Annotated in this window: 65 protein-coding genes, 1 tRNA gene and 1 pseudogene (2 of these 67 running past the window's edge); 20 read left to right on the top strand and 47 right to left on the bottom strand. The window is 42.3% G+C overall.

Going from position 1 to position 57,671, the window contains the following annotated elements; genetic code table 11:
- On the bottom strand, positions 1–339 hold the beginning of the coding sequence (gene aroA, locus NYE25_RS01880; protein ID WP_042187311.1) for a 3-phosphoshikimate 1-carboxyvinyltransferase. Its footprint begins 954 nt before the window's first position; only the first 339 of its 1,293 coding nucleotides appear in the window; the start codon lies at positions 337–339; its stop codon lies beyond the left edge, outside the window.
- A gap of 109 nt (positions 340–448) precedes the next feature.
- On the opposite strand from aroA, the gene NYE25_RS01875 reads away from it, so the two are divergent.
- Positions 449–754 (top strand): rhodanese-like domain-containing protein, encoded by a 306-nt coding sequence (locus tag NYE25_RS01875; RefSeq protein WP_042187309.1) that lies wholly within the window; start codon positions 449–451, stop codon positions 752–754.
- A gap of 4 nt (positions 755–758) precedes the next feature.
- Here NYE25_RS01875 and NYE25_RS01870 read toward each other — a convergent pair whose 3' ends face one another.
- From NYE25_RS01870 to NYE25_RS01855, 4 genes are all read right to left on the bottom strand, one after another.
- The gene (locus NYE25_RS01870; protein ID WP_076282947.1) at positions 759–1,307 is read right to left on the bottom strand and encodes a shikimate kinase; all 549 of its coding nucleotides are present in this window, start codon (positions 1,305–1,307) and stop codon (positions 759–761) included.
- A 271-nt stretch (positions 1,308–1,578) separates the two neighbouring features.
- A complete protein-coding gene (gndA, locus tag NYE25_RS01865; protein ID WP_042187305.1) occupies positions 1,579–2,994 on the bottom strand; it encodes an NADP-dependent phosphogluconate dehydrogenase in 1,416 nt (471 codons plus the stop codon).
- Between the two features lie 266 nt (positions 2,995–3,260).
- The gene (locus NYE25_RS01860) at positions 3,261–3,857 is read right to left on the bottom strand and encodes a hypothetical protein (RefSeq protein WP_042187304.1); all 597 of its coding nucleotides are present in this window, start codon (positions 3,855–3,857) and stop codon (positions 3,261–3,263) included.
- A gap of 288 nt (positions 3,858–4,145) precedes the next feature.
- The gene (locus NYE25_RS01855) at positions 4,146–5,435 is read right to left on the bottom strand and encodes an MFS transporter (RefSeq protein ID WP_076282948.1); all 1,290 of its coding nucleotides are present in this window, start codon (positions 5,433–5,435) and stop codon (positions 4,146–4,148) included.
- 96 nt (positions 5,436–5,531) lie between these two features.
- Between NYE25_RS01855 and NYE25_RS01850 the strand changes: the two genes are divergently transcribed.
- Positions 5,532–7,007, top strand: coding sequence for an aminotransferase class I/II-fold pyridoxal phosphate-dependent enzyme (locus NYE25_RS01850; RefSeq protein ID WP_042126789.1), 1,476 nt, complete (start codon positions 5,532–5,534; stop codon positions 7,005–7,007).
- 130 nt (positions 7,008–7,137) lie between these two features.
- Here the strand turns inward: NYE25_RS01850 and NYE25_RS01845 are convergent, their stop codons facing one another.
- Together NYE25_RS01845 and NYE25_RS01840 are read right to left on the bottom strand one after the other, a co-directional pair.
- Entirely contained in the window at positions 7,138–7,449 is a 312-nt protein-coding gene (locus NYE25_RS01845) for a DUF1292 domain-containing protein (RefSeq protein ID WP_042187300.1), read from the bottom strand.
- A gap of 80 nt (positions 7,450–7,529) precedes the next feature.
- Positions 7,530–8,084 carry a copper amine oxidase gene (locus NYE25_RS01840; RefSeq protein ID WP_042187298.1) on the bottom strand — a complete coding sequence of 185 codons (555 nt, stop codon included), beginning with the start codon at positions 8,082–8,084 and terminating at the stop codon, positions 7,530–7,532.
- A 164-nt stretch (positions 8,085–8,248) separates the two neighbouring features.
- On the opposite strand from NYE25_RS01840, the gene NYE25_RS01835 reads away from it, so the two are divergent.
- On the top strand, positions 8,249–8,986 hold the full coding sequence (locus tag NYE25_RS01835) for an MBL fold metallo-hydrolase (RefSeq protein WP_076282949.1): 738 nt from the start codon (positions 8,249–8,251) through the stop codon (positions 8,984–8,986).
- A gap of 64 nt (positions 8,987–9,050) precedes the next feature.
- Here NYE25_RS01835 and NYE25_RS01830 read toward each other — a convergent pair whose 3' ends face one another.
- The 4 genes from NYE25_RS01830 to NYE25_RS01815 all read right to left on the bottom strand — a co-directional run bounded on the left by NYE25_RS01830 (position 9,051) and on the right by NYE25_RS01815 (position 11,319).
- A complete protein-coding gene (locus NYE25_RS01830; protein WP_042187294.1) occupies positions 9,051–9,290 on the bottom strand; it encodes a DUF3892 domain-containing protein in 240 nt (79 codons plus the stop codon).
- An 85-nt stretch (positions 9,291–9,375) separates the two neighbouring features.
- Positions 9,376–9,819: a GNAT family N-acetyltransferase gene (locus tag NYE25_RS01825; protein WP_042187292.1), complete on the bottom strand. Its 444-nt coding sequence runs from the start codon at positions 9,817–9,819 to the stop codon at positions 9,376–9,378.
- A gap of 106 nt (positions 9,820–9,925) precedes the next feature.
- On the bottom strand, positions 9,926–10,138 hold the full coding sequence (locus NYE25_RS01820; RefSeq protein WP_076282950.1) for a hypothetical protein: 213 nt from the start codon (positions 10,136–10,138) through the stop codon (positions 9,926–9,928).
- A gap of 104 nt (positions 10,139–10,242) precedes the next feature.
- Positions 10,243–11,319 carry a site-2 protease family protein gene (locus NYE25_RS01815; RefSeq protein ID WP_076282951.1) on the bottom strand — a complete coding sequence of 359 codons (1,077 nt, stop codon included), beginning with the start codon at positions 11,317–11,319 and terminating at the stop codon, positions 10,243–10,245.
- Between the two features lie 324 nt (positions 11,320–11,643).
- On the opposite strand from NYE25_RS01815, the gene NYE25_RS01810 reads away from it, so the two are divergent.
- Both NYE25_RS01810 and NYE25_RS01805 read left to right on the top strand, forming a co-directional pair.
- The gene (locus NYE25_RS01810; protein ID WP_042187286.1) at positions 11,644–11,946 is read left to right on the top strand and encodes a hypothetical protein; all 303 of its coding nucleotides are present in this window, start codon (positions 11,644–11,646) and stop codon (positions 11,944–11,946) included.
- Between the two features lie 131 nt (positions 11,947–12,077).
- Positions 12,078–12,149: transfer RNA gene (locus NYE25_RS01805), tRNA-Val, on the top strand.
- A 449-nt stretch (positions 12,150–12,598) separates the two neighbouring features.
- Here the strand turns inward: NYE25_RS01805 and NYE25_RS01800 are convergent.
- A complete protein-coding gene (locus NYE25_RS01800) occupies positions 12,599–12,751 on the bottom strand; it encodes a hypothetical protein (protein ID WP_341144978.1) in 153 nt (50 codons plus the stop codon).
- A 362-nt stretch (positions 12,752–13,113) separates the two neighbouring features.
- Between NYE25_RS01800 and NYE25_RS01795 the strand changes: the two genes are divergently transcribed.
- Entirely contained in the window at positions 13,114–13,254 is a 141-nt protein-coding gene (locus NYE25_RS01795; protein ID WP_156113100.1) for a hypothetical protein, read from the top strand.
- 93 nt (positions 13,255–13,347) lie between these two features.
- Here the strand turns inward: NYE25_RS01795 and NYE25_RS01790 are convergent, their stop codons facing one another.
- A complete protein-coding gene (locus tag NYE25_RS01790; RefSeq protein WP_341144977.1) occupies positions 13,348–13,587 on the bottom strand; it encodes a hypothetical protein in 240 nt (79 codons plus the stop codon).
- A gap of 327 nt (positions 13,588–13,914) precedes the next feature.
- Here NYE25_RS01790 and NYE25_RS01785 point away from each other — a divergent pair, with 327 nt between their 5' ends.
- A complete protein-coding gene (locus tag NYE25_RS01785) occupies positions 13,915–14,874 on the top strand; it encodes a hypothetical protein (protein ID WP_341060529.1) in 960 nt (319 codons plus the stop codon).
- Between the two features lie 67 nt (positions 14,875–14,941).
- On the opposite strand, the gene NYE25_RS01780 is transcribed toward NYE25_RS01785, so the two are convergent.
- The 4 genes from NYE25_RS01780 to NYE25_RS01765 form a co-directional block, all read right to left on the bottom strand.
- The gene (locus tag NYE25_RS01780) at positions 14,942–15,208 is read right to left on the bottom strand and encodes a hypothetical protein (protein WP_341060528.1); all 267 of its coding nucleotides are present in this window, start codon (positions 15,206–15,208) and stop codon (positions 14,942–14,944) included.
- A 4-nt stretch (positions 15,209–15,212) separates the two neighbouring features.
- On the bottom strand, positions 15,213–15,623 hold the full coding sequence (locus tag NYE25_RS01775; protein WP_341144976.1) for a hypothetical protein: 411 nt from the start codon (positions 15,621–15,623) through the stop codon (positions 15,213–15,215).
- A gap of 77 nt (positions 15,624–15,700) precedes the next feature.
- Entirely contained in the window at positions 15,701–15,976 is a 276-nt protein-coding gene (locus NYE25_RS01770; protein ID WP_341060524.1) for a hypothetical protein, read from the bottom strand.
- A gap of 22 nt (positions 15,977–15,998) precedes the next feature.
- On the bottom strand, positions 15,999–16,463 hold the full coding sequence (locus NYE25_RS01765) for an NUDIX domain-containing protein (RefSeq protein WP_341144975.1): 465 nt from the start codon (positions 16,461–16,463) through the stop codon (positions 15,999–16,001).
- A 292-nt stretch (positions 16,464–16,755) separates the two neighbouring features.
- On the opposite strand from NYE25_RS01765, the gene NYE25_RS01760 reads away from it, so the two are divergent.
- Both NYE25_RS01760 and NYE25_RS01755 read left to right on the top strand, forming a co-directional pair.
- Positions 16,756–17,004 (top strand): hypothetical protein, encoded by a 249-nt coding sequence (locus NYE25_RS01760; RefSeq protein ID WP_076299475.1) that lies wholly within the window; start codon positions 16,756–16,758, stop codon positions 17,002–17,004.
- Between the two features lie 79 nt (positions 17,005–17,083).
- Complete coding sequence (locus tag NYE25_RS01755) at positions 17,084–17,491, top strand: DUF1796 family putative cysteine peptidase (RefSeq protein WP_341144974.1); 408 nt, start codon at positions 17,084–17,086, stop codon at positions 17,489–17,491.
- On the opposite strand, the gene NYE25_RS01750 is transcribed toward NYE25_RS01755, so the two are convergent.
- Together NYE25_RS01750 and NYE25_RS01745 are read right to left on the bottom strand one after the other, a co-directional pair.
- A complete protein-coding gene (locus NYE25_RS01750; protein WP_341144973.1) occupies positions 17,457–17,771 on the bottom strand; it encodes a hypothetical protein in 315 nt (104 codons plus the stop codon). The genes NYE25_RS01755 and NYE25_RS01750 overlap by 35 nt on opposite strands.
- Before the next feature lie 267 nt (positions 17,772–18,038).
- Positions 18,039–18,935, bottom strand: coding sequence for an SDR family oxidoreductase (locus NYE25_RS01745; RefSeq protein WP_341144972.1), 897 nt, complete (start codon positions 18,933–18,935; stop codon positions 18,039–18,041).
- A gap of 551 nt (positions 18,936–19,486) precedes the next feature.
- Between NYE25_RS01745 and NYE25_RS01740 the strand changes: the two genes are divergently transcribed.
- Positions 19,487–19,678 (top strand): DUF6199 family natural product biosynthesis protein, encoded by a 192-nt coding sequence (locus NYE25_RS01740; RefSeq protein ID WP_341144971.1) that lies wholly within the window; start codon positions 19,487–19,489, stop codon positions 19,676–19,678.
- Between the two features lies 1 nt (position 19,679).
- Here the strand turns inward: NYE25_RS01740 and NYE25_RS01735 are convergent, their stop codons facing one another.
- The gene (locus NYE25_RS01735) at positions 19,680–21,275 is read right to left on the bottom strand and encodes a helix-turn-helix domain-containing protein (RefSeq protein WP_341144970.1); all 1,596 of its coding nucleotides are present in this window, start codon (positions 21,273–21,275) and stop codon (positions 19,680–19,682) included.
- Positions 21,276–21,390: 115 nt separating this feature from the next.
- Positions 21,391–22,410 carry an ABC transporter substrate-binding protein gene (locus tag NYE25_RS01730; RefSeq protein ID WP_341144969.1) on the bottom strand — a complete coding sequence of 340 codons (1,020 nt, stop codon included), beginning with the start codon at positions 22,408–22,410 and terminating at the stop codon, positions 21,391–21,393.
- A 232-nt stretch (positions 22,411–22,642) separates the two neighbouring features.
- On the opposite strand from NYE25_RS01730, the gene NYE25_RS01725 reads away from it, so the two are divergent.
- Positions 22,643–23,698: a LacI family DNA-binding transcriptional regulator gene (locus tag NYE25_RS01725; RefSeq protein WP_341144968.1), complete on the top strand. Its 1,056-nt coding sequence runs from the start codon at positions 22,643–22,645 to the stop codon at positions 23,696–23,698.
- A gap of 183 nt (positions 23,699–23,881) precedes the next feature.
- Complete coding sequence (locus NYE25_RS01720) at positions 23,882–26,317, top strand: GH36-type glycosyl hydrolase domain-containing protein (RefSeq protein ID WP_076282974.1); 2,436 nt, start codon at positions 23,882–23,884, stop codon at positions 26,315–26,317.
- Positions 26,318–26,402: 85 nt separating this feature from the next.
- Here NYE25_RS01720 and NYE25_RS01715 read toward each other — a convergent pair whose 3' ends face one another.
- The gene (locus NYE25_RS01715) at positions 26,403–26,711 is read right to left on the bottom strand and encodes a hypothetical protein (protein WP_341144967.1); all 309 of its coding nucleotides are present in this window, start codon (positions 26,709–26,711) and stop codon (positions 26,403–26,405) included.
- A gap of 121 nt (positions 26,712–26,832) precedes the next feature.
- A complete protein-coding gene (locus NYE25_RS01710) occupies positions 26,833–28,797 on the bottom strand; it encodes a glycoside hydrolase family 127 protein (RefSeq protein WP_341144966.1) in 1,965 nt (654 codons plus the stop codon).
- A 133-nt stretch (positions 28,798–28,930) separates the two neighbouring features.
- Between NYE25_RS01710 and NYE25_RS01705 the strand changes: the two genes are divergently transcribed.
- The 6 genes from NYE25_RS01705 (at position 28,931) to NYE25_RS01680 (ending at position 33,339) form a co-directional block, all read left to right on the top strand.
- A complete protein-coding gene (locus NYE25_RS01705; RefSeq protein WP_341144965.1) occupies positions 28,931–29,401 on the top strand; it encodes a hypothetical protein in 471 nt (156 codons plus the stop codon).
- 24 nt (positions 29,402–29,425) lie between these two features.
- The gene (locus NYE25_RS01700; protein WP_341144964.1) at positions 29,426–29,797 is read left to right on the top strand and encodes a helix-turn-helix transcriptional regulator; all 372 of its coding nucleotides are present in this window, start codon (positions 29,426–29,428) and stop codon (positions 29,795–29,797) included.
- A 247-nt stretch (positions 29,798–30,044) separates the two neighbouring features.
- Complete coding sequence (locus NYE25_RS01695; protein ID WP_341144963.1) at positions 30,045–30,635, top strand: YitT family protein; 591 nt, start codon at positions 30,045–30,047, stop codon at positions 30,633–30,635.
- Between the two features lie 96 nt (positions 30,636–30,731).
- Positions 30,732–31,994 carry a DNA polymerase IV gene (locus tag NYE25_RS01690; protein WP_341144962.1) on the top strand — a complete coding sequence of 421 codons (1,263 nt, stop codon included), beginning with the start codon at positions 30,732–30,734 and terminating at the stop codon, positions 31,992–31,994.
- Positions 31,995–32,121: 127 nt separating this feature from the next.
- Positions 32,122–32,886, top strand: coding sequence for a threonine/serine exporter family protein (locus tag NYE25_RS01685; RefSeq protein ID WP_042187254.1), 765 nt, complete (start codon positions 32,122–32,124; stop codon positions 32,884–32,886).
- Positions 32,887–32,913: 27 nt separating this feature from the next.
- Entirely contained in the window at positions 32,914–33,339 is a 426-nt protein-coding gene (locus NYE25_RS01680; RefSeq protein ID WP_341054022.1) for a threonine/serine exporter family protein, read from the top strand.
- Positions 33,340–33,427: 88 nt separating this feature from the next.
- On the opposite strand, the gene NYE25_RS01675 is transcribed toward NYE25_RS01680, so the two are convergent.
- From NYE25_RS01675 to NYE25_RS01665, 3 genes and pseudogenes are all read right to left on the bottom strand, one after another.
- Complete coding sequence (locus NYE25_RS01675; protein ID WP_316502726.1) at positions 33,428–34,330, bottom strand: DegV family protein; 903 nt, start codon at positions 34,328–34,330, stop codon at positions 33,428–33,430.
- Between the two features lie 330 nt (positions 34,331–34,660).
- Positions 34,661–35,011 (bottom strand): annotated as a pseudogene (locus tag NYE25_RS01670) (DIP1984 family protein).
- A gap of 98 nt (positions 35,012–35,109) precedes the next feature.
- Positions 35,110–37,128, bottom strand: coding sequence for a Na+/H+ antiporter (locus NYE25_RS01665; RefSeq protein WP_341144961.1), 2,019 nt, complete (start codon positions 37,126–37,128; stop codon positions 35,110–35,112).
- A 250-nt stretch (positions 37,129–37,378) separates the two neighbouring features.
- Here NYE25_RS01665 and NYE25_RS01660 point away from each other — a divergent pair, with 250 nt between their 5' ends.
- Positions 37,379–38,134: an MBL fold metallo-hydrolase gene (locus NYE25_RS01660; protein ID WP_341144960.1), complete on the top strand. Its 756-nt coding sequence runs from the start codon at positions 37,379–37,381 to the stop codon at positions 38,132–38,134.
- 117 nt (positions 38,135–38,251) lie between these two features.
- Positions 38,252–39,585 (top strand): IS3 family transposase gene (locus tag NYE25_RS01655; protein WP_341144959.1). Its coding sequence is split into 2 segments (ribosomal slippage): positions 38,252–38,639 and positions 38,639–39,585, totalling 1,335 coding nucleotides; the frame shifts between segments, so codons are not numbered across the junction.
- A gap of 87 nt (positions 39,586–39,672) precedes the next feature.
- Here NYE25_RS01655 and NYE25_RS01650 read toward each other — a convergent pair.
- From NYE25_RS01650 to NYE25_RS01550, 21 genes are all read right to left on the bottom strand, one after another.
- Positions 39,673–40,308, bottom strand: coding sequence for an NAD(P)-dependent oxidoreductase (locus NYE25_RS01650; protein ID WP_341144958.1), 636 nt, complete (start codon positions 40,306–40,308; stop codon positions 39,673–39,675).
- Between the two features lie 21 nt (positions 40,309–40,329).
- Positions 40,330–41,223 (bottom strand): beta-1,6-N-acetylglucosaminyltransferase, encoded by an 894-nt coding sequence (locus tag NYE25_RS01645; RefSeq protein ID WP_341144957.1) that lies wholly within the window; start codon positions 41,221–41,223, stop codon positions 40,330–40,332.
- Between the two features lie 105 nt (positions 41,224–41,328).
- Entirely contained in the window at positions 41,329–42,204 is an 876-nt protein-coding gene (locus NYE25_RS01640) for a VOC family protein (protein ID WP_341144956.1), read from the bottom strand.
- Between the two features lie 148 nt (positions 42,205–42,352).
- Positions 42,353–42,685 carry a low molecular weight protein tyrosine phosphatase family protein gene (locus tag NYE25_RS01635; protein ID WP_341147666.1) on the bottom strand — a complete coding sequence of 111 codons (333 nt, stop codon included), beginning with the start codon at positions 42,683–42,685 and terminating at the stop codon, positions 42,353–42,355.
- Between the two features lie 30 nt (positions 42,686–42,715).
- A complete protein-coding gene (locus NYE25_RS01630; protein ID WP_076282983.1) occupies positions 42,716–43,090 on the bottom strand; it encodes a hypothetical protein in 375 nt (124 codons plus the stop codon).
- Complete coding sequence (locus tag NYE25_RS01625) at positions 43,087–43,833, bottom strand: Type 1 glutamine amidotransferase-like domain-containing protein (protein ID WP_076283378.1); 747 nt, start codon at positions 43,831–43,833, stop codon at positions 43,087–43,089. The genes NYE25_RS01630 and NYE25_RS01625 overlap by 4 nt, the downstream gene beginning before the upstream one ends.
- Before the next feature lie 17 nt (positions 43,834–43,850).
- A complete protein-coding gene (locus NYE25_RS01620; RefSeq protein ID WP_341144955.1) occupies positions 43,851–44,435 on the bottom strand; it encodes a GNAT family N-acetyltransferase in 585 nt (194 codons plus the stop codon).
- A 61-nt stretch (positions 44,436–44,496) separates the two neighbouring features.
- Entirely contained in the window at positions 44,497–45,231 is a 735-nt protein-coding gene (locus NYE25_RS01615; protein WP_341147665.1) for a metallophosphoesterase family protein, read from the bottom strand.
- Positions 45,232–45,466: 235 nt separating this feature from the next.
- The gene (locus NYE25_RS01610) at positions 45,467–45,889 is read right to left on the bottom strand and encodes an Rrf2 family transcriptional regulator (RefSeq protein WP_341144954.1); all 423 of its coding nucleotides are present in this window, start codon (positions 45,887–45,889) and stop codon (positions 45,467–45,469) included.
- A gap of 122 nt (positions 45,890–46,011) precedes the next feature.
- Positions 46,012–46,887, bottom strand: coding sequence for a YitT family protein (locus NYE25_RS01605; RefSeq protein WP_341144953.1), 876 nt, complete (start codon positions 46,885–46,887; stop codon positions 46,012–46,014).
- Between the two features lie 227 nt (positions 46,888–47,114).
- Positions 47,115–48,197, bottom strand: coding sequence for a nucleotidyltransferase domain-containing protein (locus NYE25_RS01600; protein WP_341144952.1), 1,083 nt, complete (start codon positions 48,195–48,197; stop codon positions 47,115–47,117).
- An 84-nt stretch (positions 48,198–48,281) separates the two neighbouring features.
- Positions 48,282–49,502, bottom strand: a complete 1,221-nt coding sequence (locus tag NYE25_RS01595) for an alkaline phosphatase family protein (protein ID WP_341144951.1) — start codon at positions 49,500–49,502, stop codon at positions 48,282–48,284.
- Between the two features lie 80 nt (positions 49,503–49,582).
- Positions 49,583–50,842 carry an MFS transporter gene (locus NYE25_RS01590; protein ID WP_042187227.1) on the bottom strand — a complete coding sequence of 420 codons (1,260 nt, stop codon included), beginning with the start codon at positions 50,840–50,842 and terminating at the stop codon, positions 49,583–49,585.
- Between the two features lie 108 nt (positions 50,843–50,950).
- Positions 50,951–51,775, bottom strand: a complete 825-nt coding sequence (locus NYE25_RS01585; protein WP_341144950.1) for a hypothetical protein — start codon at positions 51,773–51,775, stop codon at positions 50,951–50,953.
- Positions 51,776–51,799: 24 nt separating this feature from the next.
- Positions 51,800–52,381: a DJ-1/PfpI family protein gene (locus NYE25_RS01580; protein WP_341144949.1), complete on the bottom strand. Its 582-nt coding sequence runs from the start codon at positions 52,379–52,381 to the stop codon at positions 51,800–51,802.
- A gap of 16 nt (positions 52,382–52,397) precedes the next feature.
- Positions 52,398–53,144, bottom strand: coding sequence for a type I methionyl aminopeptidase (gene map / locus NYE25_RS01575; protein WP_341144948.1), 747 nt, complete (start codon positions 53,142–53,144; stop codon positions 52,398–52,400).
- Positions 53,145–53,176: 32 nt separating this feature from the next.
- Positions 53,177–54,097, bottom strand: a complete 921-nt coding sequence (locus tag NYE25_RS01570) for a hypothetical protein (protein ID WP_341144947.1) — start codon at positions 54,095–54,097, stop codon at positions 53,177–53,179.
- A gap of 365 nt (positions 54,098–54,462) precedes the next feature.
- The gene (locus tag NYE25_RS01565; RefSeq protein WP_076282991.1) at positions 54,463–55,095 is read right to left on the bottom strand and encodes an SGNH/GDSL hydrolase family protein; all 633 of its coding nucleotides are present in this window, start codon (positions 55,093–55,095) and stop codon (positions 54,463–54,465) included.
- 160 nt (positions 55,096–55,255) lie between these two features.
- Positions 55,256–56,434, bottom strand: coding sequence for an NAD(P)/FAD-dependent oxidoreductase (locus NYE25_RS01560; RefSeq protein WP_042187216.1), 1,179 nt, complete (start codon positions 56,432–56,434; stop codon positions 55,256–55,258).
- Between the two features lie 39 nt (positions 56,435–56,473).
- A complete protein-coding gene (locus NYE25_RS01555) occupies positions 56,474–56,917 on the bottom strand; it encodes a DUF1641 domain-containing protein (RefSeq protein WP_042187214.1) in 444 nt (147 codons plus the stop codon).
- A 208-nt stretch (positions 56,918–57,125) separates the two neighbouring features.
- Positions 57,126–57,671: the 3' portion of a DUF2785 domain-containing protein gene (locus NYE25_RS01550; protein ID WP_445667166.1), read on the bottom strand. Its footprint extends 297 nt past the window's final position; only the last 546 of its 843 coding nucleotides appear in the window; the start codon falls outside the window, past its right edge — the gene reads right to left on this strand; its stop codon occupies positions 57,126–57,128.

Here is a 57,671-nt window from a genome sequence, read left to right as displayed (position 1 = left end):
ATACGTGTTTACGAATGTAACTTCAGGGCTCAGCGCAGCAACAGCCATTAGAAAACGTAGTACTGCTCCAGCATTCCCCACATTAAGTTCCTTAACATCCTTAGGTTTGCGACCAAAGCCTTGAATCACAATCTTCTCATCATCTTCTGTGAGTACAGCTCCCAAATCTGCAATACAACGACGGATGGCATCGCTATCTTCACTATGTGCCGGATGATAAATCGTACTTACGCCTTCTGACAATGCGGCAACCAGCAAATAACGAGTGGTATAGTTTTTGGAAGAGAGGGCCCCAAATTCTCCTTGCAGGGATGGCGTTGGCCTAACAATAACGTCCATAATATAAACTCTCCTTAGTAGATATAGTTGTATGTAGTGCTCGTTTGACAGGGTATTCCATGCTTGTGTTATCATTAAACCATTCTTCTGATGAAAAGAGGTCACAACCATGCATAATGTTCCACAAATTACACCGCAAGAATTGCGGCAGTGTCTAGAGACAGGGGAAGACCTTGTACTCATCGACGTTCGTGAAGACGAAGAGGTTGCCTTCGGGATGATTCCCGGTGCACAGCATATCCCCATGGGAGAAATTCCACACCGCACTGAGGATATTCCAAGCGATGCCAAAGTGATCTTTATTTGCCGTTCCGGTGCTCGAAGCCAGCGTGTCTGCGAATATCTACAACAGTTTGGCTATCATGCTACAAATTTAAGCGGCGGTATGATTGAATGGAATGAAACACTCTCTTAAAAGCTCAGCCGCGGTAATGCATTAAAATATATTGCGACACTTCTGCCGCTGTCAGTCCCGTTGTATCGACCGTGTAATGCGCGAACAGGTAAGCTTCTCGACGGTCTTCCATGATACGTCTAACCCGTTCTTTTGCATTGCCGGCGAGCAGCGGACGATTCTGATCTCCACTAACGCGGGCAATAATCTCTTCTTCTGTTGCCGTTAGCGCAACCACATGCCCTTTACTCAGCATTAAATCTGTATTCCCCGGCGCCAATACCGCGCCACCACCAGTAGATATTAATTTATTCTCAGACTCTAGCATACGCTTTAGTACTGCTGTTTCCACGCTTCGAAAGTAATGCTCTCCATCTTCCGCGAAAATTTCTGCAATACTTCGGCCTTCAGTTTCAACAATGACATGATCCAGATCAACCAGCTCGTAACCCAGTTCCTCGGCCAAAATTGCGCCTACTGTTGACTTCCCCGTTGCCATCATCCCTACTAAAATAATGTTCTTATTTCTTTGCTCTTCGTTGAACTTTTTAAATTCTTCTGTATCCCCAGCCATGTCTATCCTCCAACCGCGATATTTGTCATATCATAACACAGGGTCAAAACATTAGACAATCTGCTTCACATAGTAAATACACATCAAAACTTCAACAAAAAAGGCCCGAAAGCCTCCCCATTTCTGGTGAAGCAATTCGGGCCACTTTTTTAAAATATAAGAAAGTACAAGTTTCATGTTATACATTAACCTTATATTTCTCGCATAAACGCTTCTTACCGTCCTTTAGGGACGCCGAAGGCGTCATTGCTTATAACCGTAATAAACTAGATTATTCTGCAGACATCCAGTTGTGGTGGAAAACGCCTTCTTTGTCTACACGTTTGAACGTGTGTGCGCCGAAGTAATCGCGTTGTGCCTGAAGCAGGTTCGCAGGCAGTCTTTCTGTACGATAACTATCATAGTAAGCCAATGCGCTGGAGAATCCAGGCACTGGAACACCCATCGTTACAGCTGAAGCGATAACTTTACGCCATGCGGATTGGTAATTGTCCATAACATCCTTGAAGAAAGGATCAAGCAATAGGTTCTTAAGATCTGCATTGTTCTCGTAAGCATCCGTGATGTTTTGTAGGAAACGGGAACGGATAATGCAGCCACCGCGCCAAATTTTAGCCAACTCGCCATATTTCAGATCCCAACCGTATTCGTCGGAAGCTACGCGAAGTTGAGCGAAACCTTGAGCATAGGATACGATTTTACTTGCAAACAATGCTTTACGCACGTTCTCGATGAATTCAGCTTTGTCACCATCAAATGGTGTAGCTTCTGGTCCGTTAAGCACTTTGCTTGCTTCTACGCGCTCATCCTTCATTGCAGAGAGGAAGCGTGAGAATACGGATTCGGTAATCATGGACAAAGGTACACCAAGATCCAATGAGCTTTGGCTTGTCCATTTACCAGTTCCCTTTTGGCCAGCGGAATCAAGGATCACGTCAACCATTGGTTTACCAGTTTCTTCATCATACTGAGCAAAAATATCTGTAGTAATCTCGATCAGGTAGCTGTCGAGCTCACCGCTATTCCACTCTTTGAAAATGTTGTGAAGTTCTTTTGCATCCAGACCTAGAACGTCTTTGAGCAGCTGGTAAGCTTCACAGATCAATTGCATATCACCATATTCGATACCGTTATGCACCATTTTAACATAGTGTCCCGCACCGTCTGGTCCGATATATGTACAGCAAGGCTCACCGTTAACTTTAGCTGAGATTGCAGTTAGGATTGGTTCAACTAGCTTATACGCGCTTTCTTGACCGCCAGGCATAATAGAAGGACCTTTAAGAGCTCCTTCTTCACCGCCAGAAACCCCAGTTCCGACAAAGCGGAAACCTTTTTCTTCCAGATATTTACTGCGACGAACCGTATCAGGGAAATAAGCATTTCCTCCGTCGATAATAATGTCGCCTTGATCAAGATGCGGCAACAGTTGCTCGATGGTAGCATCAGTAGCTTTACCAGCTTGAACCATGATCAGAATTTTGCGCGGTGTTTCCAGCGAAGCTACAAATTCCTCAACGGAAAATGTGCCTACGAGGTTTTTACCTTCCGCCTCAGCAAGAAGATCATGTGTCTTCTCCGGTGAGCGATTAAACACGGATACGGAAAAACCTTTGCTTTCGATATTTAGAGCCAAATTCTTGCCCATTACCGCCAAGCCAATAACGCCGATTTGTTGTTTTGCCATCTGGTCCTCCACCCTTTGCACCCTATATTTTTGGGAAATCCATTTCTCGCAGTATAAGAATACCACCCTTTATCAGAGACAGCAAAGCCTGCCCTGCGAATAAAGATCAAATTCATCGACAAATCCATTGCCAATATGAAAATGATCACAATGACTATTTTAACGTTTTTAGCACCAGAAGTGAACCCCTGTCTGCAAGTTCTCAAACAAATCTAAGACACCCCGAAATTCGGGGTGCCCCTAAGCAACTTATTTCGGCACCTTGTTTACCATTCTAACATATACAATTCCTTCGTCAAAAAGGTAAGCTGCGCTCGGCATTTCTCCGCGCGAATCATATCCTCAGCCTTAAGTGCATCATTTAATCGATCCAGCTGCTCATCCACTTCAATCCTGCGCTGGCGAATTCGTTCCTCTCCTTCAACAGAATAATAGAGCTTGGTCAGCTCCTCATCGGTGAGCATAGGACCCTTCTGGTATAAGACTCGCTGCTGATAACCCGAGATTTCGACAAGACGAATCACTTCGCCGAACAAAATATTTTCAATAATAATCTGACGGTCCCGGAAGCGCTTTACAATGGCATGCCCTCGCATGTCCCCAATTAACTTCTCCATCCATTCTGACAAGCGAGCATCACGAATCATATAGTCACCCACGAGCTTATAGCCATCTTTGATCCTTTGAAAACGTAATTTCACCAGTTTACGACCCGTACGGACCGAAATTACAAAGACCTGTTCGTTCTCGCTCCAATATAGGGAATAACCTTTTTGAATCAAATCCTTGATCAGGTCCTGGATATGCTGTCTGTCGAAACGCAGCTCCAGGTTACAATACTCCACCTCGTCGTTTTTGTTCACGGCACTCCCCCCTAACTACTTCACATCTGCAAAGCCAACACAATTGTTCAATTTCCGATTATTTATGGCTGCCGGACCTCTTCAAGTAGTAGTTACTTTTGCGTTCGTCTTAGTCTTATTTTATACTTCAGTTTATGTAGCGGTAACTTGGTTTATTGACTATTTTTACCCGCAACAGACTTTCTCCAAACGCTGATTGAATTTTTTATTTCTTTTAGTCCTTTTAATTCCTAAAAGAAGCCGCTGACAACTAATTCTCAGGTTGTCAGCGGCTTTTCACATCTAAGGTCAACTAGTTTTAAATTTCAACTTCGTTCTGTGTACAATTAGTAAATGCAGCCCAAAGAGTATCAACATAACAATTGCACTCATCAGAAACGGAACACCGTGACCTACATGGTCCCATAGTCTCCCTGATATCACTGGTCCTGCCACCATCCCTGAGCCTTGCAAGGTCAAGAAAAGCCCCCAGACAGTCCCTCGTTCCCCCTTAGGCACTTGCTTAGCCAGAAAGGCATTCCATGCCGGGAGAATAAGCGCGTAGCTTATACCGACCAATGCCACCGCGATAAAAGCAAGCGGGAGCCAGCGTACCTGTGAGAACAGGGCAAGGGAAAAGGCGGCGAGCAAAAAGCCAATGTTCAGAAACACAGTTGTTCCTATTCGGTCTACCAGCTTGCCTGCTGGAATTAGAGCGAGCACCGTAATCCCACCACCGGCAATCAGAAGTAGGCTAAACTGATTTGGACTAACATGCAACTCCGTACGTGCAAACAAGGTAACTACAGGCGTCATCAAGCCAATGGCAAAAGCCTGAAGAAATAAGGCCGGATATAGTAGGCGACTGACTTTAAGCGTCGTTCTGACCTGATGTAGTGTTCTTTTTATACTTTCTAACGGACTAATTTTTTTACGTTCAACGACTCCACCAAGCCCCTCCATGTCCCTTACAACTGCATGAGTGCCACTTGACGAGATTCTTTTAGGTAGAAAAAGCGCAACTACAACTACTACAGCAGCACACCCTAGCAGGACCAAAAAGGCTACACGATAGCTTTGTCCACCCTGATCCATCAAAAAATTCACTACAATCGGACCGATTCCCGTTCCTGCGAGCGATGCCATCTCTACAGCACCCATAGCTGCTCCACTGCTGCCGCTTTTAGTAGATCCCGCCAATTCCGTTATTCCGGTCATCACACAAGGCCAAAGCGGGGATGTCCCGATCCCAAGAATAAGACAGGCAATCGAGAGCGTAACTGCTGTTTTGGCATATATTATCATTCCAACAGCTACTAGGATCAACAGCAAGGCACTTGTCATGGTCCAGCGAAATCCTATGCGCTCCATAACCCAGCCAGAAGGACTGCGGAATAGATTATCCCCCAAATACTGGAGTGCAAAGGCAAAGCCTACTACCGTAACAGATAGACCCAAAATATTCTCCATATATACGGGTAACAAAGCGACAAGTAGCGACCCTTTAACAAACTCAACTAAAAAAATAATTACCCACATCTCCATGATAAATGGCGACGTCAAACTGATATGTGTACGTTGCGCAGCTTTCGTGGACATTCTATCACATCCAAATCCTAGTATTCTGTAGATTGTTTTGTTATACTGATGCTTGCCTTAAATTTTAATATTCGCGAAAGGTTGTGACAGCATTAAATGAATCAACACCGTACTCCCCTCTTCACAGCTTTAAAAAAGCATGCCGCCGGCAATCCCGTTCAATTTCATATCCCGGGGCATAAGAAGGGGCTAGGAACCGATGCCGAATTCCGTGAGTTTATCGGCGATAACGCTCTATCCATCGATCTAATCAACATCGCACCGCTTGATGATTTACATCAGCCAACTGGAGTAATCCAGGAAGCTCAGAAGCTGGCTGCGAAGGCTTTCGGCGCCGACTATACGTATTTTAGCGTACAGGGCACGAGCAATGCCATCATGACGATGATCCTCTCTGTCTGCTCACCGGGTGATAAAATAATTGTGCCGCGCAACATTCATAAATCTGTGATGTCGGCCATTATCTTCTCCGGAGCCAAGCCTGTGTTTGTCTCGCCTGTTCAGGATGAGAATCTCGGGATAGATCACGGCATAACGACCAGTTCGCTGGAACGAGCGTTAAGGCGTCATCCAGACGCCAAAGGAGTTCTAGTAATCAATCCCACGTACTTCGGTGTATGCGCCGACCTGCGTTCGATTGTCGACCTGGCTCACCGTTACGGTGTACCCGTATTGGTGGACGAGGCACATGGAGTACTGATTCATTTTCATGAGGATCTGCCGGTATCGGCCATGCAGGCCGGAGCGGACATAGCTGCCACTAGTGTGCATAAACTTGGCGGCTCCATGACGCAAAGCTCGGTACTGAATCTTAATGCTAAGACGGGTCTGATTAACCCGCAACGGGTACAGACCATTATGAGCATGCTGACTACAACATCTACCTCATATATTTTATTAGCGTCTTTGGATACATCAAGACGTAATCTCGCGCTGAACGGTCATGAAATGGCGGAAAGAACCATCAGACTGTCCAACTACGCACGCGAAACGATCAATACGATCGAAGGCCTGTACAGCTTTGGAAAAGAGATCCTTGGGACAGAAGCAACATTTGATCATGACCCAACTAAGCTTAACATTCATGTGCGCCATTTAGGGATCACAGGATACGAAACCGAAAACTGGCTGCGCGAGAAGTACAACATCGAAGTAGAACTAAGTGACATGTATAATATTCTTTGCCTTATTACCCCAGGTGATACCCAAGAATCAGTAGATAAATTATTAGCTGCACTTCGGGTGTTGTCCGCCATTCATTACAGCAAGGGTGAAATCTACGAACTTAAGGTTCAGGTTCCAGAAATTCCACAGCTTGCTCTGATTCCAAGGGACGCTTTTTATGCGGATACGCAGTTAGTTCCATTCCGTGAATCTGCTGGCTACATTATTGCAGAGTTTATATATGTATATCCGCCTGGAATTCCTATTCTTCTCCCTGGCGAAGTTATCACTCAGGATAACATCGATTATATTATTGACCATGTGGAGATCGGACTTCCGGTTAAAGGTCCTGAAGATCGCAGCATCACTAACATAAAAGTGATTGTAGAAGCCGATCCTATTTCCTAAGACCCATCATTTTCCTAAAAAACTTCATTGATTTATACAAAAACCCGATACCATAATAAGTATCGGGTTTCTGTATATAAACATCAACTGTCATATACACAATAGAACAGCTTAATTTAGTCGCTAAAATCTATTCTTGCTGAGCAAGCAGATTGTTGTAAGCTTCTTCAACAGCTTTCCATTCTTCTTCATCTTCGATATTGTACAATACCATTTCTTCGTCTTCTTCTTCCATACGCAGAATAATGCCATCCGCTTCAGGATTTTCCTTTTCTAACAGCAGCGCGTATAGTTTCTCACCGATGTCGAAAGTTTCAACCAACACCATTTCAACATCTTCGCCCTGCTCGTTCGTCAAGGTCAGCACAAACTCCTCGTGCTCATGGTCGTGATCATGCCCGCAACCGCATGCTTCACCATGCTCATGTTTGTGATCGCTCATTGTAATACCTCACTTTGAATTGTATTATCCTACATCTGGTATACTACCACGTTAGATTAGTTCAGGTCAATTTAGAACCCTTAATTAAGAGCTGTAATTACCTTTTCTGACACAAGAACGTAATCCGCATTTTTGGAAGCTTTCATATAGAAGCCTACCCGATATTTGCCGGTTTCTTTAAAATCATAAGTAAACTCCGAGGTCGGAAACCAGAAATTATCCTTCTGCGAGCCTTCAAGCTCCTGCGACTGAATATCCTTAACATTACCAGAGGGGTCCGTTATGGCTACTTTTACAGCTGAAACCTCTTCTGTTAAGCTATCTACCTGGGTTAATATTTTAATCTTAAGCTTGCCTACGTTTACGTTACCAAAGACCGTATTATCCTTAAAAAGAACAATATGAACATTAGGCTTAAGAATCGTCACTTTACCAGATCCATCCCAATTCACTACCCCGCCCGCTTCTCTAGCGGGAATATATGTTTTTCCATCAATCAAATAACCGCCGTCTACAATTTCCGTCCCGTTGTTCCATACCCTGATTTTCTTACTCACAGAATCGGCGAACAATAAGGAGCCACCCATCAAGGAAAAAGCAAACACACATAAAGTGACTTTTTTCCATCTATTCATTTGAAACCCTCCAAATAATTCATGCTATTAATGTATACTTACTTTGTCTCAGCAAGTTGCGCTAATTGTAGGTAAATATTTCATTCATCTTCCGAAAAATGATATTATGTACTTGTTCAAAGTTGATATATTAGCTGACAGCGATTTCAGGAGGGTACTTTCTTATGAGTCTGAGCCTACAAATGCTAGGAACTGGCAATGCTTTTGCAAAAAACTTTTTTAACAATAATGGCTTGCTACTAGCTGATGATTATACCCTACTGATTGATTGTGGGATTACAGCCCCACTTGCCATACATACCATCGGGAAATCCTTCCGTGACGTAAACGCTACTCTAATTACGCATATTCATGCGGACCATGTTGGAGGTCTGGAAGAGCTAGCACTTACGCTAAAGCACGTATACGGGAAGAATATGAGATTACATTTACCTGAGACGCTTGTTGAGCCACTTTGGAACAACACCTTAAAGGGTGGATTATATCAAAAAGATGCAGTAGCCTCCCTGACCGATATCTTCGATGTTAAACCTATGAAACCCGGAATTACGTACAAGCTCGCTCCTTCTCTTTCGCTCGAGATCATACATACGCCGCATATTCCTGGCAAAGATAGCTATTCCCTTCTAATAAATAATGAGATTTTCTACAGCGCGGACATGACTTTTCAGCCGGATCTACTTATACGCCTTGTCCGTGAGCACGGCATCCGAATGATTCTGCATGACTGTCAGCTTGGTGGATCAGGTGTTGTTCACACCACACTGGAGGAGTTAATGTCATTACCTGAAGATGTTCGACGTATCATCAAGCTCATGCATTATAGTGATGAACAACCTCAATTCGTCGGGCTTACTGGAGAGATGGAGTTTATTGAGCAGCATGTAATTTATAAACTCTGATTAGGATTAAAAAAAGACCGTACATTGACGTCCGATGACGTATGTACGGTCTTTGCCTTTAGAACTATGAGAAACTCGGAAGATTATCCAAATTGTTGGTTGGATCCCCATCCGCGTCGCCGCGAATATAAGTTCCTCCGTCTTTACCTTTAAAAGCATTCACTCCGGCAATATTTCCGGCCTGTACTTCTTGAAGCGCTTGATCATACGCCAGGACACGTCCTGTAGAGGTCTGGAAACTGGTTAAATCTCCGTCTCCATTTTTCTGTACAGCTACGAAACTTTCGCGTTCGTTATTTGGCACTTCAGCTCGCCCCTTGCACTTGGATTTGCCATCATATGGCACATCCTAGCTTGCTTCATGGAACGGTAAATTATGTGCACTATTTTTAAAGAGTTTTCTGCATCCGTACATGTAGAATACCTGCGTCATAAAAAGGTTCCGTAGAAATCACTTCATATCCTAGCTTCTTGTAGAAATTCTCAGCTTGGCACTGTGCATCAAGAATCGAAGCTTCCAGTCCAAGCTCCCGAGCAAGCTCTTCCATAGCTAGCAACAGAACACGTCCGTATCCTTTGACTCGATAATCTTTCAGTACGGCGATACGCTGCATTTTGGCTGTACCTGCTTTGTAATAAATCAATCTTCCTGTAGCCACAGGTACACCTTCATCTATAATTAGAATATGGTGCGCATTCGGACCGATAACATCGTATTCATCAATTTCTTCCTCAGCCGGTACCATTTGTTCCTCTACAAATACTTTAGTACGAATATCCAGCCCCATCTGAAGCTGTTCCTCTGTAGTTACCCGTAAGATTTCTGCCGCCATGTTAGTCCCAAACTCCTCTCTCTATGTTCCAACGATAGTTGTCTATTATATAAAAATTCGACTAGAAAGAAAAGCCTGAGCATGAGAAATCGTCTTCTACGCTGCTCTAATCTGCAGAATATACTTCTTCAGGAATCGAACGATTGTATGTGTCTTGCATCACTGGTGACAATGGAGGGTACTGACCTTTTGGCTTTCCATCTAGATTAGTCATTTCTTTGATTTCCATGACTTTTGTTGGCTTCGCCTCGGAACATCCTCCCAAAACCATCAGTAACAGCAGACAAACGCCGACTTCCCATTTCAAAAATTTAGGCATGGTTTTACTCCTTTCACCGTTCAACTGCGGTTATTCTCATTACAGCTTTGACGGTTCATGAGTTTTATAAACCATTGGATCACTTCATTGCCCGATTCTAACTCTTATAGATTCACATTCCCAACGGCATGGACCATGTACATCATTCCTGCCAGAAAGCCAGCTAATACAAAATAAGCGATACCGTATTTCCAGCGTGAGCTAGCCGGCACATCGTAATACTTATCGTTCTCGTAGACCGAATAGCTGATATCACAATTCATCTTTAGATGAAGCCCATTCTCTAAGGTCACAGGCTCTAGCTGCGAGATACGTACCTTTTCAATGATGCATTGCTGTGGAAGCGTAGCTCTACCAATGTAGTTCAGTTGATCCCATCTCACCCCTACATACTGCTGTCTTTCCAAATCACTGTAAGTAGTAAAAGGTAAATCTCTTCTATGCTCTGGTCCTGGAATCATGTAGCCTGCATCTCTAAGTGGCTCTACTGGAATTAAGAAACCCTTCGTTACAGAATAAAGGCGATTGTTAGTGCGTCTCTTGACATATTTGTTATACAAATCGTAAGCAAATAACGCCCAAATAATAAAGAACAAGATCGAACGCATATAGATGATGATGGCTAAACCACCCACGAGCCCCACAAGCCACAGCCAGCGCGTCACCGCGGTTGCAATACGGCCACCGTCAAGCGGGTGAATCGGCAGCAGATTGATCAGATTAAGTAAAAAACCTATATAAGCCAAGGAATAGAGAAGTGGACTATCCATGTAATAAGCCGCTCCAAAAACGGCTGTAGCCCCAATAGTTCCTAAGATCGGACCTCCAAAAGCAATATAAGCTTCCGTCTGGGCATCCAGCGGCTGTTTTTTCATTGTAATTAAAGCTCCCAAAAACGGTATAAACAGTGGAGCGCTGACTGGAAGCCCGATCCGTTTCGCTGCTATTACATGTCCTAATTCATGGACTAGCAAGAGCAGGACAAAGCCCACGGCAAACCCCCACGGGTAAATCAAAGCATAAGCCCATATTGAAATCATCATTGATATTAACGGCCCGGCAATTTTACCTATTTTCAGAAGAGACAAAATCGCCTTTCCTTTAAACAGGAGCATCGCCGCCCCGCCCCCCAACCATTTCCATGGCGTGGAAGAATTCTTTTTCTGCTCATTTTGCGGCAAGATCTCAAGCTCCTTTTTCTTTCAATTTTTATCTAACTGCTGTACATTACCCTCCATTTTATCATAAGCGCTTAAGGAGTATTTCCATAAAAAAGCACTCGGCTAAGTATACGACGCAACTTTTAGAATCGTTTCAACATCAAACAAACAGATAATGGATAATTTTCACTATTATTCAAGGAAAGACAGTAATTCCGCTTCAATCCCCCCCACCTCACACAAAATAACCCGAATTTTATGGTTACCCTATAGGCTAACGCCGTGAACGTTATAGGCTACGAACCATAGACTGTTATCAGGGTTATTCAATTGAGGAGGTTATTTATGGATACAAATGCAAATTTACATCAACAGGTCAGTTGGAATTGTATGAACAAATACGTTGGTATTACAACGACTGACGGTCAGTCCTTTGATGGCTTTATTGCCCATGTAGATCAAAACTATGTTACTCTTGCGGTTCCTAGCAACGAAATGGTAGAACGTTTAAACGGAATGCCTACACACGAATCGGCGTATAGACAATTTGGTTTCCGGCCTGGCTTTTTCCCAAGACGTCGCTTCTTTCCACGACGCATTCCTTTTTTCGGTATAAGCGATATATTTCTACTTCCGTTCTTTATCTGACGTAGCTCATGGGGATGGAGCGGCATCCCCTTTTCTTATTATTTTAAAGACTATGTAAACTATCATCCCTATAGATTGTAAAAAAAGAATTGCCATCCTACTCTATCGTATGGTATTATGAAATTCGTCGCAGGACGGTAGCTCAGCGGGAGAGCACTATCTTGACAGGGTAGGGGTCATGGGTTCGAACCCCATCCGTCCTATATCGAAAAGCCTTGAATTTCAAGGCTTTTTTTGTTTTCTATTCACTTATCATTCTATTAAAAACCCCTGTGATACGAATTTGATACGAATCGCGATTACTTTTCGTATCAGTTCATGTGATCCTCTGGGAAAATATCATCGCTTCTACCCTCCAACCAATTCCTAAATTCCGCTTTACTGATATATAATTCCCTTCCCACTTTTGCAACATGAAATACGTGGAAGCCTGTTTACAATCCTTTCAATTCTATCGTTGTCCATGCCATCTTCACGCTCATGGAATCTGAGCCAAAAGAGAAAGAAGCCGCTACTGAAAGCAGCAGCAATATTCCTAGGAGTAAAAACAGACCGAAATACGATTTCCCTCTTAAATTAGGGATAACAGCTGTTTTATCATCTAGCTTTCTATTTTTTTCATACGTTGACACTAGCTTCTCAACTACAAAATCTAGCTGCTTATCAAAAGATTAGATATCGGAATAATACGAAAAATCAATATATAGCCTTGCAGCTTGTCCCCAGGCTCCATCACAGCATGTCGAATATCCAGCACTTTAACGGCTGCATAATTCCATGCGGCAATATGATCTTCCAACTTCATCTTGCATTTCACTCCGATCCGTTACACAATCTATTTAAGTTAATTACATCTTAAACATTGATAATGATTATCAATTAGTATTAGGCAGCTCTTCTATTTTGTCAATCGCAGTTTAGTATCGTGCTTGCTGATAGCGTCGCATGAACTTCGAAAAGTCAAAAATAACATCGCCATGGATCTAAACGTTACTTGAACTAAACAGGAACAATCTCTCAACATTGCATCTCCTATAATTTAGCATTAATATAAAATAATGAGACTTACTGAAATCGTCAATGAGTATCGTTTTGAGGATTATTGCATTTTCGCAAACTCACTAAGGAGTAGGAGTGTTTTTTATATGTTATAGGGGAAAACGAATATTGGGACCAATGACTGAAGCTGATGCTCTACGTGAATGGTTTACTCTTTCCGGTACAGTGAAGGACATTTATATTATTGAGGTTGATGAGAACAATAAAGTAAGGCGCCAGATCGGACCCACAAAGAAGAAAAAGAAATAAGCATTACCTGCAGCAACCTACTATAACTTGATTGAAAAAGCGATAAAACGTAAAAAATCCCCACCGACCTTTATAGGTTGATGGGGTATTTTATTAAAATGGAAATTTAGTAAGCGAGAATACTAAGAGTACCATCCCAACAATCGAAGATAGAGCAGCCATTTTATCTTTAGTTTTATAATAGGTAGCTCCTCCATTAAAAATCAGAGCTCCACACATCCCCATCATTGTCCAAGACATAATCACTTGATCCTGACCGCGGAAAAATAGTATTGCCAGAATGATTGTTGCTGCACTAAATAGAATACCGAACAGCCTTAGTGCTTTCAGCAAAAAATCCCCTCCCGAAATATAATGGGCTAATGAATTTGCAGCTTACTCGATATTACAAGAAAAAATGTAGCCAATGGGCCACAAAGCAAAGAAATTAAAAACCAGTTTAATCCACTCCTATTTTTACCTTGTGCTAACCCAGCATTTATTAATGCTAATGTACCCCATCCAACAAAATACCCGTTATCCATCACGCACACGACCTTTCAACATCATTTTATAGGAATACGAATATCCAATATAATGGTTTCATCATTACATAGATTACTATTCCTATATCTGGTAGAATTAATTAGTATTTACTATCAGATTTAGGGGGATATGAGATTGAAAATAAAGGCTTTTTTATGTATCGTTGCAACTATTGTGCTTCTTACAGGATGTGGTAGTTCCAAAACAAATTCAGAGGAAAAGAATACAACATCTACAGAAGTTACTCAGTCTGAAGCAACAGCTGACTCTTCAAAAACAGCTGCTGCAACACCAGTGCCAGAGAAGAAACTTTCAGAATCCGAGAAATTAGCTCTCGATTATGTGGAAATTTTCCTGAATGGTTCAGATATCGAAACGAAAAAGAAGTTCGTATCCGAAAATATACTTCCTGATGTACAACCAATTTTTCAAATGGCTGAATCTACCGAGACACCTGAGAATAACAAACTTAAGAACGCTTCAGTAATAGAATCAGCTGATTATACTGACAAAGATGGTGGAAAAGACAAAATCGTCCTAATTCAAGGTGAAAAGTCGTCCTCCAATAGTGAACTTATAATTTTTATTAAGGATGATAAAATTGGTTGGGGATATTCGTCTAATGATAAGAATAAAGAACCCTTTAACGAAATGAGAAAATTCTTCAAAGAGCCTGTAAAAAACACATCTGATTCAGGTACAACTGAACAGTCTCCTGAAGCGACACTTAAAGAAATTAGTAATTTTGTCATTTCAGATATTTGGAATGTTGGATTTGTTGATATCAGTTGGTATGCAAGTTCAGGTACTAGCTCTACAGGTGAAGCCATAGATATAGATTTTACAATTGAACAATTAGGAAAAGCGATGAGTAAAAAATTAGAATACGATAATTACATCAACAACCTGGATGCAAAATACGATTCAATTAAAAACATCTGGTCTAAACTCTCTGGTGAGATTGATCGTATGTACAAGCAAATCCAAGATACTCCTCCTATAGCAAATGATGCTACCACTAAATTAGATACAGGAATATTCAATCAGTACCAGGATGCTTTTAGTGATGAGGTAGATAAATTATCCAATTCTTAGATTAAAATAAATCCCTGCCAACCCCTCAGGTTGCAGGGATTTGTTATACTTGCTGAGATTTCAACAACTACTTTATTCTTGTGGCAATAAGCTGGATCGTTTCATCAGAGTCTTTTACAAGACATTTCAAAGTAATGCCCAGGGCAAGTGAAAATAAAGAGATCATAAAACAAATGACTGTAATCATTGCTCCTCTTAAGTCATTTGTGAAATTATAACGCAAGATTTCTGAGAAGCTGCTAGTAGAAAAGAAAATTATAGTCAAAATAAAAAACAATCCAAAAACACAAAATAAAATGTTTGATATTTTATTAACTCTTTCAAAATAGCTCATATATTCAACTCCTCTGATCAAGATAATAATCCACCAAGACATAAATGGAACCGGCAATACCAAAAAGGATAATGGCTATACTACTATTCAAATGATATTCCTGTATAAAGCGTTCATCGTATGCCTTGTAAAAGAAAACATATCCCCCGATACCACTCAGAAGCAATATCATTATGCGGCTAATCAAAGGATTTGCAATCATTCGAACAACCCAAGAGAAAGGAAAAATTATAATTGGGTAAAGAACGGCTGAAAAAAGAAATGCTAAGAAAATAAAAACAAATCCTATATTTTGAAACCCGTAATATTCAGTCGTACTGATCTTATTTCCTTCCAAGAGCTCTAATCCAAAAGAGGCCAACGTGAACAGAATCGTCGAAACAAACCATAACATGATATGCTTAACTACACGCAAAGTAATCCCACCAATTTTATGCTTTATATATCAGCCATTTTATTCATAAGTTCTATTGTTAAATCTGCTTCCAATAATCATTTAGCACTTGGTTCTATTGAAGTTAAAAAAGGTTTTTGCCCTATTCTACTATTATAGGAAACAAAGTACTCCTCATTTATATTAATCAACTTAAATATTCCTTTTGGGATTGTGACTGTAGTTTGATCACCGCTCATATTTTGTACTACTATTTCTCTTTTATTTACTGACACTACATTAACAACAGCTGCAGTACTTGCCATCAAAAGGTACCATATTATAAATAAAAAAATGATCAAAGGAAGAAATGAGAAGATTTTACGATTATTCATATCTATCACCTCAGAGTAAGGATCATCTAATGCCATTGCCGAACAATTCTTGTATGTATTTTCCCGACATATATTCTCTAAATTCTTTATCTAATAAGTATATTTCATCTTGTTTTATCCACTGGTAGTTAAAAACAGTTCCACAGTCCTCTCCTTCACCCTCTCCAGTGAATCTCCACTTTTCAGGTAATCTTGTTTCTGGAATCAGAAGGTAGTCATGTCTTTCAACATTTGCATCTATATAATCTTTATAATAATATTGTGTTCCTATTTTCTTTACTAATTTAAATTGTTTAAGTCCACTTTCTTCTTGAATTTCCCTGAATAAGGCTTCTTCTTCTGTTTCCCCAGCATCTACATTACCACCTACTAATCTAAAGGGTACTTCTGGTTCATTAAGATAAACTAATAAGGTCTTTTCTCCAACTTCATTGTCTTGCAAAATAAATCCGTATACCTTCTTTCTAATCGGTTTCCCTATCTTCATCGTGTCCCCCTTATTTAGCTTCTTATAAACGAAAATAAAAAAGTATTTGATCATTGATCAAATACTTGCTCAGTCGTACGGTGTTATGAATATATGCTCCCTTGTGGTCATCTACGTTCACGCCATTCGAACATCCATAAATTTACTTTATTGTATTCTGAAAACCTAAATTAAACAAGTGTAACTCTTTAATACTCACCGCTAATCAAAATAGCACTCCGCTTCTGTTTAGCACATTACAATCTATTGTGCATTTTATATAGAGAAGCTTAATAGAAAGGGGTGGATCAGAATGGCAACTCGTCAACCTGATTTGGTATTGATCACTTGGAGCAGAAATCCTTTGGTTCGTGGCTCTGCACGTAGGATTATTTCTGTCCGCATCATTGGAAATGCTGAGCCTTGCCGACCTAGCTTAAGACCCAATGGGCTACTCGACACTGCCTTAGCTTGTTTATTAGATAATGACATTGGTTTTAAAGTTGTGTTTCGTAAAAAAACTTCAAGGATTAGCGGCTATTTGCTGTTACAACGCCATTAATATTTTCAGAGGGCAGCTAAGTTGCTGCTCTTTTTTAACGTTGAATAGAACCTGAATCTGATCGAAATTAGGTGAGTCCATGAACTTACAAGATGTAAAGACGAGCTATGATTTAATCGTAAGCTTAGGTATGTCTTGTGCTCCTGCTATAAATATGCAAAGAAATAACTTGAGAACATTCTCCATGCCTCTCGACTGGATGATTTCTTATTCATTAACTGATGTAAACAGACTTTATAAAAATAGATTTCATAATTTCATGGAGTTAACAAATCTGCAAATGCTCGAAGAGACACATTTTTTTCTAGAGGATGGAGTGCCCGCTTATCCTAATGGAAACAAGAATGCGTTAGTGAAATCGTATTTTATTCAGGATACCTTTTATAACATTATCTCTGTACATGATTTTCCTATCACCTTGGGTAAACATAAAAAGACCCTCTCATGGGTCATTAATGTTGACGGCTTCGGTCGATCAAATGATTAATCATTTCTTGCGCAGCAAAAACATATGGATTCAGATATAACCTACTGATACCTACAAATATAGCAATAGGGTTACTGACTCCAAAATCGCTTTGGCTCCAACGTGATTTTGGATTTGTAAGTCCAGGCTCTACAAGATCATACTTTTCCATCAGCCTTTCCTTTGTTCCACTATCCATTACAGCTCCGTTTCCTTTATCCGCAAAGACTGCTCCTGATGAAAAACACGCCATGATCAGAACAAATGAAATGATGAGTATTGCTAGTTTCTTTTTACGCATAATACAGCTCCTAATTCTTTCTATGGTCTACACAAACTCTAAACCTTGTACCAACTCAAATATTTCTCGGGTAATCGCAGGAAATCTATGTATTCGACAATCTTGATCAGTTCTAGATCATATTCTATAAAAATAATGGGATAAAAAGTATTAAATTCTATAATACACCTTTCTCCATATAAAAACAAAAGCACCCCACAGCTATAATTAGTAGGGTACTTTTGAATAATTCTACATATTTACAATACCAACATCCCACTAAATATTCTATGGGGTTGGAGTTCCGCCATTGGCATTTAGCGTTTCGCCACTAATATAGCTCGATTCCTGGCTAGCAAGAAATACATAAGCCGGAGCCATCTCTGCAGGCTGTCCCGGACGACCTAGTGGTGTGCTCGCACCGAACTCCTTCAGCACTTCCTCTGGTTGCCCACCCACCACCTGAAGAGGTGTCCATACGGGACCTGGCGCCACTACATTGACTCGAACCCCCTTATCAGCTACTTGCTGAGCGAGAGATTTACTGAATGTATTGATCGCAGCCTTGGTCGTCGCGTAGTCCAACAGGATGGGCGAAGGGTTATAGGCTTGAATGGAAGAAGTGTTGATGATGGTGCTACCCGGTTGCATATGTTTCACTGCCGCTTTACACAGCCAGAACATAGCATATACGTTCGTTTTAAAGGTATCGTCAAAATGCTTCGTAGTAAGATCAGCAATATCGGGGACGAATTGCTGTTTGCCCGCTACATTGGCTAAAATATCAATCCCACCCAGCTGCTTGACCGCAGTATCGACGAGCTGTTCACAGTACTCCTCGTCCTTAAGATCACCTGGGATGGCGATTGCGGTTCGTCCTGCTTCCTGCACCAGCTTGAGAACCTGCTTTGCATCCTCTTCTTCCTCCGGCATATAGGATAAGACAACATCTGCGCCTTCACGAGCAAAAGCAATCGCAACAGCTCGGCCTATCCCGCTGTCTGCCCCTGTAACAATCGCTTTTCGTCCAGTCAGACGTCCGGTGCCTTGATAGGTATCTTCACCTGTATCAGGCACGGGATTCATCTTCTTCTGAAGCCCCGGCTCTTGTTGCTGCTGTTGAAATTCAGGTCCTGCCTTGGTGTACTGAGTGGTAGGATCTTGCATCGTATATTGGTTAGACATCGATCAATTCCTCCTTTATTTTTAGAAAACCATTTTTTATTTAACGAACTCTTTGTTATGTAAACACAACAGTACACCGCTAAACATACCTCATCGATAGCATAGTCCTGAATATTTCCACAAAAAATACCCCAACTACCTGTTAAGGTGGCTAGGGTATCTCATACTTTATGTATCATTAATCATTTAATGGCCTTAAATTTCCTCTGACCTCTCTGGAACCGACTCATAACGAGTACGTATTTCACGATTTTTAGCGTAGATGTATAAATCTAAAGCCACTATTCCTCTACGTGCCAATTTTACTAGCAGGACGAAGAAGTAGATTCCCAAGCCAATTGATATCAACCAAATTAAAAAGAACAAAACACACACTCCCCCTCCGAAAAAAAGACCTGTGTGTTCCATACGATTTATCCGCTCCTTAAGCAATTTTCATTTTTTATCAGTCTATATTGCGTAAGCTTAAATAAATATATGGAAACTCACACATGAATCGGGACACCCTCCATACAGTTTCGCGTATACATTACATAAAGGAGTGATAAATCATGGTTTTTTTTATTTTCCTCTTTGTTCTGTTAGCGCTACTTAACATCTTTTTCCCACGATTCGGATGGTACATGAGATACGGATGGATGGTCAAAGGTGACGTTGAGCCAAGTGAGGCTTATTTATTAATGACCCGCGTCAGCAGTATAGTGGCACTTATTGTCCTCTTTTTTATCTGGTCTAGTTTCTGACTTATCCTAACGCTCTTAATACATCCTCAATCTTACGCTGATGCGACAATACGCCGTAATTCATCCAGGCCATGAAATCCACCTCATATACGCTGCCGTTACGTACAGCAGGCAAGTTGCGCCAGAGTTGTGTATCCAGCAGTTCCCGTCCTCCCCCTTCAAGCTGATCAAAGGTAATAAACAAATGATCCGCAGTCAGATTGGCAAGCTCTTCTTTTGTCAGGTTCACCCGATTCTTTCCACGGGTCAACTTCCGAACCAAGCTATGGGGTTGCAAGCCCAAATCATGATGAAGCACGCTTCCTGTATACCCCAAATCCTCACATCCATAGAGAGTGATTCCGTAGACTGAGATTCTTAAACAAGCTATGGTCTGACTATAGACGGAACGGGTAAGCAGCTGCTTGGCTTGCTGTGCCTGATGCTCATAATTGTCGATCACTTCCTGGACACGTTCCGTTCTGCCAAAGACGGCTGCTGCGGAATACAATGTGGCACGCCAATCCTCTTGATGAACAGGCAGCTTGAACAACGGAGCGATCCGGCTGCACTCCTCCAGATGCCAACGATGAAAGCCATTATCCAGCAAGATCAATTCGGGCGTATACCGGGAGAGCTCCTGCCAATTACGAGTCGAAATATCTACCTCAGGCACATTGTGGAGAGCCAAGTACTCTTGTTTCCCCCACTCGGCGTGACAATATTGCGCCACAGGCGTAATATCCAGAGCCAATAGATAATCTTCCAAAAAAGGAGCAAACACCCTCAACCCATCCTGATGGAAGCTTCTGTATTGGCCTGGAGTAACACCCACCGATCTTTTAAAACGCCGATTAAAATAATACTCATTACTATATCCGACGGATACCGCGATATCATGCATACGGTCATTCGTCAGCAGTAGCTGCTGCTGCGCTCTTTCGATACGAAGCCCGTTCAAATGCTCCAAGGGAACCCTCCCTGTCACCTCTTTAAATGTTTGTGTGTAACGCGCACGTGTAATACCTGCTACTTCAGCCAACTGATCGACGGTTACGGCTTGGTTATAATGCTCCACCATGTAGTGAATGGAACGCTGTATTGCCTCATGATCACCCGTGACCTGAACGAAAGAGGAATTTGCACGCATGATTAGCAGCAGCAGCTCCTGAAAGCGCGTATGGCCTGCGAACCATTCGATCTCATCTGTGCTTCTACGGCTATTGTAGATAGCCTCTAGCAGTAATTTACATTGTGAAAAGGGTCTACAGCTTAACAAACCAGATCGAAGGATGTCCTCTTTAGTCCTTCCTTCTATTTCACTCTGCCTGTTTTCCCCGGTTTCGATGATTTCAAAAGTAAGCCGATAAAAGCTAAGCCCCCGCTCCTCGGCATTGATTTTGCTTAATAACCCTGGTTCGAACAAGAACCCAGTACCTTTTTCCAGTGGAAACTGCCTCAACTCAGCCTCAACATACCCCTGTCCTTCCGATACAATGAGTAGTGTATGATCCTGAAACACCTCACACTGTCCGCTTCCTGACAGGGATAGGGTTTCTATATTTATCAAGCTATAGAATAGCTTCCTTCTATTGCTGTCTTGCAAATCTTTTGCCATTCTCCCGCCCCCAATTGAGAACCATTTTCATTCACTTCAGTGTAAAACAAAAAAGAAGGTCTATCAAGGGTGCTGATAGACCTTCTTTTTGCTATTCCTTCAAGGCAGCTGCCATTTATTTCACCATAGCTTCCAGCAGGTCATCAAGCTTCATCGAATTGGCCGTGATGGCACCAGTCTGCCAGTGGGAACGTTCCATTCTATAAACATTCCCGTTCTTCACTGCGGGTAGGCTCTTCCACAGCGGCCCATCAAGAATTTGGATCGCTTCCTGATTTCCTTCAGTATCCCAGCCCCCGTTGTCAGGGAATACGATGATATGATCCGCTTCGAGCTGAGGAATAAGTTCTTCGGAAATAATAGATTGATATTCGGTCATTTCTGCAGCCATAGGCACGGGTGTCAGGCCAAATTGAGAATAAATCACACCGATAAAACGGTTTTTAACACCGAACAAAGCAAAGGTCTTATCCGCTACGTTGAGCCGGATCACTGCTACTTTTTCTTGCCCCAGAGCCTGTTGCAGTTTAGCTTTTCCATCTGCCACTTTCTGATCATACTCGGCGAGCACAGCCTCAGCCTTCTCCGGAATACCGAGCGCATCTGCAATCGCTGTAAGCACTTGTCTTGAGTCCTGCAGCGCCGCCTCAGGGAGACGATACGTTGGTGCTATCTTGGAATATTGTTCATACCTCGCCGCATCCGCGCCTCCGTCCGCAATAATCAAGTCAGGGTCTTTCTCCAACAACGCTTCCAAGCTTCCGGTGATATCAAATTCTGGCACATCGAGATTTAAGTAATCCTGTTTGCCCCAGCTTGGATGATACCACTGAACCACCGGGGTAATCCCCAATGCCTTCAAATAATCTTCAAGGTAAATCCCGGCCACCCGTTTAGGGTTGACTGGAATCTCAACATCTCCGAATTCCCCTGTAATCGTCCGAGTTGCAACCTCTTCCGAAGCATTTCCACTTCCTTCGCTCGGTGTGCCGCTAGCTGAGGTTGATTCCTCTGCATTCTCTGTTTTAGCAACATTATCTTTCGTAGTATTGCTATTCGTTCCGCATGCCGCCAGCGCGGTCAATGCCATAATAAGTACTGCTGACCATAAAAACTTCCGACCCCATCTTACCATTATCCCTTCACTCCAATGCTATATTTTCATTGATTATCATTCTCAATAATCATTATCACAATAGTAGCATGACTTTTATAGCTTTCAATGCACTTTCTCTGCAAAAATCTTATACAAACTATTAACTAGTTTCTTCCCTTCTTCACAAATTTCTTATTATTTACGATTGATTTATACAATGCTTTCGCTTACAATAAACTCATAAACGCGCGTTTATGAAAAGAGGGGAAACATGCGCAGCGAAGATATAGCTAAGTTGGCCGGGGTTTCCCGAAGTACGGTATCCCGCGTGATCAACAATTATTCCAACGTCCCTGAAGAAACCCGGGCCAAAGTGCTGCGGGTGATTGAGCAACATCAGTACGAACCGAACAGCTTTGCAAGGGCTTTAGCCGGTAAGAAGACCGATACGATCGGACTCTTCGCCATCAGTATGAACGAGAAGGAGAATACTACCCGAATTTATCAGAACAATTACTTTGCTCCATTCGTTGATGCCGTAGTCGACACCTCGAATGCCCGCGGATGTTATGTACTGATTCATACGGTTTACTCTCCCGACGATTTCATCAAGGTAAAGCAAGCTTTTCTTCAAAAACGGATTGACGGCGGTATCATTGTCGGCACTCAGAAGGATATTAATATCGTCCGAGAAATGGTAGGGCTCGACTCTCCTCTCGTATTAATTGATTATGATATTTCTGAGATTATGTCGGAGCATCTTGACCGCAATCATCTGGCCATTGTGAACTCCAAAGATTACGAGGGCACCACAGAAGCGATTGAATATTTGATCTCTCTGGGTCATCAAGAGATTGGCATCATCTGTGGGCAAATGAATACGTACTCTGGACGAGAGCGTTATACGGCTTATGAAGATACGCTGAAGAAACATGGCCTGCCTGTAAATGAGAGATTTATTCTGAAAGGTGATTTTCTAAAAGAGACTGCTTACGAAGAGGTTAAGAAGCTCCTTGCTTCTGGAGATCCTTTGCCAACGGCATTCTTCTCCTCCAACGATGATATGGCTATATCAGCGATGGAAGCGTTCTCCGAACACGGAATCATTGTCCCTGAAGATCTCTCCATGGTCGGATTTGATGACATTCAGCTAGCATCCCGTATCCAGCCTAAGCTGACCTCTGTACGCTTGCCGATCTATGAAATGTCTAAGGCTGCAGTGGAAAAAGTAATCGAGTTGTGTGATTCACAGCAGCCGACGTTTAGCACGATCAGCTTTCCAGCTCGTTTAGTTGAGAGAGATTCCTGTCAATCGCCGAAAAAATAGCTTAAGATCAATCCTTCGCTGAAGAAATCTACATATTTTTCCGTGAAGCTGCTATTTGATTCGGTATCGAAACTACTGCTTTAATTGTCCTGCTTAAAAGCATTGAAAAAACTCCCTTCCCTCGAGGGAATTTTTTCTGAAACTTATAAACGCGCGTTCACAATCGAAAGGAGACTTTCTCACATGAAATTCGGAACCTTTGACGACACTCGAAAAGAGTATGTAATTAACACACCTAAAACCCCTTACCCTTGGATTAACTATCTTGGTAATGAGCAATTTTTCGGACTTATTTCCAATACAGCTGGTGGCTACACCTTCTATAGAGATGCTCGTCTCAGAAGATTGACCCGTTACCGTTATAACAATATCCCACTGGATACCGGCGGCCGCTACTACTATCTTTATGATGATGGTGATTTCTGGACCCCAGGCTGGATGCCAGTAAAACGTGATCTCGACTTCTACGAATGCCGTCACGGTCTTGGCTACACTTCCATTACTGGCGAACGTAACGGAATTTCTGTGAACCAGCTTGCTTTTGTCCCTATGGGTCATAATGCAGAAGTACATCGTCTTGTAGTGAAGAACACGGGCTCCGCTAAAAAATCCGTGAAGCTGTTCTCTTTTGCAGAGTTCTGTCTCTGGAATGCACAAGATGATATGACCAACTTCCAACGCAATCTCAGCACCGGTGAGGTTGAAGTGAAGGATTCCGTTATCTATCACAAAACTGAATATCGTGAGCGCAGAAATCACTATGCTTTCTACTCCGTAAATAAAGAAATCGCTGGTTTCGATACTGATCGTGAAGCTTTCGTAGGGATGTACAACGGTCTGGAAAGCCCACAAGCTGTAGTTGCAGGTGAACCTACTAACTCTGTAGCTAGCGGCTGGTCCCCTATCGGATCACACGCACTTAACATTACGCTTGAACCAGGTGAAGAACAAAGCTTCATCTTTGTACTCGGCTACATCGAGAACCCTGAAGAAGATAAATGGGAATCCTTGAATGTAATCAACAAAAAACCAGCAGAAGCTATGATCGCACAATTTGCTACAGATGCTCAAGTAGATGCTGCACTCGCTGCACTTGCTGCTCACTGGGATAACCTGCTGTCTAAATATCAAATCCAAAGCGGCGACGAGAAACTGGATCGCATGGTTAACATCTGGAATCCATATCAATGTATGGTTACCTTCAACATGTCCCGTTCTGCTTCCTACTTTGAATCCGGTATTGGCCGTGGTATGGGCTTCCGTGATTCTAACCAAGACTTGCTCGGATTTGTTCATCAAATTCCTGAACGTGCTAAAGAACGTATTCTCGATATTGCGGCAACACAATTTGAAGATGGCAGTGCCTATCACCAATACCAACCGCTCACTAAAAAAGGGAACAACGAAGTCGGCACCGGCTTTAACGATGATCCGCTTTGGTTGATCCTAGGAACGGCTGCTTACATTAAAGAAACTGGTGATACCTCGATTCTTGATGAGCAGGTTCCTTTTGACAGTGATCCGAATAACACCGCTACGCTGTTTGAGCACTTGAAACGTTCCTTCGAGCATGTAACTAACAATCTCGGACCTCACGGCTTGCCGCTGATCGGGCGCGCAGACTGGAATGACTGCTTGAACCTCAACTGCTTCTCTACTGAGCCAGGTGAATCTTTCCAAACTACTGCCAACATCGAAGGTCGCGTTGCGGAATCTGTATTTATCGCGGGTCTGTTCGTCTTCGTTGGACCGGACTATGCTGAAATCTGCCGGATGCGCGGACTTAACGATGTAGCTGTGGATGCTGAAGCTAAGATTGACAACATGAAAGAAATCACATTGACGCACGGCTTCGATGGCGATTGGTTCCTGCGTGCTTATGATCACTATGGCGACAAGATCGGTTCCAAAGAAAATGAAGAAGGTAAAATCTTCATCGAACCACAAGGGATCTGCGTAATGGCCGGTATCGGTGTGGAAAATGGTCAAGCTGAAAAAGCTCTATCATCCGTACAAGAGCATTTGGATACTAAATACGGTATCGTATTGCAACAGCCACCGTATTCCAAGTACTATCTGAACCTGGGTGAAATTTCTACGTACCCTCCGGGCTACAAAGAAAATGCCGGTATTTTCTGCCATAATAACCCTTGGATCATGATCGCTGAAACTGTACTTGGACATGGCGACAGAGCGTTTGAAATTTACGCAAAAATTGCTCCTGCTTACCTGGAGGATATCAGCGAAATTCACCGCACAGAGCCTTATGTCTACTCCCAAATGATCGCAGGTAAAGATGCCGTTCGTCACGGGGAAGCTAAAAACTCCTGGTTGACTGGTACTGCTGCATGGAACTATGTAGCCATCACTCAATCGATCCTTGGCATCCAAGCGGATTTCAATGGTCTGAAGATCGATCCTTGTATTCCTACTGAATGGGATAGCTTTGAAATCACACGCGTCTTCCGTGGAGATACTTATGTGATTCAAATCAAGAACCCGAACCATGTATCCAAAGGTGTAGTTAGTCTTACCCTGGATGGCACAGCTGTCGAAGGTAACATCATTGCTCCAGTTGGAGACGGTGCAGTACACCACGTAGTTGTAGAACTGGGTTAAAAAAATCCGCTCAACCGTTCACTTGAACGATTGGGCGGATCTATAATTAACGCTGAATGACTCCTGAACTCTCAGGGGTCATTTTTTACCCTTCCACAACATCTGCTCTTAAATCACTCGCAACCTCAAGCATTCTCGGGATCACAGCTTCATTATTTCCAGAAACGTAAATATCGCCTTCATAATACCTAAACGGGATTGTAGCATCGCCAAAGCTCCACATAAAGAATTCTCCCTCAATCGACATCGTAGTGGCGCCTACTACTGTATAAACTGATGTATAGGTGAAATCAGGTTTGGACGCGAAATATTGCTTACACTCTTCTAAAGATATGGTTTGTACTGAATCTCCATCATTCTGCATAGCTCTTGTAATTCGATAACGTTTGCTCATTGTGATGCCTCCAATATTTTCTGTAAAATGATCAGATACCTTGTCCCGATCAAATATAGCATACAATAAAGCGTAAATCCCTGCTATCCTAAACCTTAAATTACTTTGCCTGTCCTATAACTCACATACTACCTTCCGGAATCCATACCTTCATTTCACCACTGCCACGATTACCCCACAAGTAATATGGAACAGCTTTGACCTTAACGGATTGAAGAGGTGCTTTCTCTCTGCTGTAAAGTCCACCACTCCAGCTCTCTTGATCAACACGCAGTCCATCTGCCTCGACAACAACAGCGCCACCAAGAAAAGTCTCATCAAAAGCCGCCGTAAGTTCACCGTCTTCTTTTAAAGAAATAGAGCTTAAAGGCTCACCATTATCGATACTTTCAAGGCAATACACAAGCGGTCCGCGTTGAAACGTTACTTTTTGAGCATCTGCACGCAAATTGGGATGAGCGTAAATGCGATGTGCCTCCATTGGGTCATTCACTTCGATTATGTCTCCTGCTCTCCACATTCTCCGAATAACGAGGTATCCCTGCTCGATGTTCTCAGCAGTGTTCAGCGCTTCACCATTGACGCTGATTTCCATTCCTAGACTCCACGATGGAATCCGTAAAGCAATCCCAAACCCCGCTTCCTCTTTCGGATTGATCTTCATCGAGACTGTACCTTTCCATGGATAGTTGCACTCTTGCTGAATCGTAACATCCGTTCCACTCAGCTTAGTGTTCAGATTATTTCCAATATACAAATTCGTATAGAGTGTATCGCCATGAACCGTGTAAATATATTGATTGAGCGAAGTAAGTAGACGCGCGACATTCGGAGGGCAGCAGGCGCAGCCAAACCAGCCTTGACGTTCAGACTTCACATGATGTTTCTCCGGGTTGCAACTGCATGCCTGAGGCCATACTTCCAGTGGGTTCACATAAAAATAGTGCTTGCCATCCTGTGCCATCGAGCCCAGTACATTGTTGTAAAGCGCCCGCTCCATGACATCGGCATAACGTGCATCCGGTGATATTCTCAGCATACGCTGTGCAAAAAAGATCAACCCAATAGAGGCACAAGTCTCTGCGTACACCGAATCGTTAGGCAGATCATAATCGAAGGTGAACGCCTCCCCTCTATGTGTAGAGCCGATCCCGCCTGTAATGTACATTTGCTTGTTCGTAATGTTATTCCACAGTCTCTCGCATGCTTCACGAAGTGATTCATCTCCAGTAATAGCGGCAAGATCAGCCATAGCAGTATACATATAAACCGCACGTACAGCATGACCTACAGCCACCTTCTGCTCTCTTACTGGAAGATGACTCTGGTAATATTTTAAATCAAGATCCTCCTTCCGACCTGTGAAAAAATTGATCTTCCCCAGATTATCCCATTGTTCCTTTAAGAAATTCGGCTGTTGACCTCGCTCATTAATAAAAAAGCTGCTGAGCTTCAAATATCGTTCCTCACCTGTCAATCGATACAGCTTAACGAGCGCGAGTTCAATCTCCTGATGCCCATCATAGCCCTGCATTTTGCCTTCTTCCGGTCCAAACACAGAATCGATATGATCAACCATTCGGCACATGATGTCGAGCAGTTTTCTTTTGCCAGTAGCTTCATAATAAGAAACGGCAGCTTCTATGAAATGTCCAGCACAGTACAGCTCATGACAATCGTTCAAATTGGTCCAGCGTTTACCCGGTTCTTTTATCGTAAAATAAGTATTTAAGTATCCATCTTCCTGCTGCGCCTCGCCAACGAGGTCAATCACTTCATCCGCTTGACGCTCTAGCTCAGGATCACGTGTAATGCTTAAGGAATAACCAACAGCCTCCAGCCACTTAGCCACATCACTATCTTGAAATACCCAGCCGTAAAACTCGCCAGTCTTCCGGCCCGCAGCAATCTCAAAATTAGCAATGGCATGACTCGGTTCAGCTCCCAGAGCTCTATCGTGCAATGCCTCATATTGATAGGGGATAACAACGTTCTGGACCAGCCTAATGTATCCGCCCCAGAAATCATCTTGAATGGTAACAGTTTGATCTTTTACAACTTCTTGATCCTGTATAATCTTGTTCATCCTCATCTTCCCCTCAGCCTTATTTCATACTCGCTAATAATAATTATAGGGGGTAGAATAGATTAAAAATACGATCAGAAGCAACCCCTTTTTTGTACTATTTCACACTTTAGAAAGGAGGGATAATTACAAAATGGGCCCTTCATTTATACATTTCGCTGCGCCGCCATTTCCTTATTTTCTAGAATGCAATCGCACGGTTTATCAACCCGGAGATCAGCATCCGAATAGAAGCCATATTGGAATATTTGATCTACTTATTGTAGAACAAGGCTGTCTATTTATCGGGGAGGACCATAATCAATGGGAGGTTTCGGCGGGACATACACTGCTATTACTGCCCGATCACTATCATTACTCCGTTAAGCCATGTGATGAGACCACTTCATTTATATGGATTCATTTTCATACCCTTGCAGATTGGTCTAGCTCTGAGGGTGGACCCGTGTATATCAACCGTGAAACACATTTTCGGCAGTTTCTTACTCCTCCGTATACCATTCGAGTGCCACAGTTCGGCCCTCTCCCTGACCCTTTTGAACGGAGTGGACAAGCTGAGATGCTATTACAGCTGTCTACGGGCCGGCGTTCCAGCGCAGTTTAGCAGCAGCAACGGATATTTGAAGAAATGCTGCGGATGATGGATCTGGCACAGCATGATACTTCAGAAAGTCACGCGGTGGAAATTGCAGAGCAGACGGAGACTTATATCCGTAATCATTATGCGGAGCCTCTCTCCAATGCCTCACTAGCGGACGCACTGCATTTTCACTATAACTACCTTACTCGCTGCATGAAACGAGTATATGGGCTGACTCCGATGGAGTATTTGACGGATTACCGTTTGGAACAGGCTAAGCTATTGCTGCTTAAGACTGAGCTTTCTATAGCCGGAATCGCAGAACGTACCGGCTTCGAGAGTGCCGCCTACTTCTCGCGTCGATTTGCTCAGCAGATCGGAATCTCTCCGCTTCGCTTTCGTAAGCGTTACTCCCGTTAAAAACACAAGCAGCACGTCTCCGATTATTGGACACGTGCTCCTTCCTCCATACCGTTACATTCATACTTTCATTTCTGACTTGCTTACGCTTAGTTACTTGGTGTCTTTTGAGCGTTAGGAACCGTCTATTCCTCACACACTATGTAATATAAGACTGTTTAACCCTGATTCATAATCAGGTTTTTTTGTTCAACTGCAATTTTTTGGAAGTGACAAGCATATTTATAGACATGCCTTTAATGTGGAGATGTTAAATATGCGGCCATTAAGATACCTTATCATTCTTTTAGGAAGCTTACTCGTTGCTGCGGGAACTAATTTTTTTCTCGTACCATATAAAATCCTGGATGGGGGAATAATAGGGATAGCCCTCATTATTAATTATTTATCCGACGCTAAAATTGGCGTAGCTATAATTCTCTGCAGCTTTCCTATCTTTCTGCTCGCTTGGTTAAAGGAACGCGATATCTTTTACAACAGTGTACTCGGCCTATTGATCTCATCATTTCTGATCGAGCTTCTCGGTCCTTTCCAATATCACTTTCTATATTATTTTGAGTTTGGTTCCATTTCTAGCGCCATTATTGGCGGTTTTTTGATGGGAACGGGACTTGGAATTATGCTGCGGTTTAAAGCAAGTACGGGTGGCACCGATCTGCTCGCTCAATTTATAAAAAGGTATGTCCCGCTGAACCTTGGATTCATCATTTTTTTGACCGACTTTATGATTATCGGCGTGGGGGGACTCCTGATTTCCAAGGAAACCTTCTTCCACTCCATCCTCACGATTATCTCTGGGGGCGTGGCTACAGGTCTATGCACACTTGAGACGAAATAAATGGAAATAAACACGAATATACACGATCATATGTTCGTATTATAATATGGAGAAAAAATATAAGGTATCTCTAACTCACCTGGAGCGTGTGAACCTATGAATAAAGAGCGTGTCATTATGCTATCTGATTGCCAAAGCTTCTATGCCTCCGTGGAAAAAGCCTCTAATCCGCAGTACAGCAATAAGCCGCTGATCGTTGCTGGAGACCCAGCTAGACGGAGCGGTATTGTGCTGGCTGCCTGCCCTATAGCCAAATCTTATGGCATTACTACCGCTGAGACGTTGAAGGAAGCGCTGGTAAAATGCCCCGAAGTCATCGTGGTCAGACCACATATGCAGCAATATATCGATGTCTCCTCTCAAATCACAGATATTCTACGTAAGTTTAGCGACCAGGTAGAGCCCTATTCTATCGATGAACAGTTTATTGATGTCAGCGGTAGCGTCAGCTTATTTGGCAGTCCAAGGGAGATCGCTACCGCCATTCAGGATCTAATTCGTAGAAACACAGGTGTGCGTGCGCGCATCGGCATAGGATATTCCAAGGTTACCGCCAAAATGGCTTGCGACCTGTGGGCCAAGAAGAACGCGGATGGTATATTCACCCTCGCTCACGAGGAGCTTCCGAATGTGCTCTGGCCTCTCCCCATTAGCGAGCTGTTCATGGTAGGTCGCCGCATGTCCGCCCATTTCCAAAGTATGGGTATTACGACGATTGGTCATTTGGCACAGATGCCGCTAAGCGAGCTAAAATGGCGCATGCGGGAGAAATTCCACAAAAAATGTGATATCGACGCCGAGCTATATTGGCGGATAGCCAATGGCATCGATGACAGCCCCGTGAGCCCAAGCTCCTATGAAGTCGCACCCAAGAGTGTCGGGCACCAAATGACGCTGCCAAGGGATTACTATAAGCTGCAAGATATTAAGACCATCATTCTTGAGCTATCTGAGCTTGTATGTAGACGTTGCCGCAAATTGAAAGTGCATGGTGCAGTCGTGTCTATCGGCTGCCAAGGTGCAAGCTTTGATGACCCCACAGGCTTCTCAAGACAGACTACAATGAGCGATCCTACGAATGCCACCCTGCTGGTATATGAGGCAGCTCTTTCTCTCTTCAAGCTCCACTGGGACGGTCAGCCTGTGCGTAGAATCCACTTAAGCCTGTCCAATCTATCTGACGAAAGCCAGTACCAGCTAACCCTATTTGAGTCTCGCCCTCGCTATCGTGAACTCGAACGGGCGACCGATGCCCTCAAGAATAAATATGGGGAGACGATCATTGGGCGAGCAGCTTCTTTTACAGATGCCGGGCAGCTTAAGGACAGATCTGGAAAGATCGGCGGACACTATAAATAAAAACTATATTAAAATACACACCATATCGTTTATAATGCTATATTGGGATTGTTATTTTCACGTAGATGAAGCGACAATCGAAATATGTAAACATAGATAATCACATTCCAGAGGAGGACCGGAGAAGTTGGATAGCACGAGCAACACTAACACTACGTATTATGAAATCGTTGATCTCTGTCTTCTTGCTGGCAAGATCATGCTGCAGAATGGTGCAGAAACATCCAGAGTTGAAGATACGATGACACGAATGGCAGGATCTCTCGGGTTCCCAGGAGCACATAGCTATGTGACGCCAACCGTTATAATGTTCACCACAAATAGAATAGAACCTGTTAAGTTATACAGAATTGCGGAGCGAACAACAGATCTGCAGAAGGTATCGGAGGTCAATGACATTTCTCGGCGTCTAAGCGAACGTCAGATTACAGCTGAGGAAGCTCGTGCAAAATTAGGAGAAGTCGATGAAGCCTCACCTGTCTATCCCGTATGGCTGCAGATCTTAGCAGCCGCCCTTACTGGTGCTTGCTTCACCGTTATGTTTAAAGGTAGTTTGTGGGATGCTCTCCCCGCCTTGCCGATTTCCGGACTAGGCTTCGCTGCGGTCATCTATCTGCATCGTTTAGTGCAGACTAAATTCTTTGCAGAGTTTTCTGCTTCCTTCCTGATCGGACTTCTAGCCTTCTGTTCTGTAAAGCTGGGGATAGGTCAAGAGATGGACAAAATCATTATAGGCTCCGTTATGCCTCTAGTACCCGGACTACTCATTACTAATGCCGTTCGTGATCTGATGGCCGGTCATCTGGTCTCAGGCATATCCAAGGGAGCCGATGCCTTTCTAACTGCATTTGCGATCGGTACAGGTATCGGGCTTGTACTATCACTATTTTAATATCCATGTGAAAGAGGTTAGCCCTTCATGATTTTGCAACTTATAACCAGTTTTATCGCCGCGGCAACCTTCTGTATTCTATTTAATGCGCCTAAGCGCTCACTACTACAGTGTGGTTTTGCCGGAATGGTGGGCTGGATGGTGTATGTGCTTCTTAATGTAGAGTTCGGGCCTGTTGTAGCTACGTTTGCAGCAAGTGTAATAGTGGGCATCGTCAGCCAATTTTTTGCGCGATCCTTCAAAATGCCGGTTATTATTTTTAGTGTAGGTGGTATTATCCCGCTTGTTCCGGGTGGTCTCGCTTACGATGCTATGCGTAAATTTGTGGAAGAGGACTATACTCTGGCCGTAGAAATCGCTGTACGGGCATTAATGCTCTCTGGAGCCATTGCAGCTGGACTCGTGCTAAGTGATGTAATGGGACAAATGTTCCGTCGTCGTGCAATCAAATAACAGCATCCTACTTCAAAAAAAGAAATCGCCCGTTGGTACAATGGTGGTCACCCATCCATCTCCCAAGGGGCGATTTCTTTGTTCATCTCTATGCAAATAACGCTTCAGGGAAGGCTAAAGGCGCAGCACCCGGATGAATACTATTGATGCTAGTGTTCTTGATCCAGGACAGCCCTACAGTACCCTCACCCGCATGAACAGCCACAGCAGGAATATAGGTCATAATCTCAGTTCGTAAGTCAGGCGCCATTGCTTTTATGTCCTCTTCTAGCTTGAGTGCCATCTCTAAATTATTTGAATGCATGATACATACATCACTAACAAGCCCTACATCCTGTTTAAATATCTCCAAAAGCGCCTGTTGCGTTTTCTTCATTGTACGGATTTTCTCCACAACAACGACCTTCCCTTCGTCAAAACGAAGCAGCAAGTTTATACGCAGCAATTGGCTAAGTACAAATTGTGATCCAGAAACACGTCCACTGCGATGAAGCTGTGTCAAGCTTGCAGGAATTAAGTAAAAGGACATATTCTGAATAATATTTTCAATCTTCGCTTTAATTTCTAGTCCAGAAAGACCCTTCTTCTGCCAATGTATACCGCGCATGATCATTTCTCGGATAGGATAAGCGCCAACCTTGGCATCAATTCCAATTACATTGGCCTCCGCTATTTCGGCGCCTTGCATCGAAGCATTGTAAGTGCCACTGAGCTCTGAAGAAAGATGTACAGCAATAATTTCATCGTATTCTTCTTTCAACCGTTCGTATAGCTCAATAAACTCACCGATTGGAGGCTGCGAGCTACCTACCTTTTCATGCTGGCGCATTTTCTCATAGAAGTCATCGATCGTAATATCTATATTCTCTTTATAACATTCGTTGTTGATAATAATCCTTAACGGAATAATATATACATGATTATTCTTAGCGAACTCCGGATCTATGATACTTGTACTGTCGGTTACCCAGGCAATTGATTTCATGGTCATTTGTCACTTCTCTCTCTCATAAAAAGGAATAGTAGAATGAATGAGGAGACAAGGGCCAAGAATTCCAGACCAGTGAATCACACGCTCACCCTGAATAATCAACTTAAGAATTGAACAGCGGTTAAGTAATCCGCGTATTCGTAAATTATACAGGATAATAAGCGTTAATATAGGCAAATCAGGCCTTTCATGCAAATTTCAATCTATTTAATTCAACATTATTCGACATTTTTTCACATTATATATGACGAATATACCTATCCTAATAGAGCCACTTCATGTTATGAAAAAGCTAAACCACAGCAAAAATATCCCCGTCCCCGGCATCTGTCAGTTTTCCAACTTCAACTCATCCATCTGCTTCTGAATCTGAGCGACATCTACTGTTCTTTGAAAACGAACCTCCGAGCGACTGAAGCGATCCTGAGTAATGGAAGCCTGTTCAAGCAAATCGCTAAGCAGCTTGCGTAGCTGTAGCATTTTGTCCCGTTCCGATAGCGCATCGGCGATCGATTGATCACTCGGATCAAAATCGTCTGTTCATTCACAGCTCTTTCTAACTAACTCCTGCAAAAGAGCTTCAGGTTGTTCAGCCGACTCCTCACCCTCTTGAACTTTAACGACTCGCTCCAGCCGCTGCTTTAGCTGCGCGATTTTACGGGTTAGATCACTTCGATTCACTAACGCTTCCGCAAATTTCAGATCTGGATTCCCCCAAAAATATTCTGATAGCTAGCGAATAAGGCTCGTGTGAAAAGATGCCGTGGTGTTCAGCACAGCTAATCCTCCCAAATCGATGTCTCTAAATGATCTACGAACTTGCGTAATTTACCAGCTAGCTTGCGGTTAATGGTTCCATCCTGATACATTTGCTGCACCTTATCCCGCTGCTCTTGAATGGCTTTCAGCTTCATTTCAAGCTTTTGATCATCAACAAGCCCATCCTTTGTCCAGCCTTTCCCTTGCTCCAGACGAGAAATTAACTGCTCATAACTGCATGCAACCTTCTCGGCTGCACTTCGGTTGTTCTCGTTCTTACAGACATTAATAGCAGCTATAGCAGCATGGGCCATGGCAATTTTCGCTTCTCTAGCACACTCAGCCTGTTGCAACATTTGTTGGCTGGCTTCCCCTTCATTCTGTCCTGAGAACATTCCCGCAAACAGCCGTCTAATCTCGGTAAACGATATTCTGATTTGTGAATTTAGACTTCTGGCTAGAAAGACCTCACTATGATCCAAGAATTCTCCCAGCTTCTGAGCCACTGAGGCGGGAATCTCATTGTTCTCTAGCAATCGGTTCAGTTCTTTACGTTCAGCTTGCAGACCCACAATCCTCGCTTCAACACCCAGTCGGCGGAAGTTCTCGAGTGCTGGATCATTCGATTGGTCCTCACGGTTTAGACTATAAACCTTTTCTCTAAATTCACTCAAAGCCGGTTGTGCGGATTCCTTACTTTCTTCTGTCATCATACTTTGCAGCATGGTTAAACCGGCAGCAATAACTTTAGACTTGGCCGCCTGCTCGGCTCCTGTCTCACCTGATTCGGCAACTGGCTCTCCTTTACCTGCTAGAATTGGCAAAAAGATACTAGCGATCAGCAGCGACATTAGAATAACGCCTGCGGCGATAAAGATGATTAAATCACGCTCAGGAAATGGCGATCCATCCCCAAGAAAAAAGGGAATCGAGAACGCACCTGCTAAGGTAACCGCTCCACGCACTCCTGAAATCGTGAGGATTAATAGCGACTTAACAGATGATTTCTCCATTTTCCGCAGACGAGATCCTACTAAAGAGAACACATACACCCATACAAACCGTAATACAAACAGCAGCATAGTAATGGCTAATACATAACCCACAACTATAAGATTATCCACGGCCGTATCACGATAGATCACCTCAATAACATCTGGAATAGATAAGCCAAGAATAAGAAAGACCAGCCCATTCAATATATAGAGCAGAACAGACCATGTACTAGCGGATACCAGTTGTAGCTTATACTGCGGAGATACGGCACGGTCCTTCTCAACCGCATGAATAATCCCCCCTGCAACCACTGCCAAAATGCCAGATACACCTATCTCTTCACTGATCAAATAAATAATAAAAGGAGTTAGGATTTGCAGCAGCACATGCACTGTGATATCCTCCATCCCCAGTCTGCGAATAATTACGCTTAGCCGAATCAGAAGAAAAGCCAATAATGCCCCAACGATCAACCCACCTGCAGCTATAATTACAAAGCTAATGGAGGCTTTCGGTAAAGAAAACATACCCGTAACTGCTGCAGCAATGGCAAAGTTAAAGGCAACAAGCCCGGAAGCATCATTCATTAATGATTCGCCCTCTAGAATGCGGTGAATACTCTTAGGAAGATGCACTCTTCCAGCGATTGCGCTGACCGCGACCGCATCTGTAGGTGACAAGATCGCTGCCAGAGCAAATGCAGCTGCTAGCGGGATCGTTGGAATCATCCAGTTGATCGAATATCCAGCAATAAGCACCGTAGCAAAAACCAATCCCAGCGCCAGCATTAATATCGGACCCCGTAAGTTCCATAATTCATTTCTTGGCGTCCGTTTCCCATCATTGAACAAAAGCGGTGCAATAAACAATACGAAAAACAGCTCTGGTTCCAATGTCATATGTATTCCCAAAGGCATTAACACAACCATTACACCCAGACCAATTTGAATTAACGGTATTGGCACAAAGGGAATAAATCGGTTTATGATGTTGGAAATTGCGATAAGGCCCAGTAGGACGAGTACAACTAGAAAAGTCTCCAAACCACATCAACTCCCTTTTTTATTTGGTTATTATATCGTAAAGCTTCGGGTAAGGGAAAAATATAGAAATAGAAGTTCTCAACAATAATGTCCCCTAGAAATTACACAAAAAATACATCAGATATACATTGACAAAAATATTTATTTATGTTATAATAATAAATTACGCTATTGAAATTACATTTTATTTTAAGTATTATATGCATTAGCCTAACGGCATCGCTCTTATCATCAATCATGGAGGGATCTTATGCATATTGCTAGTGGAATAGAAATGTTAGAGATTACAGCACAGGTTATGGGCGGGAGTGACACGATTTACCCCACGCTGCTCTGGGATCAAAATTCTGCTGTACTCGTAGACACCGGATTTCCGGGCCTGCTCCCAAAATTCAAAGAAGCTCTAAAAGAAACCCATGTGCCTTGGGAACAACTGCGCACCGTAATCATCACACATCAAGATCTAGATCACATCGGGAGCTTACCTGATTTACTGTCAGAAGAATGTCTAGAACTGACAGTTCTGGCTCACGAAATCGAGCAGCCTTATATTGAAGGAGAGCGAATGCTCCTTAAACACACCCCTGAAGCTTTAGCTGCGGCAGAAGCCATGATCCCTCCTCATGTACCAGAGGAATGGCGCCGCGCTTTCCTATCCGTGTTATCTCATCCCCCTAAAGGAAGAGTAGATCGAACCATAGTGGACGGGGAAATACTGCCTCTTGCCGGTGGAATTACGATTATCCATACACCAGGACATAGCCCTGGACATCTGAGTCTATACCATCATGATAGCCGTACGCTAATTGCCGCGGATGCTCTTACCGTTCAAGGCGGTGAGCTGCACGGCCCCACTCCTTCGGCAACGCCTGACATGAAGCAAGCTTTAATCTCTCTGACAAAGTTCGCCGAGTATGAGATTGAAACGGTCATTTGCTATCATGGCGGGATTTATCGCGGAAACGCAAACAAACGGATTGCTGAAATTGCGGAAGCAAGAGAATAAACTGATGCAAGAAAGCAGAGCCCTTATTAAACTGTACCCTATCGAGTAGACACTTTTAAAAAGTCTCTCGGTAGGGTATTTTTGTTTATAACGAAGAAGATAGGGAAGAGGAATGGTATGAGTAAGAAAATATTTACAGATAAAGAGATCAAGCAGTTATCTAACAATCCGTATGTGAGGTCCGTATCTTTAAAGGCAATTACTTATACGGATGCGTTTAAGCAATTGTTTATCTTAGAGAATAATAAGGGGAAGCCGCCGAGAGAAATATTTGAAGTATGTGGTTTTGACGTAACTGTCATTGGGCTCCAAAGAGTCGAATCCTCAGCAAAGAGATGGCGTGCGAGTTACCAAGAGAACGGAATCTTAGGTTTGCAGGATACAAGAAGCTACGCCTCAGGAAGACCCCTTAAACGGGAGCTAACGCTCGAAGAGAAGTATGCCAAGCTAGAAGCTCAGAATGCTTTGCTGCGAGCGGAGAATGAACTGTTAAAAAAGATTCGTTTCATGGAAAGGAGGCAGAACAAAGGATAGTACTTTCATCTAGCCAGAAATTTGTCCTTATTCATACCATCATCGAGAAATATCAACTCTCCCGTTTGGTCAACTATTTATGTAAAGTATCCGGGGTTTCCAGGAGTGGATATTACAGGTATTGGTCTTCCGAAGCAAAGCAAAAGAGAATCCAGAAGAAACAGCAAGATGAGCAACTAAGAGAAGTCATTCTAAAAGCTTTTCATTTCAAAAGACGAAAGAAAGGTGCCCGATCCATCAAGATGACATTGGAGGGCCAGTTTAAGGTGATCTACAATTTGAAAAGGATTAGGAGGATTATGAAGAAATACAGCATTGTATGCCCCTTTAGGAGGGCCAATCCCTATAAACGGATGATGAAGGCTACTCAGGAGCATAGGGTCGTTCCTAACCTGCTGAACCGGGAGTTTAAGCAGAACATTCCAGGTAAGGTGTTACTGACGGATATCACTTATTTATTTTACGGATCGGGTAAAAAAGCCTATTTATCCACAATCAAAGATAGTTCAACCAATGAGATCTTGGCGTATCACGTGTCAGATCGAATCACAATGGATCTTGCGACAGATACTCTCCTAAAGCTTAAGAAGAACCAAAGGTTTAAAAGAGCTGATGGTGCCTTCATTCACTCTGATCAGGGATCTCATTATACACATCCTTATTTTCAAAAAATGGTTAAGAAAATGAAATTGAAACAATCCATGTCTAGGCGGGGAAACTGCTGGGATAACGCCCCACAAGAATCTTTTTTTGGTCATTTTAAAGATCAAGCTTCCATTAAGCCTTGTTTGACTTTGATTGAGTTAAAACAGGAGATTAAGGATTACATGACCTACTATAACCACTACAGGTATCAATGGGATTTAAAAAAGATGACCCCTGTACAATACAGAGATCATCTTCTTCAATCTGCCTAGACTTTTTTTAAATGTCCTTTACATAGGGTACAGTTTATATCTGGCTCTGCTTTCTTTTTATATATATTCCCTACTCGTTATACTCGCTTATAATTCCGAAACAACTGTAAACCGTTCACGAATATGCTGCGGCTGTTCAATTTCATCTACAATAGCAATCGCATAATCTTCATAGCTGACATAGCTCTCACCTTTGGAATTCACAAGCAGATGATCTTTGCCTTTCACATAAGAACCCGTTCTAGTCCCAATTGCAAAATTAGCGGATGGACTAACGAAGGTCCAAGACAGCGAGTCTGTACCTTGCAGGATCTCCAGGTTCTTCCCTTGATTCGTAGCCGTTGGCTTGATAAAGTCAGGGAAATCAGGGGTATCTACCACTTTAAGCGTCTTAGCTTCATCTACATATAAACTTCCCGCACCTCCAACTACAATCAATCTTGTATTAGGGGCATCCTTTAATGCTTCAATAAGCACATTTCCGGCATCCACATGCAGATGCTCTTGTCCAAATGGTGCTCCGAAAGCATTCACAACAACATCAAAACCCTTCAAATCTTCAGCGGTAAGTGCAAATACATCCTTTTCGATGACCTTTGCCTTACGATTTGCAACTTTCGATGCATCCCGTACAATGGCTGTAACTTCATGGCCTCTATCTAGCGCTTCCTGAGTGATTCGGCTTCCGGATTTTCCACTTGCTCCTACAACTGCGATTTTCATATTATTTCCTCCTGTATATGTTTACGATGTTTTTACTTTAGTATTTATATCAAGGAGATCCTGAACGATGGTTCTGTCGATATCGAGATCAAACTTTCTCCCCCAAAAGCATTCTGTACCCGTACGAGTGATCCGGTCATAATCTTCTATCGTTAGTGTTCTTGGATAATCCGGTCCTGTTTCCCAGTCTGTATACCTCTTAATTTCACTCCGTACATTGTTCTTAAACCCACTATTCAAAATAATCGTATGGAAGAAGATTTCATCTCCACATAATGTGTTCTTAAAAAATCTAACATACTCTGGAGAAGTAGAAGTAAACTCCATGATGTATTCCATACATTCACCTGTAATAGACATCCAGTTAGAGCCTTTATACAGCGATTTCGGCAGAACACCCAACCTTCTTTGCAAGAATGGAACGCTCATTACTGCTTTAATATACCTCATCCTAATGGCAGCCATACGCCTGGTTCTTGAGATCAGGAATCTAGGATAATAAACCGACACCCTCTCATAACATCCCCACGTTTCAGAAGTATTCGGTAATTGCTGATACTTCACAAATTCGTCCCCCTGATTCTTCTTAAAGAAATCAAGAATAACTTCGTTGGAAGCTAAGGGCAGATCCTGACCACTTATGATGTGGATATAATTGAATTTCCCATGTTCTTTGATCAGCGCAAAACACTTCAAAACACATTCAATCTGACTGTAATGTCCCCACCGTACATCAATAGGCTCTTTGACAAAATGAATATCGTTACGGTGAGTAATATCAGCTTCAATACCACTCTTCTGATCGACATGTAGGAAAAACTCGACGGAGTCATTAGTTAAACTATCGATTAGCATATTGATCTGCTCAGGATTTTTGTGACAAAGGATCACATACGCCATTTTGAATGATTCCAACAACCTTCACCCTTCCGCCCATCTTTTTCCAAATATTATAAAATAAATGGACAAAAATGGATAGTTCTTTCTATCCAGAAAAAGGTGAATTCGATTGGTGAATAGTTATTTCGTATGACTTTTCACTATAAGTCTGATTCCAATGTTCCATGGATCTTTGAATGTAGGGGCTCCATTCTCTTCAACAACGGTGTAACCCGCCTGCTTAACACGCTCCACTACAGACGTACGCTCCTCTTCATTCGGAAGAAGTAAGGTGAAATAATCAATTCCTACTGCATCAGCAGGTGCCACAGGTGCGCCTTGCCCTGCCCATATATTCAATCCAATGTGGTGATGATACCCACCTGCTGAGATAAACAATGCCGCACTGCCATAATTAGCTACTAGATCAAAACCAAGCAAACCAACGTAGAACTCCTTCGCCTTAGTTAAATTACCCACATGAAAGTGTACATGTCCGATCACCGTTCCAGCTGGCAGCCCGTTCCATTGTAAACCTTCAGAAGCCGCCAACAAACCATCTACATCCACTGGGTCCGTTGTCATCATTACATGCCCTTCCGCATCATACTTCCATGTATCCCTAGGACGATCTCTATAAATTTCGATTCCGTTGTTATCCGGGTCCTGAATATACAGTGCTTCACTCACCAAATGATCTCCCTGACCCACTTCAATTCCCAACGCGATCAAATTGCGTACAACGAGTCCCAAGCTAGGACGATCCGGAACAAGGATAGCAAAATGATACAATCCAGCCACTGAGTTCGGACGAAGAACCTTTGCATTCTCAATCTCCCGCAGAATCAATAACACATTATGACCGTCAGCAGTCATTTCCACCTCACGGCCAGATTGCCGCAAGACACTTAACCCCACCACGTTCTGATAAAAGGTGAGCGAACGCTCTAAATTACTTACTCTAATTTGTACCAGACCAATCTCTACATCCGGATGAAGTGTTGTTTTAGTTGTCATTATATTTCCTCCCACTATTCCTGTAACTTAATCAGTTACAAATTAACTATCTTTAGTATAGTTACCTTCTATATGTTTGTCAATTACCAACAAAAAAATCATGCTGACTGATTCACAGCCAAACATGATTCATAAGAACACCTCATCCTTAGGAGTGCCATTCCTGTAAATATTCAGATACACTGGATTCAAGAAGTCCAATTAAGTCTTCATCCATATACTTATAATCATCTGATATATTCAAACAAATTATTCTTTTGCCGATTACACCGTCTCTGAATTTATCTTGAATTCTTCGAACATGCTTCTTCTCCATCACAAAAATAACATCCGCCCAGCCCACATGTCCTTCAGAAAGTTTGATTCTGGCATGATCCTCTGTTCCAGCAGATCTCACTTCATGACCATCAATTCCTTGAAATATCTTCTCCGCAGTTAAACTCCGCCAGCGATTCCGGCTGCAGACAAACAGTAGTTTAATAGAGAGCACCTTCCTTATCCGATTAATACCTTATTTCGTTTGTCGGTTTAGATAAACCCTCCTATTTAAGGAGGCATCCGAAACCCATGTTGTTAATAAGTCTTTGTTAAAAAGATATTCATTACCAACTCTGATATAAGGGAACATAGTCCCTTCAAAAATGCCCGATCTACTTAAATTCTCATGCTCCGTTTTAATAATATTCATCACTTGATCTTCAGTCAGATTTAAGTATAAGGCCGTCTCTTTAATATCCATCAAAAGCTTATCTGCCGTTACTATGGATGGAGTCTGGTCTTGATCAACTTCCAACTCTTTATCGCCATTAGTTATTGAACATCCAATAATAAATGAAATCCCTAGAATAAGACTCGCCACGATAATTGAGATTTGATTAGACTTCATTGATCACCTCCACCGTACACTTCATGAAGAGGTCTGTAGCTTGGGTGTTCTTCGATTTGCGTAACGACAACACCTTGCTCTGAGTCCATCACACGGTAGGCTTTAGCTTCTTCTCTGGTCGACATCACCTTATATTCATTATCCTTGTAGATGATGGCACAGTTATTATCCACTGCGATTCCGAGCAAACCTCCGTCTTTTACCATACGCGAAAAATCCTCAACCCGAATATCCTCATTATAATGTGGACAATGAATACCTGGCAGAATCCCCATCGCTTCAAGCTTAATATACTGCCAGTTCCCTTGGTCGTCGAACGCTTCAGAGTCACTATGCCCATATTCAAACCAGCAAATGGAACCTGCACTCAGCCCTGCCAAAATAGTCCCCGAGTTGTACGCTTCTTTTAGAAGAGCATCTACGCCGGTATTTTTCCAAATCTCCAGCATCTTTCGGGTATTGCCTCCACCAACATAAATCAGATCAGCGGATATAATTAACTCTGCGATTTCTTCATGGGTATAGGTTTGGCTTACAAGCAATAAATGACTTGTTTCACATCCTAGAATCTCGCCGTACACTTTGTTGAACGTATCACAATAACCTGGTGCATCACTACTAGCTGTTGGAATAAATAATGCTTTCGGATTAGCTTTCTGGGTTAACTTCACAACTTCACGATCCATTTCAAGCGTTTCTAGATCGATTAGCTCTCCCCCACCGATTACCACGATAGTCCCCATAATACCCCCTACTTTCACTAGGATCTGTTTTCTCCCTTTCCGTATTCCTCAGCAAGAATGCTGTAAATCTCCAAATCAATGAGCCCTTTACCTGACCATACATGGGCTTGTCTTAACGTCCCCTCTTTCATAAAGCCACTTTTCAAAAGGACCCGCTTGGACCGCTCATTAAAAGGCATGACTTCAGCTTGGATTCGATTGACCTCTGCCGTCTCAAATAAATATTTTTTCACCATTTCAACGGCCTGAGTTGCAATCCCTTTTCCCCAATAAGACTCCGCCAAAAAATAACCAATCGTGACCATATCCACTTTTTGATTAAAATCCATAGCTTCGATGATACCTAGCAGTATGTACGGATTATTTTTACGGAAAATTCCCCACTTCACTCTTAACCCTTTATTAAAATCACGTTCGAAATGTCCGATCATATTCTTTACTGTATCTTTATTATATTTCGGAATAATTCCGCAGTACTCAAACACTTGATCATTGCTATAAATTCCAAATACCTCTTCAAGGTTACTAACTTCAATTTTTTTCAGTGTTAGTTGTTCGGTTTCTAAAGTAGGGAATTGCTCAAATACATGACTAAGCTTCAATTCGTTCCCTCCGTTACTTTTTGATGTTGTGAATCAAGGTTACCGCTCGAAAGCTCATCTTCTATCCCCGCGCATTCCCTCTATACTGCGCAGTTCTAAGCTCTCGAATATAGGGCTCTGTAGCTGGCATAACTGCATCTATGGCTTGTTGAATGGCTAACTCAATATCATAAGGAACTCTTACAAATTGTATATTCATAGATGCTGTTGTCAGGCCTCCATACTCCCCCTCCAAAATCACATAAGATGCCTGAGTGACATCTAGAGGATTCCCCACACTGCCAACATTAAATAAAGTCTTCCCTTCTAAATGTTGTATAAAAGCATTGTGAATGTCCCCATAACCTACGATATCCGCTTGTCGCTTCTCCTGGCAGAGATCAGAACAACCAAACATAGACAGCCGCTTCTCATAATCGTCCCAAGGCTGAATCCGTTCATAGTAGCTTCGCGGTGAAGCATGAAATAAACGGATAAACTTACCACTCATCATAAACTCAATCGAGAACGGTAATGTACCTAAATAAGCGAGGCGGTCTTTACCTAACAAATTCCGACTCCACCGGGCCATTTCAAAATCAACATCCTGATTCATTAAATCATCCCAGTTTCCCATAACACTGATTTCACAATTGTTCTTAATGATATCAACGGCTAGATCTGAATTTGGTCCTTTACCAACAATATCACCTAGGCAAAATATCCTGCTAATTCCACGCTGCTTAATATCCTCTAATACGGCTGTCAAAGCCGGGATATTTCCATGAATATCTGAGATTAATGCGATTTGTTCCACTGTAAATCCTCCGTTCATTTTCCACTTCAGCATATTAGAGTTTCCCTATATGAAGTATTATCTGTTTTATGCCTTCTAAATACAGATTCTATGATTACGCCCTACTTCCCTTCTTTAAGTCACTACTCTCCTGACCCGAGCCATTCGGAGCCTCTTAATATGTTTCCAATAAAAAAAGACCACAATCACGTTAGCACATGTTGTGGTCTTCATTCTACGTTGCGATATGGAGTGGTTATATTTCAGGCATTTCATTCACAATCCGCTCCAAAGTAACCTCCTGAAGGACATTCTCCATCGCCTTTTGCGCGAGCGAGAATACCGGTACAATGGCGCTGGCTATATTTTTGCCGACTGGACAATCGGGGTTAGGGTGCTCATGAACTGAGAACAACGAATCCTCCTCAACCGCGTTTACTGCCTTATAAATCTGAAGTAGTGTAATCTCAGCGCTACTACGTGAAAGTGAGGCTCCTGCGACTCCGGGGCGGGCCGTTACTAGTCCTGCTTTTTGCAACATACTAGTTAGCCGGCGGATAACTACAGGGTTGGTGTTCACACTACCAGCTATCCACTCCGAGGTACTTTTACCCTCTTTATTACTGTCGATTAACGTTAATATATGAATGGCTACCGCAAATCGGGTGCTGATGTTCACTATAAATCTCTCCTTTTGCCATACTACCCGGCTAGCAACAAGTGCATTAATCAGATGCAACAATAATAGTTACATTTTATGCATTTGTCAAACACTGAAGGAGATGCAATTCAGGATCGTAATTAGTGAATATTATGCTTTTTGAAATTACCACCCTTAACTTCTGCTACATCATATACTACGACAAAAGCGTTAGGGTCAATTTCATGAATGATTTCCTTGATTTTGCTTTCTTCCAGACGGTTAATTACACAGGTAATTTCTTTGAATTGTTCATTGGAGTAACCACCGTATGCATCAGTATAGGTTGCCCCACGTCCCAATCGGTCACGAATCGTTTCCACCATAATTTCCGGTTGAACGGTGATGATTTTGAAAGTTTTAGAGCCGCTCAAACCTTCTTCAACGATATGAATCACTTTAGAAGCAATAAAATAAGCAAGTGCGGATAGAATCGCCCCTTGTAGCCCAAATGCAGTTGAAACAACAATAAAGACAAACATGTTTAGGAATAAGATTAGATCACTTGTCCCAAAAGGTATTTTTCGTGAAAGCAATACAGCCAACATGTCGATCCCATCTAACGCCCCACCATTACGTAACGCTAAACCCATACCAAAACCGATGATAATCCCGCCTACAACAGTAATTAATAATGTATCTCCTTCAATAATCGTTGGCACATGGTGCATAAGGCTTGTACCAATGGCTAATGAGGCAATACCGATAATGGAATAAATAGCAAAGCTTTTACCAATTTGCTTATATCCTAACCAAACAAATGGGATGTTAATTATAACAATTAGCAGCCCTAACGGTAATCCAAACAGCTGTGAGCCAACGATACTTAGGCCTGTTACACCACCATCTGAAACGTTGTTAGGTATTAATACGGATTCCAGGCCATATGAAGTTATAAGTGCCCCTATAATAATTAATATGACTTTTGAAAATATCTTCAGCTTATTTGATTTTTGATGCTGTCTTACTCCATGCATTCCATTTCCCCACTTCAAATTAGTTTTTTATATCACTGCAAGTGAAAAACATCCACTGGACAAAAGCCGACAAAAAACAGTCTATAATAAATGTCACCACTTTGGCAAATCAGACGCCGCTAGTATGATATCTATTATTTTACCCATATGACTTAAAATAATCTTATCGTTCCATAAAAAATGAAAAAACCAGACTACGAAAATTCGTAATCTGGTAATCTTCTCTATCACACCTTCAAGTATTCCTTATATAATTCCTCAAAAGTATCGTATCGTTCAACTTTCCTTCCCACCTTATTATATTCTTCCAGATATTCATCCATGACCTTCAGGAACTGCTCTTTAAATAAATGCAGATGATCTGAATCAAAATACTGCATAATATCAAACTTTTTTGTTCCCCTTGATTCTGTCATTTCATCAAGAAAATTTTGTGTGCCCATGGCTGCATAATAAGCATAAGATTTATCATTTAATTCCACACTTGCTATAACCTTATTGCGGCAGTTACACCATAATTCCTCAAAGGTGCCACCAAGATTATCATAGGTAGGGACAGGCTGAATCACAAAATCCTTATACATTTTATTATATAAATCATTGACGCTTTCTAAAAATCTATATGATGCACTTCTGATTTCAACGATAGTCTTCGCATCGATCACAGCCATATATATATTTTCAAAATCATCAGGAACATAACGATACGTAGCTATTTCCTCCAGATATCTCTTAAGTCCTCTTTTAAAATAGGTATTGTTCAAATGTGTTAGAGCATTTACCAAATTGTATACAACTTCGCATGAAGCATACCTCACTGCTCCGATATCTTCAGAAAGTAATGTATTCGTATATTCTTGTTTTGCTATGTCTATATTCTTTTTCGCTCTACTAATACATTCACTCCCTATAGGCTTAGCCAAAGCATCGAGAGCTCTTTGTTTATATAAGTTTAGCTTTTCCAGATATTCGGGTTTCGCACAATATAACAGCTCTAAATCTATCAGACACGAAATCATTGGGCTCTCAAGATTCGCTTGATCTTCTATCCTTGTTTCCCATGGCGTACAATAGATGTCGTATCCAACATCCTCCAGAATAAAACACGAAGATATTCCCCAGCCTTGGGCCGTGTTATTAATTATAATTAGATCAAGATCGCTTTTTTCATGAAAATCTCCGGTACTGAAAGAACCTGTAAGCCCAATGATTGCAATGTCATCAGGAAAATCTCTCTTAGCACGTTCAATAACCATACTAATAAGTCTGTCATTTTTATTTAGAATTTTTTGTCTAATATCAGCATCCATATCCAATTCTCCTCTTACTCCATTTTAATTTCATTGTATATGGATATAGCTCCAGTAAGTATTCCGACTTTATATATATTCAATCTATACCAAGAAAATTTCATCTAAAGGTCTTCCGTCACAAGGATTAAAATCAATCCCTAAAATCTTTGCCATCGTAGGAGCTATATCTACCATTTTGAGATCCCCTATAGGAAAATCACTTTTCACCTCATTCCCTGAGATCACCAAGTTGCATCTATAATCCTCTTTATCGGGAGAGTAGCCATGCGTAGCATATTTAATCCCTTGTTTGTCCAAATCAACAATCGTAGGTTCATCCATGCTCTCATCGAAACAATAGCCTCTCCTAGCTTCAAGCATATATTTAGTAGATGGGCCCACATGAAGTTGATTCAGCCGCTCTCTAGTATACATTTCCTCTATACCTGAAGCGTCATCATCCATATATTCCTGAATAACAGCTAACGCTAATTGTTCAGCTTCTTCATCACCTTCTTTAATATGCAGATAAGCGGATCCGCCCCCACACTGAAAGTAAGCTCTCCACTTCATTTCGCCGTTCTCTTCATAGATCAACCCTTTTTCCTGCAAAAGGTTGTTCAAATGCACTTTGTACCGAACATTGAACTGGCCATGGTCACCCAAAACTAAAAAAACCGTGTCATCCTTTATCCCGGCTTCATCCACTGCTTGTATAATATCACCTAACCGCTTATCCATACGTGTGATTACCCGCTTCACTTCATCGCTGTCAGTGCCGTAGACATGCTTGGCGTCATCCAGATCAATCAAATGCATCATAAGGAGATTAGGCTTTTTACGCTTAATCGTTTCTATCGCACACTTTGTCGTGAAGTCATCCAGATAAGGCTGTTCAATCCCTTTTCGAAGCCGTCCATATTTCAGCTCCATTTCAATGCAATATAACGGGCTCCCGCTTTTTAACACCTTCAGTGCCTGATTTTCGTTGTTGATGGCTCTGATTTCAGGGATATTATATTGGATTGAGGATTTCCCTGATACCGGCCAGAGGATTCCTGCGGTACTCATGTTATGCTCGCGCGCAGCATCATAAATCGTGGGCACCTTTATCGCATTTCTGAACCAGAACCAGCTTTGCTCCTTTTCCTTCACAAACGGCTGAAATGGATTGTTATGGTGGATACCATGCTTATCTGGATATACACCGGTTGCTATCGTAGTGTGTACCACATAAGTGAGCGTGGGATATACACTTTTTAATTGATTACTATGCGCTCCGTTCTTAATCAATTTCGATAGGTTTGGAAGACGGCTGGCCATTTCTCATTGGTCTTCTGAAAAGGCATCGTAAGAGATGACAATCAGATGTTTGGCCATTGCCGTTTGTTCTTTGCTTGACTTCATAGGATAAGTCCCTTCGGTTCATCTTGTTCAAGCTTCTCTTTTGGTAAAGTTATAAATACGAAGAATCCAATAATGAATAGTGGGATAATCGCTAAAATACTAAATTTAGCGTTGCCTGTTAGGGTAGTTGTTAATGACATTACAGCAGGACCCACAATCGCCGCAAACTTGCCAAAGATATTGTAAAAGCCAAAGAATTCATTGGATTTTTCCTTAGGAATAATCTTCGCATAATAAGATCTGCTAAGCGCTTGAATCCCTCCCTGGGCAGATCCAATTAGCGCTCCCAGAATAAATATATGCCACACTGAAGTAATAAAGTAAGCCGCGATACAAGAAATGATATATGTAAAAATCCCCACGATGATCATTGTTCTAGCTGAGTATTTTTTGGCAAGATTACCGTACAGGATAGCACACGGAAATGCGATGATCTGGATAACTAATAAGATCCCCAGTAAAGTAAAGGTATCAAAAGCATCCGCACCCAGTACCGATGTGGCATATGGCACTACCATTTTAATAATCGTATCTACCCCATCAATATAGAGAAAGTAGGCGATCAAGAATACAAATACTACTTTATGCTGTCTGACATTTTTAAACGTGTCTCCCAGTCTTTTAAAGCTATTAATGACCGGTTTGGGTTCAGGTTCTATGTAATATCTTTGCTGCACATCCTTGATCATAGGCATGGTCAGCAGTCCCCACCAAAGGGCAGTGATTATAAATCCAATCTGATATCCGATTGATTTATCCATCCCCATAAACAGAATCAGCAGTAGGCTGATACCGAATGGAATAACGCTGGCGATATATCCAAAAGCAAACCCTTTTGAGGATACCTTATCCATCCTTTCATCCGTGGTTACATCCACCAGAAAAGAATCATAAAAAATATTGGCCCCGGCAAATCCTATGACTGACAAAATATAAAATACAATCAATAACTGCCACTGCCCACTCGCAGGTGCAACGAAAGCCAGCGAAGCAGTAGCTATCACGCCGATCAATGAGAAAAATATGAAGAAGCGTTTTTTCTTATCCTTATAATCTGCCATCGTTCCTAAAATCGGGCTAAGGATGGCCACCAGAATACTCGCTATGGAATTAAAATACCCCAAATCCATGCTGTTGTTAACATTCGAAAACATCCCAAATACAATAGGCAGTAAAGCCGTTGTAACCGCCATCGAATACGCCGAATTTCCACAGTCATATAAAATCCATGATTTTTCCTCTTTACTTAGTTTCATCTAACAGCCACCTTTTCACCTAGTTCCTTCTGTTATATCGCTTAAGCATATGTGGCATGTTAAATGCATGTAAAACTACACTTCATAATTCCACTGGAGAGCTGATCCTCATGTCCTCTCCTGTATTGTCAAACTTTTAAGGACCTCAGCAACCTGTAGAGCATACTTTTTACTCAAACGTGACTTACCAAGATTACTCTTCACAATCTTAATCATTCGGGTATCTCGGCTCTTAGCGAATTTCTCCAGCATGGCAAAGCCCGCTTCAGGTTCACTCGCCACAAATACACTTAAGCTGTATTCAAGCCCCTTAGATAATACACGAAAATGCTCAGCGTCCTCATATTGCACTTCCCCACTACCCATATTTTCCATGATTCGAGTAGCCAACTGAAGACAATAAAGCGTATTCTCTTTCTCTTTTAAAAGAGGAGGATGCGCTAACGCTGCTACAAAAGCTCTTTGTTCAAGCCCGTTCGCACCCTCCTCCCACATGTCGATCAACTGCCTGATAAGGGCAAAACCATCCTCCCCTATACTTTGCAGCGCCATAGCAGACGCTTCACGCATCCTCCATCTGGAGTCGTTCATGGCTGTCTTAATGATGCTCTGAATCATAATTCGCTGCTCTTCTTCAGCGTAGCTGTAATAAGCGCCCAGGGCTCTAACCGCACAAAACGGCAGAAACTCACGGGGATCATTCACCCCAGCTTCTGCCTCTGTAAGATTAGCCCAGGAATTAAGAAACTCCCAGTCTGTCTCTGTTAGTTTAGGATGGGCAAAATGTTTGGCAAAATTGCCTGATAGCTCCAAATTCACTCGTGATCCGGGAAGATTGCTCTCCTTCATCAGCAAATCTCTAAGCTGTATCCACTGCTCCTTATCGCTTACCCATTGCTGAAACAGCATATCAATCATTTTTTGTCCAGCCATCTCTGGTCCCTCCGGTATTTACCTTTAGATTTGAACAATCCCCTGCATCTCGTATGGATAATCAATCTGCTTTTTCACCGAATTCATTGCTGCTTCTCCAGCCAAGTGTGAAATCAGATATAACCCCAGATCAATAGAAGTGGAAACTCCACCACCTGTAATCACATTACCATCATGCACGATACGGCTCTCCACAACTTCTACACAATAAGGTTTTAGTAATTCATAGGCAGATGGATGGGTAGTAGCTTTCTTCCCCCCTAGCAGCCCCGCAGCCCCAAGCAGCAGTGAGCCTGTGCAGACAGATACCTTATAAGGAACATTGTGAGCACCAGCAAGCCACGAGACAAAACCTTCATCATAACGAAGTTTCCGTGTCCCCATCCCTCCAGGTACAAATACCATCTCATACTCCGAAAGCTCTGGCAGCACTTTTCCAGCTTTAACTGTGAAACCTAACTCATCCGTCACTTCCTCCGACGCTGCACATATATCCCAAGACAAATTTTTGCCGATTTCAAATTGCCCCAATCGATAAATAACATCATAGAACCCCGCAAAATCTAAGAACGTAATCCCGTCAAAAAGTATAAAGGCGATTTTCAATTTCGCACTCTCCTCTTTATGGCTTGGTTAGGATAATAGGCTCACCTTTAGTCACAATAATCGTATGTTCAAACTGTGCTACCCGGCCATTGTCTACGACACTCAGTGTCCATCCATCCGACTGCTGCTCCACGTAATCTGCTCCAGTAGAAAGGAAGGGTTCAACCGTAATCACCTGTCCCTCTTTTAACACTGTAGTCACTCTTGGATTGTAGAAAGGTAAGATTTCAAAAGGCTTCTCATGGAGTGATTTGCCAATCCCGTGGCTGCACAGATTACGTACCACTCTATAGCCGCGTTTCCGAGCTTCGAGTTCCATCATTCTGCCAATCTCATTGACCTTCATCCCTGCTCTCAGATGATTGATCACGCTCGTCATAGTTTCCTCTGCACTCTGGCATAGTCGAAGAATGTCATCATTATAAGGTGGTAATTGAAAAGAAACTCCGGCGTCCCCATAATAACCATTCAGTTCAGCAGATACATCAATATTGATCAAATCACCAGCATTAATCACTCTAGGACCAGGAATCCCATGAGCAACCTCTTCATTCACACTGATGCAGGTGCTGCCTGGAAAATCATACGTTATCATCGGGGCTGAAGATGCTCCGAATTCCGCTAGAATTTCAGCTCCAATCTTATCAAGCTCCGCTGTTGTCATACCTGGAGTTACTTTCTTTTTCATCTCGGCGATGGTATGTCCTACTACTTTCCCTATGGCTTTTAGCCCTTCTAAATCTTGTATGGTATCACTCGTCATCTATCACACATTCCTCTCACTTCTGGTATGAATCACTTGTCTAACTTCTGAAATGCACTTCCATTCCACTGAAAAATATCTTCCATCTGTTTACCCGCTACATTATCGTAATAACTTCTCTTGAAGCTATGATCATCCACTTTATCAAGCTTTATCGAATACCCCTTAGGACTGCTGATAAATAAATCAGAGTCGGGTTTGATCCCTAATTCCTCTATAACGTTATTTTTTCTAAGCGTAAATAGCTTGTAGAAGTAACCGTTACTGGATCCGTACTGACCAATCGTAAAATCCGGATCGCCGTCGCCATTATAGTCCTCAAACTGAATTTGAAAAAAATCATTAAATATTATGGGATCCTCAAAATGTTCACTGAGTGGAAAGCTATTCAAAGTTCTCCCTTGATTATCGATAAGAACAAGCCCAAATCTGCCACTCCAATTCCTTCCCATCAACGGACCTGGTATTGTCCAATCCTCACTGTAGGTTCCATCTAAAAGCTGCAGATTCAAGAATCCAGTTCTATTAGTTAAGGGATAGAGATCATTATGTGATATCGTTACTGGACCTGTAACCTTAACAGAAGACTCCAGCGACTCCGTCTGTTCTATGTTCGCCTGATCTGCTGTTCCATAGATGAGTTGTCTTATTTGATCTGCGTTCTTCACCGGAATCGAGTAGCCCTGACCACTATTCTCAGCTGTAGTAAATAAACCTTTATAGCCAAGTTCATTACCTATTGCTATGTAATAATCCTCCGAGTAGCCATCACCATAAACAAGCTCCATATCGAAATCAGGAGCCCAATCTAGCTCACCTGATAATCTTTCACTCTTGTTCATAGCCTCCGCAAGCGCCTTAATCAGAGCGGAGTCCTTCAGTATTAGGGTCTCAAAATGTTCGGGTCGATCAACTTGGTTCTGATCACTAGTTGTTACAGGAGTTAAAGACACTCCGGCGATCCACCTTGCATTGATGAAGCCCACATCATTCTTACACCCGCTTAAAAGAGCAACCAAGAACAAGGGTACAACCCATAGTAATTTCCTAATGCGAACCACCTCCAAGAAAAGAAACATAACCCAATTATAACAGCGTCCATAAATTTAAAGAAATCGACTTTCCGAACCATTACAAGCATAAATGCCTTCGGCTTCCCTATAAGGACGGCAAGTGTTTAAGCGAGAAATATAAGGATAATTTATAGCATGGAGCATATAAATTCTTATATTTTAAAAAAAAGACTATAACCTGCTCCTTTAATGAGTGGTTCTAGTCTTATAAAATCAAGTAAATATGTAGTGATATGATCAGACGATTAAGCTTGAATTGCGCTAACCGTCTTAAGCCAAGCCTCTGCAATAAGTGCATGGCCCGCAGGTGATGGATGTACTCCATCCGGAGCCCAATAAGCAGGCTCTGCTTTCACGGATGCCGCAGCAAACAGGCCATCCAACGGAACAAGTAATGCACCATATTCACGTGCCAATTCACGAACAATGTGAATTTTAGGGTCCAAATCCTGGCGCCAAGTTCTACGATCTTCTGGGACAGGCAACACAAATGGCTCGATTAAGACTAAATTAGCAGCCAGCGAATGCTGCGTGCGTTCGATCAGGTCACGATACGCAGCTTCAAATTGTTCAGGCGTTGTTTCCTGACCAGAATCAAAGCGGCGCCAAGTGTCATTTATCCCAATATATATGGACACCCAAGTCGGCTTCAGATTCAGGCAATCCTTCTCCCAGCGTTCCTGCAAATCTACTGCACGGTTGCCGCTAATTCCACGATTATAGAACGTAAGATTCTTCTCAGGATATAAATGCCCCAGACGAGCGGCGACCATCAATGCATAACCTACACCAAGCGATGAAGCATCATCATAATTACGACCCCAATCCGTTATACTGTCGCCTTGAAACAGAATGACATCGTTTTGTCGGAATAACATCACGTAATCCTCCCCTATTTTCCCCTGTTAATATTAGCCAATATAGTATATCAAAAATGAATACTACGTACTAGGACAATCATTAACAATTCATGGTAGAAACCACTAGAGATCAACAAAAAAACCTACTCAAATTAGAGCAGGTTTTCCAATAATACAATTAATAAGCTAAGCTAAACAATCCTTTAATGTGGGACAAGTAACGAATATTACTTGCTTCCTTCATCAAGGTTGCAGGTAATCCTTTTAGCGGAGTTGAGCTAGCACCAACGATGGCTACACCGTCTTTACGACCTAAGCTCGCAAGCGTACCTGAGTTGATCGGACTAAAGGATTCAAATGATTTATCCTTCAAGTATGCATAAAGATTGTACCCGATCAATTCGCCCATTTGCCAAGCGATTTGTGCAGTTGGTGGATATGGACGACCATCTTCGGCAAAGACAACGGCGCTGTCACCAGCAACGAATACGTCTTTGTGTGATGTGGATTGCAAGAATTCATTTACCGTTGCACGACCACGGTTCACTTCAAGACCGGACTCACCAATCAGTGGATTTCCTTGTACGCCGCCAGTCCATACGAAGGTGTTAGCAATAATTTTTTGACCATCTTTCAAGTCAATGACATTATCCGCTACATTCGTAACAGGTAGTCCTGTCAAGAATTGAACACCACGTTTTTCTAAGCTTGCCACTGCGCGTTCGATCAATGCATCTGGCAATACTGGTAAAATCTTAGGGCCTGCTTCAACCAGCATCAGTTTAATTTCTTTAGGATCCACGCCATATTTCTTAGTGAGTGTTGGCAACACATCAGCGATTTCACCAACAAGTTCAACACCTGTTAAGCCACCGCCACCGATTAGGATGCTTGCATCCGCTGGATTTTTAGACTTCGCATATTCACGGATACGCTCATCAATATGACGATGAATTCTGTTAGCATCTGCTGCCGATTTCAAAACCATACTGTATTGCTCAAGACCTGGAATGCCAAAATAAGCCGTAGTGCTTCCAAGACCCACAACTAAAGCATCGTAGGACAATGTCACACCATCAGATAGTGTAATTTGTTTGTTTTCAACAGAAAAAGAATTCACCTTTGCAATTTTCAGGTCGATATCTTTACCTGCAAAAAGCTTAGCTAATGGCATAGCAACAGCACCTTCTGCAACACTACCCGCTGCAAGACGATGCAATTCTGTAATAATTTGATGTGTAGGATATTGATTAACGACTGTAATTTTAGCTTCGTCCTTCTTCAGGTACTTGCGTACAGTTAAGGCGCTTAGTAGACCACCATAACCTGCTCCTAGAATGACAATATGTTTAGACATGATGTTTCCTCCGTCCTTACGAATGAGATATAAAAAATATTATTTCTGTTGACTGCGTTCGCCGGCAACTTGAAGATAAGCATTTACGAAACGGAAAAGCTTCTGTGCTTGTGGATCTTTCATCATCTTCATAAGACCAAATACACCGATCACATCGCTATTTTCATTCGCACGATCTTGCGCTTCGATCACTGTAGCTGCCATATTCTTCGCCGAATGAACCACTGGTTCAGCAAGTTCTTTAATTGCACTTACCGTATCACTTTTCAAGACTTCATCCGCAGCAACAGTTTGAACAAAGTCATATGACTTTGTGAGCACGCCGACAAGCTCTGTTAATTTTGGCAACTGTTCCACTAAGACAGTTAACGACTCCTGAACTTCAGGCTTCAATAGCTGCTCTAGAACATTCATTTGTTCTTGAGTGACAGCTAATTTTGGTGATTCTTGCTCAGGTTGTGTTTGAGTGATTGTTTCTGACATATCCGAATCTCCTCTGCAAATAAGCTTTGCTGCTTAATAGTAATAAAAAAATAAAAACTTATAACGCCATATTTCTATTATAGCACTTATCAAGTTATAAATGTCACAAAGTTTTTGATTTTTTCTAAAGTTTTGTGATTTTTATTACATTAAAATAAATTAGTCATAATTTTCGATATTTTTTATACATGCATAGATGATTAAATGCTTATTGTGTAAATTCATTCAAATTCATCTCCGCTTTCAATAAAACCTCGACCATTGCCGGATTGTTCTTTAATGGTAGCAATCTAAAATACAGAGAACGAACGAAATTTTTGGTGTTCACACGAGCAACGTACTGGCCGCGGCTTCTCGGCCACCCCCCACATTGCTCCAAGTTGCGAATCCAGTCGACAATAGATTGTTGTGGAAGTAAATGATGATCTATCATTGTAGCTACAATCGTAGCGATCCGTTCATCTTCTTCGTCGCTAAATATGTGCTGATCGTTGTAAAGCATCCTTTGGATGACTGCCAAAACCTCTTCCCTTATTGCAGCATCACTCTCCGAGCAGAGTACCAGTTCATCCAAGGCATCTGCGCCATGGGCTGCAGCATGAGCCCAACCTTCTTCAGGCATAAATCCTCGTAAATCCTGTTCTTCCTCATAATATCTAATCAGCGCTTCCTTCACATTTGTAAACTCTGCGCTATCTAAAAAAGCCTGTTCCCTATGCCGTTGAAGAATCAGCGCAACGATCAGTACCGAAAA

Source organism: Paenibacillus sp. FSL E2-8871, from assembly GCF_038000345.1.
Classification (GTDB): domain Bacteria; phylum Bacillota; class Bacilli; order Paenibacillales; family Paenibacillaceae; genus Paenibacillus_AQ.
Note: the sequence above shows the minus strand (reverse complement) of the source record. Positions and strands in the feature narration are given on the sequence as shown.

Coding starts and splice junctions, on each gene's coding strand:
- NYE25_RS01740 (WP_341144971.1), top strand. CDS start 19,487: ATGGTTTTTTTTATTTTCCTCTTTGTTCTGTTAGCGCTACTTAACATC.
- NYE25_RS01765 (WP_341144975.1), bottom strand. CDS start 16,463: ATGAAGATAGGGAAACCGATTAGAAAGAAGGTATACGGATTTATTTTG.
- NYE25_RS01625 (WP_076283378.1), bottom strand. CDS start 43,833: ATGGGGACTATCGTGGTAATCGGTGGGGGAGAGCTAATCGATCTAGAA.
- gndA (WP_042187305.1), bottom strand. CDS start 2,994: ATGGCAAAACAACAAATCGGCGTTATTGGCTTGGCGGTAATGGGCAAG.
- NYE25_RS01725 (WP_341144968.1), top strand. CDS start 22,643: ATGCGCAGCGAAGATATAGCTAAGTTGGCCGGGGTTTCCCGAAGTACG.
- NYE25_RS01600 (WP_341144952.1), bottom strand. CDS start 48,197: ATGGATGCTGATATTAGACAAAAAATTCTAAATAAAAATGACAGACTT.
- NYE25_RS01720 (WP_076282974.1), top strand. CDS start 23,882: ATGAAATTCGGAACCTTTGACGACACTCGAAAAGAGTATGTAATTAAC.
- NYE25_RS01780 (WP_341060528.1), bottom strand. CDS start 15,208: ATGAGCTATTTTGAAAGAGTTAATAAAATATCAAACATTTTATTTTGT.
- NYE25_RS01560 (WP_042187216.1), bottom strand. CDS start 56,434: ATGTCTAAACATATTGTCATTCTAGGAGCAGGTTATGGTGGTCTACTA.
- NYE25_RS01700 (WP_341144964.1), top strand. CDS start 29,426: ATGCTGCGGATGATGGATCTGGCACAGCATGATACTTCAGAAAGTCAC.
- NYE25_RS01870 (WP_076282947.1), bottom strand. CDS start 1,307: ATGGCTGGGGATACAGAAGAATTTAAAAAGTTCAACGAAGAGCAAAGA.
- NYE25_RS01605 (WP_341144953.1), bottom strand. CDS start 46,887: ATGCATGGAGTAAGACAGCATCAAAAATCAAATAAGCTGAAGATATTT.
- NYE25_RS01810 (WP_042187286.1), top strand. CDS start 11,644: ATGGATACAAATGCAAATTTACATCAACAGGTCAGTTGGAATTGTATG.
- NYE25_RS01745 (WP_341144972.1), bottom strand. CDS start 18,935: ATGTCTAACCAATATACGATGCAAGATCCTACCACTCAGTACACCAAG.
- NYE25_RS01730 (WP_341144969.1), bottom strand. CDS start 22,410: ATGGTAAGATGGGGTCGGAAGTTTTTATGGTCAGCAGTACTTATTATG.
- NYE25_RS01855 (WP_076282948.1), bottom strand. CDS start 5,435: ATGTCCACGAAAGCTGCGCAACGTACACATATCAGTTTGACGTCGCCA.
- NYE25_RS01750 (WP_341144973.1), bottom strand. CDS start 17,771: ATGCGTAAAAAGAAACTAGCAATACTCATCATTTCATTTGTTCTGATC.
- NYE25_RS01825 (WP_042187292.1), bottom strand. CDS start 9,819: ATGGCGGCAGAAATCTTACGGGTAACTACAGAGGAACAGCTTCAGATG.
- NYE25_RS01675 (WP_316502726.1), bottom strand. CDS start 34,330: ATGACCATGAAATCAATTGCCTGGGTAACCGACAGTACAAGTATCATA.
- NYE25_RS01800 (WP_341144978.1), bottom strand. CDS start 12,751: ATGAAGTTGGAAGATCATATTGCCGCATGGAATTATGCAGCCGTTAAA.
- NYE25_RS01715 (WP_341144967.1), bottom strand. CDS start 26,711: ATGAGCAAACGTTATCGAATTACAAGAGCTATGCAGAATGATGGAGAT.
- NYE25_RS01690 (WP_341144962.1), top strand. CDS start 30,732: ATGAATAAAGAGCGTGTCATTATGCTATCTGATTGCCAAAGCTTCTAT.
- NYE25_RS01850 (WP_042126789.1), top strand. CDS start 5,532: ATGAATCAACACCGTACTCCCCTCTTCACAGCTTTAAAAAAGCATGCC.
- NYE25_RS01585 (WP_341144950.1), bottom strand. CDS start 51,775: ATGGCTGGACAAAAAATGATTGATATGCTGTTTCAGCAATGGGTAAGC.
- NYE25_RS01630 (WP_076282983.1), bottom strand. CDS start 43,090: ATGAAGTCTAATCAAATCTCAATTATCGTGGCGAGTCTTATTCTAGGG.
- NYE25_RS01650 (WP_341144958.1), bottom strand. CDS start 40,308: ATGAAAATCGCAGTTGTAGGAGCAAGTGGAAAATCCGGAAGCCGAATC.
- NYE25_RS01565 (WP_076282991.1), bottom strand. CDS start 55,095: ATGTTATTCCGACAAAACGATGTCATTCTGTTTCAAGGCGACAGTATA.
- map (WP_341144948.1), bottom strand. CDS start 53,144: ATGACGAGTGATACCATACAAGATTTAGAAGGGCTAAAAGCCATAGGG.
- NYE25_RS01710 (WP_341144966.1), bottom strand. CDS start 28,797: ATGAACAAGATTATACAGGATCAAGAAGTTGTAAAAGATCAAACTGTT.
- NYE25_RS01770 (WP_341060524.1), bottom strand. CDS start 15,976: ATGAATAATCGTAAAATCTTCTCATTTCTTCCTTTGATCATTTTTTTA.
- NYE25_RS01695 (WP_341144963.1), top strand. CDS start 30,045: ATGTTAAATATGCGGCCATTAAGATACCTTATCATTCTTTTAGGAAGC.
- NYE25_RS01845 (WP_042187300.1), bottom strand. CDS start 7,449: ATGAGCGATCACAAACATGAGCATGGTGAAGCATGCGGTTGCGGGCAT.
- NYE25_RS01735 (WP_341144970.1), bottom strand. CDS start 21,275: ATGGCAAAAGATTTGCAAGACAGCAATAGAAGGAAGCTATTCTATAGC.
- NYE25_RS01680 (WP_341054022.1), top strand. CDS start 32,914: ATGATTTTGCAACTTATAACCAGTTTTATCGCCGCGGCAACCTTCTGT.
- NYE25_RS01760 (WP_076299475.1), top strand. CDS start 16,756: ATGGCAACTCGTCAACCTGATTTGGTATTGATCACTTGGAGCAGAAAT.
- NYE25_RS01660 (WP_341144960.1), top strand. CDS start 37,379: ATGCATATTGCTAGTGGAATAGAAATGTTAGAGATTACAGCACAGGTT.
- NYE25_RS01840 (WP_042187298.1), bottom strand. CDS start 8,084: ATGAATAGATGGAAAAAAGTCACTTTATGTGTGTTTGCTTTTTCCTTG.
- NYE25_RS01755 (WP_341144974.1), top strand. CDS start 17,084: ATGAACTTACAAGATGTAAAGACGAGCTATGATTTAATCGTAAGCTTA.
- NYE25_RS01705 (WP_341144965.1), top strand. CDS start 28,931: ATGGGCCCTTCATTTATACATTTCGCTGCGCCGCCATTTCCTTATTTT.
- NYE25_RS01640 (WP_341144956.1), bottom strand. CDS start 42,204: ATGACAACTAAAACAACACTTCATCCGGATGTAGAGATTGGTCTGGTA.
- NYE25_RS01595 (WP_341144951.1), bottom strand. CDS start 49,502: ATGGCCAGCCGTCTTCCAAACCTATCGAAATTGATTAAGAACGGAGCG.
- NYE25_RS01820 (WP_076282950.1), bottom strand. CDS start 10,138: ATGCCTAAATTTTTGAAATGGGAAGTCGGCGTTTGTCTGCTGTTACTG.
- NYE25_RS01555 (WP_042187214.1), bottom strand. CDS start 56,917: ATGTCAGAAACAATCACTCAAACACAACCTGAGCAAGAATCACCAAAA.
- NYE25_RS01875 (WP_042187309.1), top strand. CDS start 449: ATGCATAATGTTCCACAAATTACACCGCAAGAATTGCGGCAGTGTCTA.
- NYE25_RS01835 (WP_076282949.1), top strand. CDS start 8,249: ATGAGTCTGAGCCTACAAATGCTAGGAACTGGCAATGCTTTTGCAAAA.
- NYE25_RS01590 (WP_042187227.1), bottom strand. CDS start 50,842: ATGAAACTAAGTAAAGAGGAAAAATCATGGATTTTATATGACTGTGGA.